74 protein-coding genes and 2 pseudogenes (1 of these 76 only partly in view) are annotated in these 52,548 nt (G+C 69.0%); 66 read left to right on the top strand and 10 right to left on the bottom strand.

Going from position 1 to position 52,548, the window contains the following annotated elements; all coding sequences use genetic code 11:
* Positions 1–64, top strand: the final stretch of a protein-coding gene (hisD, locus tag ACFPIH_RS45940; RefSeq protein ID WP_381184996.1) for a histidinol dehydrogenase. 1,286 nt of this gene lie to the left of the window's left edge; 64 of the gene's 1,350 nt are visible here — the last part of the coding sequence; its start codon lies beyond the left edge, outside the window; its stop codon occupies positions 62–64.
* A gap of 52 nt (positions 65–116) precedes the next feature.
* Here the strand turns inward: hisD and ACFPIH_RS45935 are convergent, their stop codons facing one another.
* Complete coding sequence (locus tag ACFPIH_RS45935) at positions 117–1,454, bottom strand: transcriptional regulator (RefSeq protein WP_381184993.1); 1,338 nt, start codon at positions 1,452–1,454, stop codon at positions 117–119.
* 219 nt (positions 1,455–1,673) lie between these two features.
* On the opposite strand from ACFPIH_RS45935, the gene ACFPIH_RS45930 reads away from it, so the two are divergent.
* The 8 genes from ACFPIH_RS45930 to ACFPIH_RS45895 all read left to right on the top strand — a co-directional run bounded on the left by ACFPIH_RS45930 (position 1,674) and on the right by ACFPIH_RS45895 (position 9,285).
* A complete protein-coding gene (locus ACFPIH_RS45930; protein WP_381184990.1) occupies positions 1,674–2,492 on the top strand; it encodes a class I SAM-dependent DNA methyltransferase in 819 nt (272 codons plus the stop codon).
* Entirely contained in the window at positions 2,492–3,631 is a 1,140-nt protein-coding gene (locus tag ACFPIH_RS45925) for a pyridoxal phosphate-dependent aminotransferase (protein ID WP_381184987.1), read from the top strand. Before ACFPIH_RS45930 ends, ACFPIH_RS45925 begins: the two co-directional genes overlap by 1 nt.
* A complete protein-coding gene (locus ACFPIH_RS45920; RefSeq protein ID WP_381184984.1) occupies positions 3,628–5,334 on the top strand; it encodes a thiamine pyrophosphate-binding protein in 1,707 nt (568 codons plus the stop codon). Before ACFPIH_RS45925 ends, ACFPIH_RS45920 begins: the two co-directional genes overlap by 4 nt.
* Positions 5,331–5,735: a cupin domain-containing protein gene (locus tag ACFPIH_RS45915; RefSeq protein WP_381184981.1), complete on the top strand. Its 405-nt coding sequence runs from the start codon at positions 5,331–5,333 to the stop codon at positions 5,733–5,735. The genes ACFPIH_RS45920 and ACFPIH_RS45915 overlap by 4 nt, the downstream gene beginning before the upstream one ends.
* A complete protein-coding gene (locus ACFPIH_RS45910; RefSeq protein ID WP_381184978.1) occupies positions 5,735–6,751 on the top strand; it encodes a sugar phosphate nucleotidyltransferase in 1,017 nt (338 codons plus the stop codon). The genes ACFPIH_RS45915 and ACFPIH_RS45910 overlap by 1 nt, the downstream gene beginning before the upstream one ends.
* Positions 6,752–6,765: 14 nt before the next feature.
* Positions 6,766–7,947 carry a hypothetical protein gene (locus ACFPIH_RS45905; RefSeq protein WP_381184975.1) on the top strand — a complete coding sequence of 394 codons (1,182 nt, stop codon included), beginning with the start codon at positions 6,766–6,768 and terminating at the stop codon, positions 7,945–7,947.
* 23 nt (positions 7,948–7,970) lie between these two features.
* A complete protein-coding gene (locus ACFPIH_RS45900) occupies positions 7,971–8,888 on the top strand; it encodes a hypothetical protein (RefSeq protein ID WP_381184972.1) in 918 nt (305 codons plus the stop codon).
* Between the two features lie 253 nt (positions 8,889–9,141).
* Positions 9,142–9,285 (top strand): hypothetical protein, encoded by a 144-nt coding sequence (locus ACFPIH_RS45895; RefSeq protein ID WP_381184969.1) that lies wholly within the window; start codon positions 9,142–9,144, stop codon positions 9,283–9,285.
* 277 nt (positions 9,286–9,562) lie between these two features.
* Here ACFPIH_RS45895 and ACFPIH_RS45890 read toward each other — a convergent pair whose 3' ends face one another.
* The 4 genes from ACFPIH_RS45890 to ACFPIH_RS45875 all read right to left on the bottom strand — a co-directional run bounded on the left by ACFPIH_RS45890 (position 9,563) and on the right by ACFPIH_RS45875 (position 15,024).
* Entirely contained in the window at positions 9,563–11,938 is a 2,376-nt protein-coding gene (locus ACFPIH_RS45890; protein ID WP_381184966.1) for a DNA topoisomerase, read from the bottom strand.
* Positions 11,939–12,381: 443 nt separating this feature from the next.
* Complete coding sequence (locus ACFPIH_RS45885) at positions 12,382–13,521, bottom strand: hypothetical protein (protein ID WP_381184963.1); 1,140 nt, start codon at positions 13,519–13,521, stop codon at positions 12,382–12,384.
* Positions 13,518–13,925, bottom strand: coding sequence for a hypothetical protein (locus ACFPIH_RS45880; protein WP_381184961.1), 408 nt, complete (start codon positions 13,923–13,925; stop codon positions 13,518–13,520). The genes ACFPIH_RS45885 and ACFPIH_RS45880 overlap by 4 nt, the downstream gene beginning before the upstream one ends.
* 298 nt (positions 13,926–14,223) lie before the next feature.
* Positions 14,224–15,024, bottom strand: a complete 801-nt coding sequence (locus ACFPIH_RS45875) for a hypothetical protein (RefSeq protein ID WP_381184958.1) — start codon at positions 15,022–15,024, stop codon at positions 14,224–14,226.
* Positions 15,025–15,424: 400 nt separating this feature from the next.
* Here ACFPIH_RS45875 and ACFPIH_RS45870 point away from each other — a divergent pair, with 400 nt between their 5' ends.
* The 14 genes from ACFPIH_RS45870 to ACFPIH_RS45805 all read left to right on the top strand — a co-directional run bounded on the left by ACFPIH_RS45870 (position 15,425) and on the right by ACFPIH_RS45805 (position 22,968).
* Positions 15,425–15,664, top strand: a complete 240-nt coding sequence (locus ACFPIH_RS45870; protein WP_381184955.1) for a hypothetical protein — start codon at positions 15,425–15,427, stop codon at positions 15,662–15,664.
* A 15-nt stretch (positions 15,665–15,679) separates the two neighbouring features.
* On the top strand, positions 15,680–16,129 hold the full coding sequence (locus ACFPIH_RS45865) for a homing endonuclease associated repeat-containing protein (RefSeq protein ID WP_381184952.1): 450 nt from the start codon (positions 15,680–15,682) through the stop codon (positions 16,127–16,129).
* Between the two features lie 103 nt (positions 16,130–16,232).
* Positions 16,233–16,643 carry a hypothetical protein gene (locus ACFPIH_RS45860; protein WP_381184949.1) on the top strand — a complete coding sequence of 137 codons (411 nt, stop codon included), beginning with the start codon at positions 16,233–16,235 and terminating at the stop codon, positions 16,641–16,643.
* A gap of 80 nt (positions 16,644–16,723) precedes the next feature.
* The gene (locus ACFPIH_RS45855; protein WP_381184946.1) at positions 16,724–17,071 is read left to right on the top strand and encodes a hypothetical protein; all 348 of its coding nucleotides are present in this window, start codon (positions 16,724–16,726) and stop codon (positions 17,069–17,071) included.
* Positions 17,059–17,274, top strand: a complete 216-nt coding sequence (locus ACFPIH_RS45850; protein WP_381184943.1) for a hypothetical protein — start codon at positions 17,059–17,061, stop codon at positions 17,272–17,274. The genes ACFPIH_RS45855 and ACFPIH_RS45850 overlap by 13 nt, the downstream gene beginning before the upstream one ends.
* Before the next feature lie 736 nt (positions 17,275–18,010).
* Positions 18,011–18,316 (top strand): hypothetical protein, encoded by a 306-nt coding sequence (locus ACFPIH_RS45845; RefSeq protein WP_381184938.1) that lies wholly within the window; start codon positions 18,011–18,013, stop codon positions 18,314–18,316.
* A gap of 10 nt (positions 18,317–18,326) precedes the next feature.
* Entirely contained in the window at positions 18,327–18,911 is a 585-nt protein-coding gene (locus ACFPIH_RS45840) for a hypothetical protein (protein WP_381184936.1), read from the top strand.
* Positions 18,912–19,268: 357 nt separating this feature from the next.
* The gene (locus ACFPIH_RS45835; RefSeq protein ID WP_381184934.1) at positions 19,269–19,856 is read left to right on the top strand and encodes a hypothetical protein; all 588 of its coding nucleotides are present in this window, start codon (positions 19,269–19,271) and stop codon (positions 19,854–19,856) included.
* Entirely contained in the window at positions 19,853–20,353 is a 501-nt protein-coding gene (locus ACFPIH_RS45830) for a hypothetical protein (RefSeq protein ID WP_381184931.1), read from the top strand. The genes ACFPIH_RS45835 and ACFPIH_RS45830 overlap by 4 nt, the downstream gene beginning before the upstream one ends.
* Before the next feature lie 2 nt (positions 20,354–20,355).
* Positions 20,356–21,042, top strand: a complete 687-nt coding sequence (locus ACFPIH_RS45825) for a hypothetical protein (protein WP_381184929.1) — start codon at positions 20,356–20,358, stop codon at positions 21,040–21,042.
* 140 nt (positions 21,043–21,182) lie between these two features.
* Entirely contained in the window at positions 21,183–21,329 is a 147-nt protein-coding gene (locus ACFPIH_RS45820) for a hypothetical protein (RefSeq protein ID WP_381184926.1), read from the top strand.
* Positions 21,326–21,592 carry a hypothetical protein gene (locus ACFPIH_RS45815; protein WP_381184923.1) on the top strand — a complete coding sequence of 89 codons (267 nt, stop codon included), beginning with the start codon at positions 21,326–21,328 and terminating at the stop codon, positions 21,590–21,592. The genes ACFPIH_RS45820 and ACFPIH_RS45815 overlap by 4 nt, the downstream gene beginning before the upstream one ends.
* Positions 21,593–21,694: 102 nt before the next feature.
* On the top strand, positions 21,695–22,318 hold the full coding sequence (locus ACFPIH_RS45810) for a hypothetical protein (RefSeq protein ID WP_381184920.1): 624 nt from the start codon (positions 21,695–21,697) through the stop codon (positions 22,316–22,318).
* Between the two features lie 41 nt (positions 22,319–22,359).
* Positions 22,360–22,968, top strand: coding sequence for a hypothetical protein (locus ACFPIH_RS45805; RefSeq protein ID WP_381184917.1), 609 nt, complete (start codon positions 22,360–22,362; stop codon positions 22,966–22,968).
* 311 nt (positions 22,969–23,279) lie between these two features.
* Here ACFPIH_RS45805 and ACFPIH_RS45800 read toward each other — a convergent pair whose 3' ends face one another.
* Together ACFPIH_RS45800 and ACFPIH_RS45795 are read right to left on the bottom strand one after the other, a co-directional pair.
* Positions 23,280–24,188, bottom strand: a complete 909-nt coding sequence (locus ACFPIH_RS45800; protein ID WP_381184915.1) for a hypothetical protein — start codon at positions 24,186–24,188, stop codon at positions 23,280–23,282.
* 9 nt (positions 24,189–24,197) lie between these two features.
* Positions 24,198–24,521, bottom strand: coding sequence for a hypothetical protein (locus ACFPIH_RS45795; RefSeq protein WP_381184912.1), 324 nt, complete (start codon positions 24,519–24,521; stop codon positions 24,198–24,200).
* Positions 24,522–25,101: 580 nt separating this feature from the next.
* On the opposite strand from ACFPIH_RS45795, the gene ACFPIH_RS45790 reads away from it, so the two are divergent.
* The 13 genes from ACFPIH_RS45790 (at position 25,102) to ACFPIH_RS45730 (ending at position 33,285) form a co-directional block, all read left to right on the top strand.
* Positions 25,102–25,410, top strand: a complete 309-nt coding sequence (locus ACFPIH_RS45790; RefSeq protein ID WP_381184910.1) for a hypothetical protein — start codon at positions 25,102–25,104, stop codon at positions 25,408–25,410.
* A 138-nt stretch (positions 25,411–25,548) separates the two neighbouring features.
* Positions 25,549–26,109, top strand: a complete 561-nt coding sequence (locus ACFPIH_RS45785) for a hypothetical protein (protein ID WP_381184907.1) — start codon at positions 25,549–25,551, stop codon at positions 26,107–26,109.
* Positions 26,106–26,297, top strand: a complete 192-nt coding sequence (locus ACFPIH_RS45780) for a hypothetical protein (RefSeq protein WP_381184905.1) — start codon at positions 26,106–26,108, stop codon at positions 26,295–26,297. Before ACFPIH_RS45785 ends, ACFPIH_RS45780 begins: the two co-directional genes overlap by 4 nt.
* A gap of 383 nt (positions 26,298–26,680) precedes the next feature.
* A complete protein-coding gene (locus ACFPIH_RS45775) occupies positions 26,681–28,111 on the top strand; it encodes a transposase (RefSeq protein WP_381184903.1) in 1,431 nt (476 codons plus the stop codon).
* A gap of 399 nt (positions 28,112–28,510) precedes the next feature.
* Positions 28,511–29,113, top strand: coding sequence for a hypothetical protein (locus tag ACFPIH_RS45770; protein WP_381184901.1), 603 nt, complete (start codon positions 28,511–28,513; stop codon positions 29,111–29,113).
* 414 nt (positions 29,114–29,527) lie between these two features.
* On the top strand, positions 29,528–29,725 hold the full coding sequence (locus ACFPIH_RS45765) for a hypothetical protein (RefSeq protein WP_381184898.1): 198 nt from the start codon (positions 29,528–29,530) through the stop codon (positions 29,723–29,725).
* Positions 29,726–29,843: 118 nt separating this feature from the next.
* Positions 29,844–30,179, top strand: a complete 336-nt coding sequence (locus ACFPIH_RS45760) for a hypothetical protein (protein ID WP_381184895.1) — start codon at positions 29,844–29,846, stop codon at positions 30,177–30,179.
* Positions 30,180–30,621: 442 nt separating this feature from the next.
* Positions 30,622–31,107: a single-stranded DNA-binding protein gene (locus tag ACFPIH_RS45755; RefSeq protein ID WP_381184892.1), complete on the top strand. Its 486-nt coding sequence runs from the start codon at positions 30,622–30,624 to the stop codon at positions 31,105–31,107.
* Positions 31,108–31,268: 161 nt separating this feature from the next.
* Positions 31,269–31,550: a hypothetical protein gene (locus ACFPIH_RS45750; RefSeq protein ID WP_381184890.1), complete on the top strand. Its 282-nt coding sequence runs from the start codon at positions 31,269–31,271 to the stop codon at positions 31,548–31,550.
* 86 nt (positions 31,551–31,636) lie between these two features.
* A complete protein-coding gene (locus tag ACFPIH_RS45745; protein WP_381184887.1) occupies positions 31,637–31,903 on the top strand; it encodes a hypothetical protein in 267 nt (88 codons plus the stop codon).
* 5 nt (positions 31,904–31,908) lie between these two features.
* Entirely contained in the window at positions 31,909–32,268 is a 360-nt protein-coding gene (locus tag ACFPIH_RS45740) for a hypothetical protein (RefSeq protein ID WP_381184885.1), read from the top strand.
* Positions 32,265–32,504: a hypothetical protein gene (locus ACFPIH_RS45735; protein WP_381184883.1), complete on the top strand. Its 240-nt coding sequence runs from the start codon at positions 32,265–32,267 to the stop codon at positions 32,502–32,504. Before ACFPIH_RS45740 ends, ACFPIH_RS45735 begins: the two co-directional genes overlap by 4 nt.
* A gap of 463 nt (positions 32,505–32,967) precedes the next feature.
* On the top strand, positions 32,968–33,285 hold the full coding sequence (locus ACFPIH_RS45730) for a hypothetical protein (protein ID WP_381184880.1): 318 nt from the start codon (positions 32,968–32,970) through the stop codon (positions 33,283–33,285).
* A 48-nt stretch (positions 33,286–33,333) separates the two neighbouring features.
* Here ACFPIH_RS45730 and ACFPIH_RS45725 read toward each other — a convergent pair whose 3' ends face one another.
* Complete coding sequence (locus tag ACFPIH_RS45725; protein ID WP_381184877.1) at positions 33,334–33,522, bottom strand: hypothetical protein; 189 nt, start codon at positions 33,520–33,522, stop codon at positions 33,334–33,336.
* Positions 33,523–33,858: 336 nt separating this feature from the next.
* On the opposite strand from ACFPIH_RS45725, the gene ACFPIH_RS45720 reads away from it, so the two are divergent.
* The 19 genes and pseudogenes from ACFPIH_RS45720 (at position 33,859) to ACFPIH_RS45630 (ending at position 45,363) form a co-directional block, all read left to right on the top strand.
* A complete protein-coding gene (locus tag ACFPIH_RS45720; protein WP_381184875.1) occupies positions 33,859–34,143 on the top strand; it encodes a hypothetical protein in 285 nt (94 codons plus the stop codon).
* A 565-nt stretch (positions 34,144–34,708) separates the two neighbouring features.
* Complete coding sequence (locus ACFPIH_RS45715; protein ID WP_381184872.1) at positions 34,709–35,131, top strand: hypothetical protein; 423 nt, start codon at positions 34,709–34,711, stop codon at positions 35,129–35,131.
* Positions 35,132–35,136: 5 nt separating this feature from the next.
* Positions 35,137–35,574: a hypothetical protein gene (locus ACFPIH_RS45710; protein WP_381184869.1), complete on the top strand. Its 438-nt coding sequence runs from the start codon at positions 35,137–35,139 to the stop codon at positions 35,572–35,574.
* 49 nt (positions 35,575–35,623) lie between these two features.
* Positions 35,624–35,791 carry a hypothetical protein gene (locus tag ACFPIH_RS45705; protein ID WP_381184866.1) on the top strand — a complete coding sequence of 56 codons (168 nt, stop codon included), beginning with the start codon at positions 35,624–35,626 and terminating at the stop codon, positions 35,789–35,791.
* A gap of 144 nt (positions 35,792–35,935) precedes the next feature.
* The gene (locus tag ACFPIH_RS45700) at positions 35,936–36,478 is read left to right on the top strand and encodes a hypothetical protein (protein ID WP_381184863.1); all 543 of its coding nucleotides are present in this window, start codon (positions 35,936–35,938) and stop codon (positions 36,476–36,478) included.
* The gene (locus ACFPIH_RS45695) at positions 36,475–36,705 is read left to right on the top strand and encodes a hypothetical protein (protein WP_381184860.1); all 231 of its coding nucleotides are present in this window, start codon (positions 36,475–36,477) and stop codon (positions 36,703–36,705) included. Before ACFPIH_RS45700 ends, ACFPIH_RS45695 begins: the two co-directional genes overlap by 4 nt.
* A gap of 12 nt (positions 36,706–36,717) precedes the next feature.
* Positions 36,718–37,098 (top strand): hypothetical protein, encoded by a 381-nt coding sequence (locus tag ACFPIH_RS45690; protein ID WP_381184858.1) that lies wholly within the window; start codon positions 36,718–36,720, stop codon positions 37,096–37,098.
* Positions 37,099–37,345: 247 nt separating this feature from the next.
* Positions 37,346–38,101, top strand: coding sequence for a hypothetical protein (locus tag ACFPIH_RS45685; protein WP_381184856.1), 756 nt, complete (start codon positions 37,346–37,348; stop codon positions 38,099–38,101).
* A gap of 113 nt (positions 38,102–38,214) precedes the next feature.
* Positions 38,215–39,288: a hypothetical protein gene (locus tag ACFPIH_RS45680; RefSeq protein ID WP_381184853.1), complete on the top strand. Its 1,074-nt coding sequence runs from the start codon at positions 38,215–38,217 to the stop codon at positions 39,286–39,288.
* Positions 39,289–39,525: 237 nt separating this feature from the next.
* Positions 39,526–39,771 (top strand): hypothetical protein, encoded by a 246-nt coding sequence (locus ACFPIH_RS45675; protein WP_381184850.1) that lies wholly within the window; start codon positions 39,526–39,528, stop codon positions 39,769–39,771.
* Positions 39,768–40,007 carry a Rho GTPase-activating protein gene (locus ACFPIH_RS45670; protein ID WP_381184848.1) on the top strand — a complete coding sequence of 80 codons (240 nt, stop codon included), beginning with the start codon at positions 39,768–39,770 and terminating at the stop codon, positions 40,005–40,007. The genes ACFPIH_RS45675 and ACFPIH_RS45670 overlap by 4 nt, the downstream gene beginning before the upstream one ends.
* Complete coding sequence (locus tag ACFPIH_RS45665) at positions 40,004–40,750, top strand: hypothetical protein (RefSeq protein ID WP_381184845.1); 747 nt, start codon at positions 40,004–40,006, stop codon at positions 40,748–40,750. Before ACFPIH_RS45670 ends, ACFPIH_RS45665 begins: the two co-directional genes overlap by 4 nt.
* The gene (locus ACFPIH_RS45660; protein WP_381184842.1) at positions 40,743–41,654 is read left to right on the top strand and encodes a hypothetical protein; all 912 of its coding nucleotides are present in this window, start codon (positions 40,743–40,745) and stop codon (positions 41,652–41,654) included. Before ACFPIH_RS45665 ends, ACFPIH_RS45660 begins: the two co-directional genes overlap by 8 nt.
* A gap of 156 nt (positions 41,655–41,810) precedes the next feature.
* A complete protein-coding gene (locus ACFPIH_RS45655) occupies positions 41,811–42,176 on the top strand; it encodes a DUF6197 family protein (RefSeq protein ID WP_381184839.1) in 366 nt (121 codons plus the stop codon).
* On the top strand, positions 42,176–42,346 hold the full coding sequence (locus ACFPIH_RS45650; protein WP_381184836.1) for a hypothetical protein: 171 nt from the start codon (positions 42,176–42,178) through the stop codon (positions 42,344–42,346). The genes ACFPIH_RS45655 and ACFPIH_RS45650 overlap by 1 nt, the downstream gene beginning before the upstream one ends.
* Positions 42,347–42,888: 542 nt before the next feature.
* Positions 42,889–43,173 (top strand): hypothetical protein, encoded by a 285-nt coding sequence (locus ACFPIH_RS45645; protein ID WP_381184833.1) that lies wholly within the window; start codon positions 42,889–42,891, stop codon positions 43,171–43,173.
* Positions 43,174–43,206: 33 nt separating this feature from the next.
* Positions 43,207–43,542: pseudogene (locus tag ACFPIH_RS45640) on the top strand (histone-like nucleoid-structuring protein Lsr2).
* A gap of 78 nt (positions 43,543–43,620) precedes the next feature.
* The gene (locus ACFPIH_RS45635) at positions 43,621–44,514 is read left to right on the top strand and encodes an AcrVA2 family anti-CRISPR protein (protein ID WP_381184831.1); all 894 of its coding nucleotides are present in this window, start codon (positions 43,621–43,623) and stop codon (positions 44,512–44,514) included.
* 321 nt (positions 44,515–44,835) lie between these two features.
* A complete protein-coding gene (locus tag ACFPIH_RS45630) occupies positions 44,836–45,363 on the top strand; it encodes an SMI1/KNR4 family protein (RefSeq protein WP_381184829.1) in 528 nt (175 codons plus the stop codon).
* 18 nt (positions 45,364–45,381) lie between these two features.
* Here the strand turns inward: ACFPIH_RS45630 and ACFPIH_RS45625 are convergent.
* Both ACFPIH_RS45625 and ACFPIH_RS45620 read right to left on the bottom strand, forming a co-directional pair.
* Positions 45,382–45,709: pseudogene (locus ACFPIH_RS45625) on the bottom strand (phosphotriesterase family protein); the annotation flags it as partial.
* The gene (locus tag ACFPIH_RS45620; protein WP_381184827.1) at positions 45,678–45,905 is read right to left on the bottom strand and encodes a hypothetical protein; all 228 of its coding nucleotides are present in this window, start codon (positions 45,903–45,905) and stop codon (positions 45,678–45,680) included. The gene ACFPIH_RS45620 and the pseudogene ACFPIH_RS45625, both read right to left, overlap by 32 nt.
* Before the next feature lie 17 nt (positions 45,906–45,922).
* Here ACFPIH_RS45620 and ACFPIH_RS45615 point away from each other — a divergent pair, with 17 nt between their 5' ends.
* The 11 genes from ACFPIH_RS45615 (at position 45,923) to ACFPIH_RS45565 (ending at position 52,191) form a co-directional block, all read left to right on the top strand.
* A complete protein-coding gene (locus ACFPIH_RS45615) occupies positions 45,923–46,144 on the top strand; it encodes a recombinase (RefSeq protein WP_381184825.1) in 222 nt (73 codons plus the stop codon).
* Between the two features lie 321 nt (positions 46,145–46,465).
* Positions 46,466–46,924, top strand: a complete 459-nt coding sequence (locus tag ACFPIH_RS45610; RefSeq protein WP_381184822.1) for a hypothetical protein — start codon at positions 46,466–46,468, stop codon at positions 46,922–46,924.
* 117 nt (positions 46,925–47,041) lie between these two features.
* Positions 47,042–47,332 (top strand): hypothetical protein, encoded by a 291-nt coding sequence (locus ACFPIH_RS45605; protein WP_381184819.1) that lies wholly within the window; start codon positions 47,042–47,044, stop codon positions 47,330–47,332.
* A gap of 197 nt (positions 47,333–47,529) precedes the next feature.
* Positions 47,530–47,994, top strand: coding sequence for a hypothetical protein (locus ACFPIH_RS45600; RefSeq protein ID WP_381184816.1), 465 nt, complete (start codon positions 47,530–47,532; stop codon positions 47,992–47,994).
* Positions 47,995–48,058: 64 nt separating this feature from the next.
* Positions 48,059–48,649 carry a hypothetical protein gene (locus tag ACFPIH_RS45595; protein WP_381184813.1) on the top strand — a complete coding sequence of 197 codons (591 nt, stop codon included), beginning with the start codon at positions 48,059–48,061 and terminating at the stop codon, positions 48,647–48,649.
* A gap of 274 nt (positions 48,650–48,923) precedes the next feature.
* Complete coding sequence (locus ACFPIH_RS45590; protein WP_381184811.1) at positions 48,924–49,181, top strand: hypothetical protein; 258 nt, start codon at positions 48,924–48,926, stop codon at positions 49,179–49,181.
* Positions 49,182–49,393: 212 nt separating this feature from the next.
* On the top strand, positions 49,394–50,137 hold the full coding sequence (locus ACFPIH_RS45585) for a hypothetical protein (RefSeq protein ID WP_381184808.1): 744 nt from the start codon (positions 49,394–49,396) through the stop codon (positions 50,135–50,137).
* A 384-nt stretch (positions 50,138–50,521) separates the two neighbouring features.
* Positions 50,522–50,767: a hypothetical protein gene (locus ACFPIH_RS45580; RefSeq protein ID WP_381184806.1), complete on the top strand. Its 246-nt coding sequence runs from the start codon at positions 50,522–50,524 to the stop codon at positions 50,765–50,767.
* A gap of 205 nt (positions 50,768–50,972) precedes the next feature.
* The gene (locus ACFPIH_RS45575; RefSeq protein ID WP_385878885.1) at positions 50,973–51,179 is read left to right on the top strand and encodes a hypothetical protein; all 207 of its coding nucleotides are present in this window, start codon (positions 50,973–50,975) and stop codon (positions 51,177–51,179) included.
* 244 nt (positions 51,180–51,423) lie between these two features.
* Complete coding sequence (locus tag ACFPIH_RS45570; protein ID WP_381184800.1) at positions 51,424–51,816, top strand: hypothetical protein; 393 nt, start codon at positions 51,424–51,426, stop codon at positions 51,814–51,816.
* A 42-nt stretch (positions 51,817–51,858) separates the two neighbouring features.
* Entirely contained in the window at positions 51,859–52,191 is a 333-nt protein-coding gene (locus ACFPIH_RS45565; RefSeq protein WP_381184798.1) for a hypothetical protein, read from the top strand.
* Positions 52,192–52,548 lie beyond the last annotated feature (357 nt).

The following is a 52,548-nucleotide window of genomic DNA, read 5'->3' as shown; positions in this document are numbered from 1 at the left end:
CGGGCACGAAGGATTCCCCGCGCACGCCGCGACCGTCACCGTCCGCCAGCCGGCCGGCGACTGACCCTGTCGCACGAGGTCCCGCTCCGCGATGCCGCGGGGCGGGACCTCGGCGTTCACGCGGTGGCGGAGAGGAACTCCTCCACGTCACCGACGCCACGGTGCGCGGTGAGCTTGTCGCGCAGGTCGCTGATGCTGTCGCTGCCGCGGGCGGAGGCAGTGCCGCCCATGTGGTCCACGGCCTGGCGGCCCAGGTCTACCGCAGCATCGATCTCGCCGAGCGCGAGATGGGTCTCGGCACGACGAGTGAGATAGATGGCGGTGCCGCGGCGGTCGAGGTCCGTGTCGTAGGGGTCGTCCGCTTCTTCGGCAGCCTGGAAGTGCTCCAGGGCCCGGCGGTGCTCGCCCAGTTCGAGCGCCGTGCTCGCCGCGACCTGGTGCAGCTCACCGATGTTGACCCAGTACAGGGACGGCACGTCCTCCGCCGTCGGCGCGGCCTGCTGGTACGCGTTGAACGCGGCGTCGACCGCCTGGTGGGCGCCGTAGCGGTTGCCCGCCTTCGCGTGTGCGCGCGCGGTGCGGGCATGCAGCAGGGCGGTCACTCGGGGCGAGCCAGTGCGCCGGCTCGCGGTCGCGGTGACAGCGTCCAGGATGCCCAGGGCCCCGTTCGGGTCGCCGCGGTTGTAGCGCAGCGTCGCCCAGAAGGCGAGGACAGTGGCGCCGACCGCCCGGTCGTCGGTGTGCCCGGCCGCCCGCAGCGAGGCCAGGTAGTACTTCTCGGCAGCGGCGTCGCGGGAGGAGTCGTACGCGGTCCACCCGCAGATCCGTCCGGCCTCCGCCGCCGCCGCGTACAGCCGCCGTCCGGTGGCCTCGGTGTAGGCGGAGTCGCGGAGGGTGGAGGTGATCAGCCGGAGCTCCGAGCGGGCCGCCTCGTGGACGTCGTCCGAGCCGAGCCGGTCGTCCAGACGCCGTAAGCCCGCCAGTCTGGCGTCGAACAGGTCAGCGGTGGAGGAACCGATATGCCGCCCCGCTGTCGGGGACGCTGCCGCAGAAGGAATGTTGCCCGCCCACGTGACGGCGGCCGCCGTGGCGGCGCCGGATGAGGCGATCAGGAAGCTGCGGCGGTCCATGGGTCCTCCGGTGACGCTCTCCAGGGACTCCACCGTAGCCGCAGGTGACCACGCGGCGACAGAGCGGACGTCGTCGGCGCCCCAAAGAGGCTGGTCCGCGGTGTAGGCGGGCAGCCACCAGGGCCAGCCCAGTTCAGTCACGAGGTGGTGCGGGACGTCCAGCACCTCGGCGATCAGTTCCTGGGAGAAGGCGTCCGGCGCGCCGACGCGGCCGGTCTCCCACTTCGACACCCGGTTGCGGTCCGTGCTGTTGCGCAGGCCGCGCCGGCCGGCGGCCTGACGGATCAGCCGGGCGAGGTCCTCTTGGGACCAGTTGTGCGTCATCCGCACGTATGCCAGGGGGTGGTGGCATAAGTCCGACCACATTGCCCGGACTCCTCTCGTAGAGCGGCTCGGGTGTCGGCGCGACGCCCAGTGTTATGGCCGTATTGATCTGATTCCAGGGAGTTATCGGCCGGGCACACACCAGGCACACAGCGGGAGCGGAGCGGGCACACAGTCATCCACTTCATCCGCGCCGTGACAACGCGGACGCTGTCGGGCATGCCTGCCTCGCCCACTCCGCTCACCGCGCTCGTCCCGCCCGTCGACGCTGCCGTCACCGCGGCGGTGCGCGCCCGGCAGACCCTGGTGGCCGCCGCTCCCGGTGACCGGCTCCCGGTACCGGCCGGGTGGCCGGTCGTCGCCGCCACCGAAGCCGTGGTGCTGCGCGCCGCTCCCGGACGGGACCCGCAGGCTCTGTCCGCCGAACTGGGCCGCGGCGGCCGCACGGCGCGCTGCTACCTGGACCGCATCGTGCTGACAGCCCCCAACGGCGCCGGGTGCAGCGCGCTGGTTCCGGCCCTGTACGACGTACTCGGCGAGGCCTACGACCTGCTCGTCGACGCGGAACGGAACATCGCCGCCGCCGAATGGGCCCTTCACACGGTGGCCGAGGTCGCCGGCCGCCCGCCGCAGGCGGTGCTCGACGTCGGCTGCGGCAGCGGTCTGTCGTTGCGGGCGAGCAACCGCCCGCCCTCGCTGACCGGCTGGGACCCCAGCCCGGCGATGCGTCGACTGGCTGCCGCTGCGGGCATGCACGTCATCCCCGCGCTCACCTCCCCGCCGGGAGAAGCCTGGGACGCCGCCCTGGCCTGCTACGTCCTGCACCTGCCCGGGGCGGCCGACACCGCGGCCCACGCCGTGCGTCTGCTGCGCCCCGGCGGCGTCCTGGTGGGCAACCTCCACCGCACCGCGGACCCCGCCGCGCTGCCCGCCGCCTGCGCCCGTCACCGCATCCGCTGCCGGACGGTGTCCCGCCACCCGCTCCACGGCGACCTGATCGTCCTGTCATCCCTCCCGACCGACTCTGGAGCCGCCTGATGCCCGCTCGCACCCCCGCCCCGCCACCGCGCACTGTGCCGCCCGTCGTACGGGCCTTCCCCACCCTCACCCCCTTCGCTGCCGGGCCGCACGCCCACGATCCGCGCGGCGTGGCCCGCCTGGCGCTGTCCGAGAACCCGCACGGCGCCTCCCCGCTCGCGCTCGCGGCGGCACGGGCCGAGGTGGACTTTGCGCACTGGTACCCCCACTCCGACGGCGAGCCGCTGCGCAGCCTGCTCGCCGCCCGCTTCCGCACCGCCGCCGAGCAGGTCATCGTCGGCAACGGAGCGGACGAGATGATCCTGCTCGCCGCGCTCGCCACCGCCGGCACCGGGCGGCCCGCCGTGACTACCGAGCGCACCTTCGCCGGATATACCGCCTCCCTGGAGACCGCCGGACACACGGTCCGCCAGGTCCCCCTGCTCTCCGACGGCGGCACCGACGCGGCCGCCGTACGCCGGGCGCTCGCCGGCGCTGGGTGCGTGATGGTGTGCAACCCGCACAACCCCACCGGCACCGCCCTGAATCCAGCCGACGTCAGCGCCCTGGTGGATGCCGCGAGGAAGGCGGGTGCGGTACTCGTCCTGGACGAGGCGTACGCGGAGTTCGCCGACCCGGTCACGTTCGGCAGCGGCCTGGATCACCTGGACGGCGGCCGCGTGGTGGTGCTGCGGACCTTCTCCAAGGCGTACGGGCTGGCCGGGCTGCGGGCCGGATACGCGGTCGGCGACCGCGACGTGATCCAGGCCATGGCCACGATCCGCACCGCACTGCCGTACAACACCAACCGGGTCGCGCTCGCCGCCGCTGCCGCCGCCCTCAGCGACAGCAGGCACCTGAAGTCGGTCGTCGACGACTGCGCCGCCGCCCGCCGGGCCCTGGCCGCCGAACTCGACGCGATGGCGGTACGGGTCCTGCCCTCCCAGACCAACTTTCTCCTCGCTCACCTCGGACCGTGCGCCGGCACGGTGGTGGACCAGTTGGCCGCCGAACACCGGGTGCACATCCGGCACACGGCCGGCCTCGGCTTCCCCAACTGGGCGCGCATCAGCGTCCCCGCCGCCCGCGACGTGCCGCACCTGGCCGCCGTCCTGCGTTCCGTCCTGCCCGCTCACCGTTCCCAGGAGGCCCGCACATGACCCCCACCACCGCCAGCACGACGACGGCGACCGGCGCCGACGTCCTCGCCTGCGCACTGGCCGATGCCGGCATCGGCTGCGCCTACGGCATTCCCGGCCAGCGCATCCTTCCCTTCTTCCACGCCCTCGACCAGGCGGGCGTCCCCATCGTGCTCACCCGGCACGAACAGGGCGCCGCGTTCATGGCCGACAACCACGCCCGTATCGCCGGGCTCGGCGTCTGCCTGTCGACGTCCGGCCCCGGGGCCATCAACATGCTCGGCGGGCTTGCCGCCGCCTACATGGACAGCGTGCCCCTGCTGGCCATCACCGCCCAGGCAGCCACCGGCGAGTTCGGCCACTACGGCATCCAGGAAGGCACCGGCCTCGGCCGCACCCCCGACATCCCGGCCATGTGCCGCTCCACCGTGAAGGAGTCGTGGCAGGCCACACGCGCCGCCGAACTCGGCCCCCTGCTGGCGCAGGCGCTCGCCGTCGCCCGCTCCGGACGTCCCGGCCCGGTCCACCTCGACATCCCCTCCGACCTGTTCACCGCTCCCGTCCTGGACGCCGACGGGGCGTCGCCGCACACCGGTGCGGGGAGCGGAGCCGACGCAGTCGACGCCGCGCTGGTCGAGGCCGCGGCCGATGCCCTGCGGGGAGCCAAGAGGCCGCTGGTGCTGGCCGGCGGCGGCCTGGCCGACCCGGCCACCGCCCGCCTGCTCCTGGACGTCGCGGAGGCCGCCGACCTGCCGGTGGCCACCTCGTTCGCCGCCAAACGCTTCCTGGACGAGCACCACCAGCTCGCCCTGGGGCCGGTCGGCACCTACGGACGTGCCGCGGCCAACCACGCCCTGCACCACGAGGCCGACCTGGTGCTCGCGCTCGGCGTGGCCTTCTCCTACCTGACCACCGCCGGATGGACCGCCCGTCTGCCCGCCGACCGTCTGATCCGCGTCGACATCGACCCGCGCGAACTCGCCAACACCTACCAGGGCGGCATCGCCGTGAAGGCCACCACCCGCGCCTTCCTGACCGCCCTGCGCCCGCACGCCGAGCGGGTCGCCGGCCACGGCGCCCGCCGCGCCGACGCCCTGCGCCGACGCCACCCCGACCCGTCGGTGCCCCTCGATGCGGCGGACGGCCGACTGCACCCGGTCACCGTGTGCGAGGCGGTCAACCGGCACCTGGACGACCGTACAACGGTGCTCGCGGACGTGGGACAGAACGCCTACTGGGTGGAGCGCTACCTGCGCACCCGGGGCGACAACCGATTCCTGATCAACGCAGGGCTCGGCTCCATGGGCCACGCGGTCGCCGGAGCCGTCGGGGCCTGGCAGGCCCGCACAGCCACGGGCGGCCCCGGGGAGCGCGTGGTCGTCACCACCGGCGACGGCGGGTTCCTCATGGGTGCCCTGGAAATCTCCACCGCCGTAGCCGAGCAGGCGGCGATCACCTGGGTCGTCTTCAACAACGGCACGCTCGGCACCCAGCAGGCCTGGTTCGACCGCGAGGGCCACCGGCCCGTCGCCTGCCAGCTCCCCGACACCGACCTGGTCGCCCTCGCGAAATCCCTGGGCGCCAACGGACGCCGTGTCCGCACCCCCCAGCAGCTCGAAGACGGACTCGACTGGGCGCTGAAGCGTGCGGCGCCCACCGTGCTGGACGTGGTCATCGACCCCACCCCCGCGCCCGCCCCTTACACCCCGGAGGAACCGCGATGACCGCCAGCACTCCCCAGCCCTCGCCGGACGGCACGGGCGGCCCGGACGACATGGTGTGGCTCACCCCCACCATGAGCATGCGCACGCTGGGCGACCTGGGCACCTTGTCCATGGACTACCTGGAGATCCACCCGGGTTCGGTGCGGACACCCGTCGTCCACGACGACGGCGAGGAGATCCTCTACCTCCTCAACGGCGAGCTGGAGTTCATCCTCGGCACCGACACCTTCACCCTCAGCGCCGGACAGGCCGTCGCCGTACCGCGCGGCACCCCGCACGGCAGCACCAACCGCTCCGGCCAGACGGTGCGGATGCTGGCCGCCAACAGCCCCGCCTTCCGGCCCGAACAGGAGCGGGCGTTCGGTCAGTTGGCGCCCGCCGCGCCGGAGGGGACATCCTGATGGAGGCGTGCATCATCGCCTGCGGCCGCGGCTCCCGCCTGGACCCCTTCACCCGCGACCGGCCCAAGGCACTCATCCCCCTCGGCGAACAGACCGTCCTCACCCGGCAGCTGAACGTCCTACGGCAGTGGGGCATCGACCGCGTCACCCTCCTGCACCGCGACGACCACGACCCGGCCGGTGTCGCCCGGGCCCTCAGCGCCCACCGGCCGGCCGTGCGGACCGCCACGGCGCCACCGCACTGGCCCGGCGTGTACGCGTGGCTGCGCGAGGAGTACGCGGCGGCCCGCACGCCGGTGATGACACTCAACTGCGACCTGATCCTCGATGACGGCTGGGGATCCGTCCTGGCCGAACACACCCGCACCGGCGCCACGCTCACCCTCGCGGCAGCTCCCGGACCCGGCCGGGAGGAGGGCCAGTACGGACGGCCACGCCTGCTCACCCGCACCGTTGACGGCCTGACCACCGCCACCCGCACCCCCCACCCCCGTGACCGTCAGGCGTCCGACCCGGGCGAGACACTCGCGCACCAGATCGGCGTCAGCGTCGTCTCGCCCGCAGCATGGCCGCACCTCGACGGTCTGGCGCACCGCGCGGAGGACCCATGGGCGGACGAATTCGTCCCCGCGCTCATCGGCTCCGGCCACGACGTCCGCCTCGCGGTACGAACCACCCCGTGGCGGGACACCGGCACCTGGTTCCGCGTGTGGCTGGCCCACCACGACCTGACCCGGACGGAACCGGACCAGCAGCACATCCACCCGTCGGCCCAACTCGCCCCCACCGCCCGGGTCGACGGCTGGGCCTACCTCGGTCCCGGCGCCCGGGTCGGCGCCGGGGCGGTCGTCAAGAACAGCGCCGTCCTGGCTGGAGCGCAGCTCGACGCCGGCAGCTCCCTCATCGACGGCCTCGCCCTTCCCGACGCCCGCATCCCGGCCGGAGCCCACCACCACGCCACCGTCCATCTGCCGGATGCCGCGCCGCAGCCCATGCCCCAAGCTCCCTGCACCTGACCAGGAGTCCCGTGATGGACCACGACACCCTCCCCACGCTCGCGCTGCTGGCCGACGCCCACCACCTGGCCACCTTGTCCGGCATCGACCCCGACGTGCTCGCCGCCGGTCACCCGCTGGACTACCCCGCGCACATGGTCCTGCGCGAGATCCACCGGCACCAAGGCCCCGACGCCACCGAGGCCTTCCTCGCCGGCCCCGACACCCGGGCCGCTCTGCTCGCCGAAGCGATCCGGCGGTTGAGGAGCACCGACTACCAGGCCCTCGCCGAGCACGGGATCACGCCCGACACCGTCACCACCAGCCCCCGCGAGGCGCTGCAGGCCGCCCAGGCCCTGCTCCCCGGCACCGAACAGGGCCGCCAGGAGGACGACCTCGCGCTGTGGGCCAACAGCCGCAGCTTCGCCGCTCTGCGCATCGACGAACCGGCGGCCTTCACCCGCTACGGACACCGCTTCCGCCCCACCATCGAGATCGCCGCCTCCAGCTACGGCCGTGGCTACTACGCCTTCTCCGTGCCCGGCAACGACGGCTTCCTCATGCAGCCTGCCGCCATCGCTGTCGTCGCCCGCGTCTATGCCCATCTCGCCCGTACCAGCCCCGGTGACCTGCCGTCCGGCCTCACCGCCGCTCAGCGCATCGGCATCGGGCGGCTCACAGCGCTCGACGCCTGGTACCAGGGCCCGATCGAGGATCTGCTGAGCGAGATGTTCACCGCGCACGAGGCCGGCCACACCCTCCGCATGGACGGCCACGCCCCCCTCCGTGACCTGCTCACCAAAACGGGCCACGACCCCGACGAGGCCTTCCAGCACGGCTTCCCCACCCCGCACCAGCTCAAAGCGTGGTCCCGCCTCCAGGCCGGTACCGCCTCCACCGCCGACATCACCTTCGTCCTCGGTGACGCCCTCGCCAACGCCACCTCCGCCCTCGTCCTGCCGCCCGGCGACCCCATCTCCGCCGTCCGCGCCGCCTACCTCTGGCAGATCATCAGCCCGCCCCGGCCCACCGGGGCCCCGCGCGGCATCGCCACCAGCCTGCGTCTCGAAGAACGCATCGCCGTCGACGAGCTCCTCGACGACCTGACCACCCTCTTCCAGGCGGCCCACACCCAGCCGGCCACTGTCGCCCAGCGCATCCAGGCCCTGGAACACACCAGCTGGGCCCTGCTTCAGCAGCACACCTCCGCAGCATGACCCCCAACCTCACGGAGCCCGCGATGACCACCGGAACGCCGATCGCCCGCCTGTACTTCTTCGACGACCTCACCTACCACCTGCGCCGCATCTGCCGCGCCCAGCAACTGCCCGACGCCGACACCAACCGCCTGCTGACCACCGCTGTCGACCGCGTACACCAGGCCCTGGCCGGACTCGACCCGGCACACCAGAGCGCCGTCCAGGTCACCTGGGAGCACGCCTGTACCCAGCTCGCCTTCGACCTTCACCGCTCCGGCGCCTCCTTCGACCTCCTCGTCTCCCAGGGCTGCAACGGCCAGCACGCCGGCGACTCCCTGCTCGCCGAGTTCACCACCGCCTACGACCGACCGCTGGCCGCCGCGACCGCGAACGTCCGCTCCACCCACCTGCTCACCGACCCCGCCGACGCCTTCCACTCCGACTTCCGCATCGCAGCCAGCAGCGGCGCCCCCCTCGACGAGCAGTGCCGCACCGCCCTCGGACCAGCCCTCAGCAAACACCAGGGCAACACCGAACCGTTGCGGGTCGCAGTCTTCGACGACTGCATCCAGACCGGACAGGGCACCCAGGCCGTCACCGAACACCTCATCAAGGCCCTGCCCACCGGACAGGCGGCCGAGATCCACACGATCGGCTTCATCGCCTGCCAGGCCACCCAGCAGCGCTTCGCCGAACGCGGCTGGCACCCCGCCCAAGGGGTCCTGCTGCCCGGGGCCACCTACCCGGACAGCTGGGACACCGACATCTACTTCCTGAAGGACCTGATCCTCAACAACGCCATCCGGTACACGAACAACACCAGCGAGGCGTACATCGACAACCCCGAGTGGATGAAGAAGATCTTCGCCCGAGACCCCGCCGCCGCCGCTCACGCCCTGAACAGCCTGCGCACCACACTCACCGAGCAGGGCATCTACCAGCACCTGCTCGACCTGTAAGCGAGCTCCACCAGCAGTGGACCGGCATCCGCGTCCGTCACGACGAGATGGCCGCCCACCTCGGCCTGTGGCTGGCCATCATCGATACCGGCCGCCCGCGACCTCGGCCTGGCCAACCCCGCCGTCCGCTGGTCCGGTGCCGCCCTGTACGACGGCGGCACCGTCGCCTATCTCACCGCCCGCCCGGTCAGCGACGACGCCGACGAGTTGGGCCCTGCCGCCCACGGCCCGGATGCCGACAAGCTCACCGGCCGTGGTGATCGACCTCCTGCACCGCTGGGATGTCCAGCGGCCCACTCACCCGGTCATCACCGCCTGCCCGGCCACCGCAGACGACTCGCTCGCCGTCGGCGCCAGGGTCACCCGCCCGGACACCCGGTTGACCATCGGCTGGTGAACGAGCTTCACCTCGTACGACCCCGAGAGCCCTGAGACCGACCTCATCGTCGCGTCCTCGGGGCTCTGCTATGCCTGCCCAGGAACCCACCCTGGCTCCGGAGAGTGTTCGATCTCCGGTTACGGTTCGTGAGTGGACCGAGGTCCTGCGGCTGGGCCCGGAGGGCTGACGTAGAGAAGTCGCAACACGCTCAGACTTGACAGGGAATGTCGCTGTCGTGCGAAGGCAATCCCGAGGTCCGGGACCCGCTGCTGCTCGTCAGTGTCTGTCCTGGGCATCAGCCGAACGACGGCACGATCTTCTTCTTGCCGCCTTCTTCCTTCCAGGACACGGCGGCATCAAACGTCTTGCCCTTGGCGGAAACAAAACCCTTGCCCTGGATGGTCTTGCCAGCCGCCAGATCCTTGCGCTCCGCGTCCGTGAACACGTGCTGGCACCAGGATCGCGGCGGCTCGTCGCCGGAGCCGAAGTCGGGGACGATCTTCTTGGCCTTCGCGTCCCAGCTGACCTTGCAGCCGAAGTTCATACCGGTCCTCGCGCTGACGAAGTCGTCGATCTCCAGCGACTGGCCCGCCAAGAGCGCCGTGACCTCAGCCGGCGTGAACGTCCGGCCGGACCACATCGTCGGCTTGTCCGGCACCTCCAGCTGGAACCCGACGAACTTGCGGCCCTTGTAGTCGCCGACGCCGAGCGCTCCGGTGGCCGTGTAGGGCTTGCCCGCCTTGTTCGTGGCCTCGAACGAGATTGTCTCGCCCGCCAGCAGCTTCGCCACCTCGTCGTCACTGAACTCGTGGCCCGACCAGATCTTCTTTAAGGCGACCTTCTTCGGCCCACCCGGAGCGGCCAGCCACACACCCTCGGCGCGCGCAGCGACCACCTGCTCCTTCAGGCCCAGCTCGGCGCGCATGGACGCGGCGTTCTTCGTCATCGTCGTGATGTCCTCGCGCACCCAGTCGGCGACGACGGCCAGGCGCTCCTCGGCCGTCGCCGTCCCGGCGGCGATGTCGCGCATGTCGGCGTAGACCTTCTCGGTGAGCCCGAGGTCGCCGATACGCGTGCCCGGCAGGAGCCGCCAGCTCATCTCGCCGGCCTGCGCCAGCCTGAGTTTCCGGCCCTTCTCCGTCAGCAGCGGGTACTTCGCCTTGCCATTGGTGACCTCGGCATACGTCGAGGTGCGGGTCGCGCCCGTGCCCACGTCGCGCTTCTCCAGCTGCTTCATCAGCCACTTCATCGTCGGATGCTCGGGGCGCTTGTTCGCGCCCTCGAAGATGAACGGCTCCGCGATCTGGCCCAGGCCCTTGCCGGACTCGTTCTCGTCGCCTTCGGCCGTGTCGTCGCCGGCGTCCGGGTCGAACACGGCGCGCCAGCCGGGGTTCTTGGGCACATTGGCGATGCCGACGAAGTGCGGGTACTTCTCCACGTGGCCCTTCTGCTGCTCGTAGAGGTAGTCCTCGGCGAGCATGGCCAGGTAGTTCTTCGCGAGCATCTCGTAGATGAGCCGTCCTGCCTTGCCGTACTTGTGCTCGACCTCGTCCAGCGAGGAGGGCACCTTCGGGCCCGGACGATTCGCGCCGTGCGCGCCCTGGGGCTTCACGTGTGTGGACCGGGGCTGGCGGTGCGTCAGAAGCCCAGCGTCGACGCCGACCACGGCGGCGATCTTGTCGACCAGCGGGGCGAGGTCCTTGAACTGCTCGGGCGTGATCGTCTTGTCCTCCGTGCGCGGGTACGAGACGACCTGGTTCTCGTACATCTTCTGGTAGGTCGAGAGCGTCAGGTTCGCCTTCACACCCTTGCCGACGAGCATCGAGGACAGGGACGCCAGGTCGAGCAGCTTCGGTGGCGCGGTCTTCTTGCCCGCCTTGCTGTCCAGGACGACAGGGGAGGGGCCGTACTGCTGCGGCACCTGGCCCTTCTGGTCGAACCGCGGCTCATCAGGGTTCGTGTACATGACGTCGTTCTCGTCGCGGAAGCGGTTCTGGAAGAACGGCTTCTTGACGTACGCGTCATAAGCCTTCTGCTGGTCGCCGACGAGAGAGACCATCGCGGACTTCAGCCGGCCCTGGCGCAGCACGAGGTCCTGACCGGACTGGCGGCCCATCGCCGTAGCGATACGGGTGAACTGCATCGAGAGGAAGTCCCACTGCGAGCGGTACATCGCCTTGCGGTAATCGCCCTCGTCCTGCATGGACTTCACGGGCCGGCGCTGCTCGAAGGCCTTCTGGATCGAGGCCTTCGACTCGTCGGTGAACTCCATGCGGCTGAACCGCTTGCCAAGGAAGCCGAGTTCGTCGATCGCCTCCCAGAAGAGCAGATCGCCCTCGCCGGACGGATCCAGGTCGGTGGCGATGACGATCTCGTCGCCGCGACCGAGCGCCGCACGCAGAGTCTTGATGACGTCCGCGACGTTCTTCTGCGGCTCGCGCTTCCACGAAAGATCCTGCGGGTTCCACGGCAGATTGCCCAGGTCCCACGTCTGATAGTCGTCCGCGAGCGAGGAGTTCACCATCGCGTGGGGCTGGGCGAACTCGTAGAGATGCCCCCTCAAGGTCGCCACCTCGTAGGCCGTGCCCTTGTAGCTGCCCTTCGTCCCGCCGAGGGCACTGGCCATGTTCCTCGCTGCGCTCGGCTTCTCTGCGACCACGATCGCGACCATGTCGACTCCTTCTCGCCGTTGACTCAGAAACGAGTGCGAGTCTACTCGAAAGGGTTGTTAGATGATGATCGAAAGGGATCTGGAAGGGTATTGAATGGTGTGTGAGTCGTGTAAATAAGCCCGACGCCGGCACGCTGTTCGAGCAATCGCCGCTCGTGAAAAAGAGAAGCCCCCGAGAAGCTGTGCTTCTCGGGGCCGTCGTCTGTCGAGCGCTGTCACCACCCAGTCGGCAATGCCGCGCCGAGCCGGACGCGGTTCACCCGCAGCACCTCGCCGAGCGTCTCAAGGCCCCTCAGGGCGCTTCAGGCCGCGTTGCAGGGGACCGACGAGGGCATGATCCCCGGCTGGCTGGTACACCGGGTCCTGGGCGCGGAGACCCAGACCCTTGCTGCACTTCTTGCGGCGCTGCCGGGCGGGGAAGAGCTTCACCTTGCCCGCCGGGGTCATCGAATCGGCCGTCCTTCCCGCTCGCGTTCAAGCTTCAACTGCCTCCTGGTCGCTTCCCGGGCCATGTCCCGGAGGTGGATCGCCTCCGTGTGCGTGATCGGCGCGTCGTGGAGGTTGTGCGAGCCCCGCAGGAAGTTTTCCGTACGGTCGGCGATGGAGTACGCCAGCGCCTGCTCGACCACCGCGCTGGTCTGGCGCACCTCGCCCAACTCGTCGCGCAGCTTGCGCAGCAACCCGTCCCGCTCGCGTTCAGCGGCCTCGATGCTCGCCAGGCGTGCCACCACGCTGCCCAGCAGCGGATCGCGGGAACGGAATAGCTCGACGGCACGCTCGGTGGCAGGATCGGCATCAAGGTGCAGGTCGAGCTGCGCCAGCAGGAACGCCGTCACCAGCGTGCCCTGGCTCAGCCGCCGGCTGAACTCCCGAGCAGCGCTGTCACTCACGCCCAGCTCACGGACCGCGGCTGCTCGCAGCTGCTCCCGCAGCGCGTTCATGATGCTCTCGGGCAGCGCCTTGATGTGCGGCTGGCTCTGCACGCCGGCGAGCCGGAAGCCCGACTGGGGAAGCGTGGCGGTCTCGGCTGTGCTGCCCGATCCACCCTTCGAGGCCGCACTCTGAACGGCGTCCTGATGGTCCGTGAGCTGGAGCGAGCCGGGCGTTATATGCTCGGGTTCATCCGGTGAGGCGACGACGTCGTGAGAAGTGACTTCCGCTGCGGCGTCCTCGACGTCCGGCTGTGCCCCGGGAGCCGGAACAGCGGCGGCCGCAGGGTCCGCCGGCGCACCGCCCGGGAACACCCCGGCAGTTCCTCCCTGTCCACCGCCGTCACCACCACGCTGGTTGGATCCGCCGGCCCGCTCGGAGTCGCCGGCGTCGGGCTCGTAGTCCGGCTCCAGATCGAGATCAGCATGCAGACTTTCGACCTCGAGTTGAGAGTCGCCGCTGCCGGCCTCGTCAAGCTGCGCCTCCGGCTCGGGCGTTGCCACCTCAGGCTCAGGCTGTGCCGCCTGGGCCTGGACGCGCTTGAGCTCCTCGCTCCCGCCGCGCCGGTAGGCGTCGAGGAAGGACGTGTCCACCTCCATCACCTCGTCGGTGGGTGTGGCCGCTTCCAGCATCTCTGCGAAGTCCCGGCTCATCGGAGCTCGCCGTCCTCGTCATCCAGGAGGTAGTTGTCGCCGCGGGTGAGCCCGATCAGCGAGTCGAAGCCCGTGGTGACGACGCGTTCGAGGTTCGCCGAGTTCTTCGCCAGCGCCGCGACCTGGTCGACGAGCTCGTTGAGGCGGGCGATCTCCAGGGTCGGCAGGTCGTAGTCGAGGTTCTCGCGCCGGATCTTCTCGACCACCGCCTCGGCCACGTACTCGTTCACCGAGGAGAACCCGCGCTTGCCAGCCCAGTACTCCGCGCGCTGCTTGTCGTCCGGATCCAGCCGGACGAACATGCCCTGGCGCCCACTACTGCTGCCCTGCGTCGCGCCCGGCGGCTTCTTCTTCGTGCCGCGCACGGGCTGCGTCGTCTTCTCCAACTCCTGTGCGGCGGTCATGCCCGGCTTCTCCTTGCCCTATTTAACCGATCTATGAGGCCCACCTTATCGACACTAGTCGATAAGCCACCTGAACTCTTTGCGCTTCCGCTCGAATGCCAGTAGAGTCGCAGTCGCGCCCAGTCAGTCCCCCCCCTGGCGGCGCATCACCGCGGCAGGTGGCCCCGCTCGATTCCTTTCCTCTCGGGCGGGGTCACCTGCTGCGGACCACACCCACCCTCGCGTGACGGCGAGAGAAGAAGGGGCCCGGTGCGACACGTGGCGCACCGGGCCATTCGTCTGCCTGATGGACTCCCGCTCAGGAGCCGGGCATGGGATTCGGCGTCGCATTCGTCGTGCAGTCGGCAAGCCCCAGGGTGAACCTCGGCGACTGCCAGATCACCTTGTCCTTGTCGCTGGGCAGATGCTCGACGATCGACCCGGTGCCGAGGGGTGCGCCGCCGGCGAAGAAGTGCAGCGCGTTCTGGCTGAAGCCCGCGTTGTACACCAAGGTCGACAGGCACTGGCCGGCCGCCGCGTAGGTCTTCTTCTGGCCCTCGTCCCGGGCGTAGGAGGAGAACATCGAGACCAGGCCCTTGCTGAGCTCGATGGACGAGTTGACCGGCTGATCCGCGCGGACCGGGTAAGCCGGCTTCAGGTTAGGCTTGCCAGCTACAGGCTTCGCGGCTGCCTTCGGCGGCACGTAGCTCTGAGTCTTGGGGCTGTTGCCGTTCGGAAGTACAGCCTTGTCGATGCACGCGTCGAAGTCCTCGCGCAGCGACCGCGAGGCCAGGAGCGCAGCGTCGTCCTCGCTCACCTTGTTCAGTCCGTCGATGACTACACCCATGTCGTCGCTGTCGGACTTGACGATGTAGGCCAGCGCCTCCTCCGGCATTCCCGCCTTCCGCACTGTGCTGGCCAGGCAGGCCCCGCCGTCCTTTCTGGAGCTCTCGGTGCCCTGGAAGGCGAGCTTGTCCAGTGCCTCGCCAAGGGCCTTGTCGGTGACCTTGGCGGTGCTCGGGGCGGATGACGGCTGTGCCTGGGTTGTGCCGCCGCCGGAGCATCCAGCGAGCGCAACCCCCACGATCACAGCCGACGTCACAGCAGAGAGCCCAGCCATCCTCGTCCTCCAGATCTTCATCGCCTCTGGCCTCGCCTCTCCTGTCGGCATCCAGTCAGATTGGGCCGACTGGTCTTCGAGGTATCTTATCCAATGCCTATTGAATGGCGGTCCGTGATGAGTCAGAATGCCGCAGCGGAGAGGGGGCAGAGGGCGCGCCGAGCGGGGCTCGGGCGCGCAGGGTACCTGCAGGTCTGACTGGCGTTTGGGGATCAACGGAGTTGATCCGGAGGACTCTGTGACGCGTCGTGCGCGTGCCAGCTGAGGGTGGCCCCCGGCCGGGCGGCTGTGCGTGGGCTTCTCATCTCATCCCGTGAAGGACCGCTCGCCATGACTGCCCTTTGTTCCTGCCCCGGCCTGGCCACCACCGACGCCGATCTGGTCATCGCTCACGTGCAGCGTGAGCGATGACCAGAAGACCTGGCACCCAATCGACTTGGACGGCGAGGGCCGGGCCTGTGTCGACAAACAGGCCGCCGCCTGGCTCAAGGAACGGCCAGACCTTGCCGTCGAGATCGACGATTCGACCTGCTACGGCGAGTTCCCCGGGACCTTCAACGAGATGTCCGCGTCCATCGAACCGCGACCGGCAGCTCGTGCAAGTACGGACGTTCTGACGCGCATCCGGCTTTCAGAATGAGAGGTAGGACCGACCGTGACTCCGTCTGCTGTGCACGTCCCTGCGCCCAGAAAGTCCGGGCCGGTCGTCTACACCGACCAGCAGCTCCTGCACGTGCTCATCCACCTGGCGCAAGGAGAGAACGCTCTGGGACGTCGCACCTTCGAGCAGCGCCGCAGGGGCACCGATCCATCAGCTCCGCTCTACGAGCGCCGCTTCGGCAGCTGGAACCGTGCGCTGGAGCTCGCGGGTCTCGCCGTGACCGAACAGCCCCAGCAGCTCCGGACTGCGACGACGAAGTGGACCCAGCCGCAGCTCATTGCCGCGATCCAGCAATGCCTCAGGGAGACGGGATCCACGACGCTAGCGGCCTACGAGGCCTGGCGCACGGATTCGGCGGACCTAAAGGGTGATGTCCCGCCGGCCACCACCATCCGCTTCCGAATGGGCAGTTGGTCGCGGGCCACGGAGCTGGCTTGCGGCTGAAGCCCCGCCACCACCCGCGTCGCCCTACTCGCCGACACCCTCGCCGCCCAGACCGGCTTCATGGGCGCAGCAGACGACCCACACCGCTTGCAAGGAGCCACTGATGTCCGAACCTGTCGACTTCCATCGCGTGATCGTCCGCGCACCCAACTCCGTCACGGCCGCCGGCTGGCAATTGGTGATCCCGCCCGCCGACGCTTTCGACCCTTCGCTCGTCGGCGTGGTCCCGGTCGGTGAAGTCCGCCCCGGCGACATGGTGATCGGCACGATCCAGCCGTACTACGACCACCTACTCCGGCCGCTGGACCGCGCTCAGTGGGTGTCGTACTTCTCGCACGCGGCCAAGCCGCAGACCGGGAGTGCCCGCCCGTTCGACCCGCAGCACTGCAACCTGTGCGCCCACGAAAGCTACGTGCGGGGTATCGCCGCTGGCTCCGGTCACTGGACCATTGACGGCTGTACCACCTACCGGCCCGGCAGCCTCCTCCTCGCCATCCGCGGCAACCGCGCCTGAGCGGTTCCCGCCCTACTTCTTTTCGCGCTGTGCGCTGTTCAGCCCTGCGTAAAACCCACTATGACCGAGCCGAGGACTCCATGACCGTCATCGCCGCGCCGATCGCTGACCTCCTCTTGGCCGACGCTGCGTCGGCCGAGGTGACCCGTACAGTCACCGCGCCTGAACTGCTCGGCGTCGCCGCGCAGCTGCCCGAGCTGGAGTGGTGCCCCTTCTGCTCCTACGACGAGACCAGCGAGCCTGGCCTGCCCCGCGACATCGTCAAACGCACCGTCGAACCCGCCTTGCCGCCCGAGGACTGGGACCCGGGCTGGGGCCAGGGCCCGCTGTACGAGGTCACCTACCTATCCTGCGGCCATACCCTCGCCGAGCTCTGCGAGTCGGCCACGCTCCACTCACCGAAAGGACCGTCCCCATGTACCCCCTGACGCCATTACTGAGGATGGCGTTCCTCTTCACCGCGCTGGCCGTCGTCGTCTGCATCCTCCGGATCGCCCGTGAGATCAGCACCCAGACCCGGACGCCGGCACCGGCCGCGCAGCGCCCGGAGGCCGACGGGTCCACACCCATCGTGCGCATCGCGGTCCACCGGCCGGACGAGCCCTACGACCACGAGAAGCACGGTCTCTGAAGACCAGCACTCCATTCATCTGATCGCCCTCAACCCCCACGCCTGGGGCCGCCCTTGACAGCGAGAACCGCCCTGACCCTGGCCCGTGCCCGCCTCGGAAACCGTTACTTCCACCGCATGGCTGCTGCCGTTTCGGACTTGCTGGAACTCCCGGTGCCCTGGAGGACGAGGTTGTCCAGCGCCTCGCCGAGGGTCTTGGCAGTGGTCTTGGCGGTGCCCGTGGTCGGACTTGGAGCGGGCGACGGTTGTGCCTCCTGGGCTGTTCTGCCGTTGCCGCCGGAACGCCCACCGAGCGCAACGTCCGCGACCGCAGCCAGCGCCGCAGCAGAGAGCCCAGCCTTCCTTGTCCTCCAGGTCTTCATCGCTTCTCGCCTCGCCTCTCCTGTCACCGACCAGTCCGATTGGATCGACTGACCTTCGAGGGTGGCTTATTCGAATGCCTATTGAATGATGGCCTGTGGTGAGTCAGAATGCCACGGGATAGGGGGTGTAGAGGGCGTGCTGAGCGGAGCTCGGGCGCGTAAGGCGCCTGTGGGTCTGTTTGGTGCTGGGGGATCAACGAAGTTGACCCGGACGACTCTGTGGCACGTCATGCGCGTGTCGGCTACGGGTGGCCCCCTGTCGGGCGGCTGTTCCTGGGCTTCTCCATCTCCTCCTACGAAGGGCTGCTCACCATGACTGCTGTTGCCTCGCGCCCCGCTGCTTCCGCCGATGCTGCTGTGCCCGATCTGGTGGCGTGGCGGTTTGGCCGAGACCGCCACGAAGGTGCTGCCGCCCATCATCGAAAAGGAAGGAATCCGCCACCTGGACCGGCGGAGTACTGGGCAAGGTCACCCGCTACGAGACCGAGGAGCGGGACCGCTACACGCCCAGCGGCGGCCGGTACCGGATGCGGCACGTGACGGTCCGCACGCCCGACGACTCGACATGGCGTGGGCGCGGCAGCACCGCGATGGACGCGATCACGATCCGGCGGGTGACCAAGTCGACGTCCAAAGACGGCAAGGGGTCGAAGGTGCTTCGCGACCTGCTCAAGATCTAGGGGGGAACTCATGACCCGTCCGCGACTTCCGTACGAGTGGGATGGCAAGAAGAAGTTCAGCCGCACCGACACGGGCATGACGATCAAGATCGTGGGCCAGGAGCTGGTGTACCACCGGTCGGCAGCCGGGCCCACGCCCGCTGATACGACGCACTTCCTGATCCTCGGTGCGCGCCCGACCATGCCGCGCAGTGTGTCGAGTCTGGTCGACGACCACGGCAACCACTGGCAGACGGGCTGCGCCTACATCAACCCCAAGAACACGTACGGCGACGGGTTCGACCGGACGGTGTGCTGGCCCGCCGGTGAGGCCGACGCCCGCGACGGTGACGTGCTGTACATGCTCCAACTCCAGCGCCGTCCGGCCGGCAGTGACGGCGAGTGGGAGAACTACAAGATGCCGCACAGCGTGAGGGCGGCAGGCTTCACCGGGGACCCGACCCCGTTCAAGGGCAACACCCTGGCCGAACTGCGCTGGTACCCGGAGGAGCAGCCCCGGCACGAGTGGCGAGCCCGCATCGATCAGTACGTCATCCACTGGCGAGGACGGCCGCACTGGGTGTACCCGGACGGTTGGGTTGAGCGCGACAACTGAGTGGGCGGCTGTGGCTTTTCATGCTCCAGCGGTACGTACCGTGACCAACTGGCTGAATGAGTCGACACCGCGACCCGCTACGTAGAACACAAACCGCCTTGCGATGGCACGGCATCCGATCCGCTCGCGGCCTACTGCGTACGCCACATGAGTGCACGCGTGCGTAAGTGCAAGCCCCAATACCGCGTGAGGGTCCGCGAATTCAGAGGGCGCACATTCCATCATGCATTCGTGGTGCACACCGATGGCACCCACACAGCAATCGACGTCTGAGCTAACAGCAGTCCAGGACGCAGCAGAAACGCCGCGCCCCGGGCTGCCGACTGTCAGTCGAAATCCGTCTTTCGAGGAGGAATGATGACCCACCACTACAAGCGGCCCGAGAAGTGCTACGTGACGCCCGGAGAAACCGTCGTCGTCAAGTGCGGTGCATCCGAGTGCATGATGAGCATGGGGCTCACCAACAAGTTCATGCCGGTCACCATTCTGGACAACGGATACGGGCAGATACGCGATCCGCAGGCCGGTCACGACTACTCCATGCCGACTCCGCTGAGCTGGATCAGCTGCTTCTACGAGGACACCGACGGCCGGTACGGGACCGAGGTCTACGAAATCGGCGTCGGACACACCGTCACCCATACGTCCGGCCGCTTCTACGTCTACGTGGACGGCAAAAAGCTCTTCGGCGTGCAGTCCCCGCGGTTCGAGGAGATGCGCGACGAGGCCCGCGAGATGCACACGCGGGACATCCCGAGCGCCGAGGTCCGCTTCGTGGAGAACAGCCGCGCTCTGCCCACCTGGTGGTCCCGCTCCGTCGTCGTGCCGCTCGATGCCGAGATCCGCGACCACGTCACCCGCACCTACCGCGACACCTGGATCGACATTCCGACCCACTTCAACCTCTTCGCTGGCCGCTACCACTCACAGGGAGTCTCAGCGTGAGCAGCGCGAACGCCGGGCCGAACGTCCACCACTTCGACGACACGACCGAGGCATACAACGCCACACAGTGGCGCGATGACATCCGCGACGGCGACGTGCTCGTGATCGAGACCGAGAAGGTCATCGGTATCGCGTGGACGTGGCCGTTCGCGCTGACCGAGAGCTTCGGCGAGCTGCACGTCACGACCGCCAACCCCCGCACCTACCAGGACGGGATCTTCGCGGCCGGTGTCGACCGGGCCGAGCAGCTCGCCCGGGAGATGGGCTGGCGGATCGTCCCGGCGCTGGACGTGTCCATGGCCCGAGCCTTCCTCACCAGCTACCCGAAATGCGGAGAGCCGATCGGCTTCAAGGTGCTGTCCCGCAAGACCGAGGCCGGCCGCGAGCGCACCGGCTGGCTGGTCGCTGGCACCACCGGGTTCATCGAGCTGGACACGTACGGACACGTCCGCTTCGCCAACGAGTGGTCCCCCCTCACCAATGCGAAGGAGCACTGAACATGTCCGGTGGAGTGGTCGGTTACACCTACGCCGACGACAACCTGTGCCCCTCGTGCACGATCGGGCGGATGCGAGCGAACAGCATCAAGGTCGCCCGCAGCAGCGACCACGAGGAGGCGATCCGACGCACGGCGGAGCGGATCGGAGTCAATTTCAGCAGCGAACGGTCTTACGACTCCGGTGAATTCCCGAAGACGATCACCAGCCAGCAGACCCGCACAGAGCTGACCGAGCTGCCGGACGGAGAGCGCGGCGAGATCGAGGACGAGAAGTGCGACCGGTGCGGGAAGTGGATGAAGCTCGGGGAGAAGTCGCCGACCGAGGCCGGTCTGACCCGCCGGGTCCGTGACGACTACGAGCTGCCGCAGGCCCTGGCCCGAGAGATCGCCAGGAAGTTGCGCGAGTGGGGCCTGTCGCACCCGGCGTTCATCACGGAGGACAACGTCCGCCAGGCCGCCGCGATGTTCCCGCATGACTACGCCACCGTGCACCTCTCCGGCGACGCGAGCCTCGGGCTGATGCCGGCGCCCGAATACGACGAGGACCCGTGCTTCTACTGCGAGCAGCCGTACGAGAAGCACACGTTCGTCTGTGAGACGTGCGGCACGAACGTTCCGGCCGACATCAAGCACTCCCACCAGGTCCCGGTCAAGGGACAGCTCAAGTTCCGCACGATCAACAAGTAAGGGAACCAAAAAATGGGCGATCTGGTATTCGAGTCCCCCCGGCTCCGCGGAAAACCAATCCCGCATACGAGGCTGTAGCCGAAGCGCTACGCAATCGGCCCCACGAATGGGCCAGGGTGGGCGCATTCCCGTCGGCACCCATGATGGCCAGCAACATCAAGCGCGGCAGGCCGAAGGCGTTCGAGCCCGCCGGAGCATTCGATGCGGTATCCCGCAAGGTCGAGGACGAGATGGTTCTGTACGCGCAATACGTCGGTGAAGCGAAAGACTCGGTGGAACCGTCGTGATTCTGCTGATGGGCCGCTTTGATTCCGGCGGCAATCTCATCATCGAATCGTCGGACCAATTCCCCGACGACCACCCGCAAGCCGAAATCGAGGCTCTGGTTGCCGAGAGGGTCGGTGACGACCCCAACGAGTGGGCGCATTCATACCTGGTGGACTCGCACACCCGGGCTGTAAATGAGGCGTACCAAGAGGTCGTCAGAGACGTCGATGACGAGAATTCAACCGTTATCGACAATGTCTGGGGCGTCCTGGTCGACGACTGAAACCTGCCCGAACGGCGAGCAGCGAATGCCGGACGGCATTCGGCGGGTTCGATTCCCGCGCCGGGCATCAACCCATTCACCGCTGGTACCTGGGAGGGGAAAATGTTTTCCATCGGCGATTTGGTCCGCTTCGACCTCGAAACCGCGCAGGGTTTCACCGAGCAGCACTACGCGACCATCGAGCAGTTCCGGAAGCGGGACCGCAACAACTACCGGCGCCCGCCCACCAATCCGTACGCCGCCTTCCTGGCCCCCGAGCACGCCAGTACGCAGGTGCTGCCGCTGGCGAAGTTGACCCCGGCGGTCGACGACTTCGAGATCGTCACCGACCCCACCGCGGTCCACGCGGGTGCAGGCGAGTGGAACGACTACCACTACCGGTGCCTGCGCTGCGCGCGCTACAGCTACAAGAGCGCCCAGGTCATGGCGGTCCACAAGAAGTCCGGCCAGCGGGTGCGCCTGTGCGACGACTGCTTCGAGCCCCGCGAGCTGGCCCTGCTCGGCCACGAGGTCTTGTGGTACCAGCGGAACAGCAAGGACAGCGTTCTGGCCCTGCGCGCCAGCCCGGAGCTGATCACTGGTGCGGCCAGCAACTCCTTCTACGAGAAGTCCGAGGGCGAGTCCTACCGGGAGTGGGCCGACGCCTTCCCCTGGCTCGTCCCCGGCCCCGCCGCCGAGCTGTACAAGAAGTGGAAGGAGGAACAGCGTGCGTCAGCCACTGCCTGAACACCGGACCGCCCTTCACGCCGTCCGGAAAGGGGAACCCTATGTCCGAACGCGACATCGTCGACGTCCACAAGCTTCCGCCCTACTACAAGGCCGACCTCAACCATCTGCCGCCGGTGGAGCAGTCGTTGCACGGTCGCCATGAGCTGATCATCGGTGACATCACCCGGTACCGCGCAGGCATCGAGTACTACGCACCGATTGCCCCCACCGAAGACGGCAGGCTCCGGGGCGGCACACTCACCCTGAGCGAGCCGCAGGCCCGCCATATCTACGCTCAGCTCGGCGAGCTGTTCAAGCGTTGGGACCTGGAGAACGAACGTGAGACCGAATGGTCGAGCCGCCCACACTGCAGTGCCTGGATGACCTACGGCACCGGTCACCTCTCTCAGCCACACATGGATGTTTCGGTATGGCAGGACAAGCTGACCGGCGAGCACCCGGGCGACGAGCGGGCATGGTCGCCCGACTATGACACGCCTGCTGCGTTCAGCGAGCGCACCACGATCGCCGCCAAGGGCGGAGACCCCGAGGACGGCAAGCGCGAGGCTGAGCGGCTTCTGAGCGATGCCGGGTGGCGAGTGATCGGCGAATGGCGAGACGCCGACGACATGGCGCTGATCGTTAGCGTCGCCCGCACAGAGGACTGAATCGCCGCTTCTCTGGGCGTGTTGCAGCACCGACGAACAACGGTTGACCGCTGGCATCGGCAACGTCCGCACGTCCGCCGGGGCCCTCAGGGACCTCCATCATCGAGCCGTCCCGCGTACGGACCGAGCGCAGACGCACCGGATTCACCGCGACGTATCGCCGTGCCGTCGCCCACTCGTATTTCCGTGTACGTTCCGCGTGTTGTAGAGCCCGACCCGTCTCTTGTACGTTGTGCGGGCGACGGCGGGGTTGTCTCAGCAGCCGGTGACGGCCGGGCCGTCCTGGAACAGGAGGATCGCCCGGTACGCCGTCATCGCCCGTCTCCGCCGGCCGCGGCGCTCTCGTCGGCGAACGGGCTCGGCGAGTGGGCGACGACGTCCGGGTGCAGCGCGGGGGCGATCTCTTTGAGGTCGGGGTGGGTGGCGGCGACCTCGCGCAGCAGCCGGGTGAAGGTGACGTGATCGAGCCCGCGGCCGGTGCGGGAGACCAGTAGCGGGCCCTCGGTCTCGGTGGAGTGCGGGGCCTTGTGGGTGCGCACCGGCAGGTACTCGTCCAGTGCCCACACCAGCGGGCGGGGGATGGAGGTGAGTGGGCCGACGGCGGAGGCGCTGTTGTTCTTGACTGGCAGTTTCCAGGTGGGACCGGCTTGGTTGTCGCGCTGGACGTACTGCATGACGGCCGCGATGGACTGGCCCGGGCGCAGGCCCGCGAGGGTCATGTAGGTGGCGAGGCGGGCGCGTTCGGGGTGAGGGCCGCGGTAGCGGTCGGCGGCGGTGCGCAGCGCGTCGGTCTGGAACCGGGTGAGAGTCTCGCGCGCGGCCGGCGGGGTGGGCCCGGCGAGCACACGCCGGGGCGGCAGGTTCCAGCGGGCGGCGCCGAGGTCATCCTCGCAGTGGGCGTAGAAGCTGCGGACGGCGGAGACGGCGCGGCCGCGGGAGGTGGCGGCGAGCGGGGCACCGTCGAAGGCGGTGAGGCGTGCGGCCCAGTCCTGGATGTGCAGGGGCTCGAAGCGCCAGACGAAATCGCCGATGTAGGTGAACCAGTCCTGCTTCCAGCCGGCCGGGGCGTCGATCCCGGCGAGGTAGAGGCGGTAACGGTACTTGGTGTCCTCGTCCCAGACGCGCCCGATGACCTGCTGGCCGTCGGGCCGGACGTACGAACCGGCGAGCCAGCCGTGCAGGATCGCGTAGGGGTCCGGGGCCTTGGTCTGGGAGTCCATCCCGTCACTCTACGAATCCGGCGTGCTGTCCCGGTCCGGGAGTCCCGGCTGGTCCTGTTGCAGCAGTTGACCGCCAGGAAGCAGGTCACCCTGCCGCAGGAAGGCGGCCATCCACAGAACTCCCTCCACGAACCCGTCCCTGTGCTCGGGGGACGCGGCGGCCGGGTTGCTCGCCTGGTACCGCTCGGCATAACCGTCGGCCCACCGGGCGACTGCCAGATGGTTGCGATAGATGTCCGCATACGGGCCGGTAAGCGCCTCGGCTGCCCTTTCAGGGCGCCAGTCGATCTCTGTCTTGTCGAAGTCGAGGAGCTGCTCGTCGTTCTCGTCCATGCCTGAAAGCTAGCCGTCAGGCGGCCGGAAACAGCTCATCCTCCGGGTGCGGGTCGGGACTGCGCGCGGCCGTATCCGTAGAAGCACTGAACTTTAAGGAACAGACCGGTGCTCTTTTGCTCCTACGACGAGACGCACGCCAAGAAGCAGCGGGCCGAGCTGACGCGGGCCGCGATCATCGAGCAGGAGGGGCACCGGTGAGTGACATGTAAGAGCACCTGGCGAAGATGCTGACGATCGTCGGCATCGAGAAGATCATCGAGCGGAACCTCGGGGGTGTGGGTCCGCATCCGGATGTGGGAGGACGCTGTACGCAGCTTCCGCCGGGACGCTGCCGCCGACGAGCAGCGGTTCACAACGCCTGAGGAAGTCCGAGAGAACGTCGGCGTGGCCGCAGTCGACGGCATGAAGAAGCTGACGGACGTACAGTTCGACAGGCAGTTCGCCCACAACGTTCGGGTCGAGGCCGAGAAGTCGTACGCCCCCCTCACACGCTTCAACCGAGTACGTGCTCAGGGAAGACGAGGCCTTCGTCCAGGACAACGGGCGCGTCTTCATCTTCAAGAGGAACCCCTGACCAATGAAGATCGCCGTTGTCAGCTCGACCGCGCTGCTCACCACGCCGTGGGGCAGCCTCCACCACATGCCGCTTCCCGCACCGAGCGACTTGGCTCAGGATCTCGTGCGGTCCTACCGCCTGATCGGACGACTACAGCAGGCGCACCAGGCAGAAGGCAGCGCGGAAGAGTGGCAGTCCGTGATGAGGACCATCACGGACGCAGCCGCGGCACGGGCCAGGACCAGCTCCAGCTATATCGAGAAGACCCGGCAGGTCGCTGCCGACAAGACGTACCTGATCGACAACGGGCTCTGCCACGAAGGACAGTAGGCCCAAGGACGCCACAACAACTCAGCGGCTCACCATTCCGGTGGGCCGCTTTTGTTATGTCGGGAAGTGCCGGGTCGACAGACGCCGTCTCTACATTCCGACCACCACCGCCGACACCGCGATCAAGGAGAGCTGACCGTGCAGGAGCCGAAGTTCAACCCGCCCTACGGTGGCGCCATCAGCCACGTCACCGATCCCGCCGAGCATCACGGCTACCTGCACATGGTCGCCTGGGCCGTAGAGATCGGGTCCCACGCCGAGTACATCAAGGATCGGTGCGCGAAGGCGAAAGCCGCAGGCGCCCCGCGGGACACCCTGTACGAGCGTTCGGGCCCCTGCGGGGTCGGTACCGGAGAGTGGGTGCGGTTCAGCGACAGCGACACCACCGGCCACGACGCGGCCCGCGGGTTCGTACGCATCGAGCAGTACGTGCGGGAGCTGGTGCGCTACCAGCACGCCGTTGCTCAGTACCGTAAGTGGCGCAGGACGGCGCCGCCGCTCAAATCGTTCACGGTCACGATCATGGCTCCGATCACCACCACCGTCCGTGCGCTGGACGAGGAGGACGCGCGTCGCACGGCGATGGCCGGCTGGGCGCCGAGCCCGGACGGCATCACAAGGGTCCGCCTGACCGGACCGCCCGGAGCGTGGGTCGCGAAGTTCAAGGGCACTCCGAGCGTCAAGGAGGTCCGGCGATGAAGCCGATCGAGCTGCGCACACTGATCCATACCGCGCTGAACAAGAAAGCCGGCCCACAGTACGGCGACATCCTCACCGCCGAACCGATCCCGCCCGTGCCCGGCGAGCCGGTGCGCCTGCGGGTGCAGGCGCCAGACCCGATGGGCGCGATCCGCACCCACCTGATCGAGATCAGCGAGGAGACCTGACGCCGCCTGCTTTCGTCGCCCCCTGCCGGGGCAACACGGCGACGTGCTCGTCGGCGATGCCGAGCCGGTCGTCCGCCTGTTCCGGTGTCAGCCGGGACACGCCGGTCAGTCCCCCTTGCGTGACGTGTAGTTCTCGACGAACGCGCCCTCGCCGACCAGTTCGTCTGTCCGCTCGCGGGTGCTCATGACGTATACGCCCGCCTCGTCGCCTGCCCGCTCGACGGTGCCCCGCAGCTGCTCGTACGTAGCGGCGTCGAGGGTGCCCTCGGCACCGCAGCGCGTCGAGCACGCCGAGGGCGTTGTCTTCCAAGGTGCGGCCGGCGTCGTCAGATGCTTTGAGAACCTTCGCGATCCCTTCGAGGTCGACGTCGCCGTCGGCGTACATGGCGGTCAGCTCGCCGAGCACGCGCCCCGCGTCGTTGGGCACGAGGTACGGCCGATGGCCGAAGGGGCGCCGTACGCGTGTCTCGCGGTCGTCCTGGTGGCTGGTCTACTCGGTCACGGTGTCTCTCTGGTGTTCATCGGTGCGGGCCGTTCTGCGAGCGAAAGCCTGCCAGGAACCCACGGTTGTTCGTGACGTATGTCGTCGACGCGCCCTCACCTCGGCCGGGGACAACCCCGAAAACATGCGGTCCGAGAGGGTGTTCACGCACCTCGCCGGGGTCGGGCTGATCCCGGCTTCCTCCGGCCGCACCCACCGTCACCGCCTCAACCGCGACGGGGCCCGGGCCGCGAACAACGCGCTGCACACCATCGTGCTGGTCGGGATGCGCTTCGACGAACGCACCCGCGCCTATGTCGAACGTCGCACGCCACGCACATCACTCAAAACGACCTCGCTCCAGCTGCCTGACAGCTATACGGGCGTCCCGAGAACGGAAAATCCGATGAGCGCCAAGCTGTACGACGGGCTGCGGCTGACCGCGCACGCGCCCGACCTCTTCGAACTCACCCGCGTGATCTCCAAGCGCATGCGCGAGGTCTTCCGCGAGCTGGCTGTACCCATCATCGCCAGGAACGTCGCCCGCGTCACCGACGACTCCGAGGTGCGCGAACGCGACATGGGCGGTCCCCTGCACAACTACACCGTCTACCGGGCCCGGAAGCTCTGGCTCGACGAGCAGGCCGGGCTCGATGACCACATGACGTTCCACGATCCGCTGCGCTTCAGCATCGTCTTCGGTCAGGTTGACGACGAGTGGGGCACACACCGGCTGGCGTACCCCTTCGCCGGGAACCGCGCGTACACCGACGCGCTCCTGGCCCTCGAAGCCGATGGCCACCCGATCTTTGTCGACTACCACTACCAGAACCAGGCTGACCGGCCGGCGGAGGTCTCGGACGACGAGTGGACGCATCGGCGCGACGACTGGAACCGTCTGCTCGACGCCGACGACCGCGAGACGGATGGCACCTTAGGGCATCTCCCCGGCTGGCATCTCCCGGACAGCATCGAAGGCGTCTTCGACGCGGTGCTACTCGGATACAAGGACACCACCATCGATCTGAACGCGCACCGCACCATCGAGCACCGCATGCGCCGGGCACTCAACCGGGCGGTGACCCTTGACCTGGACCTCGACGAGGTCAGCGGCATCAACGGAGTGCTGATCCGTAACCAGTGCATCGAGCGCGCGATCTCTCAGTATCTCGGCACTGCCGAGGGCAAGGCCATGCCACGGCCCGCGCCACTGCCGGATGCTCGGGAACTCGACGTCATGATCAGCGAGTTGCCGCCCGTCTATGAGCCTCCAGCTGGAGCCGTTGCCCGGATCGGTGAGCTGTATCGCGAGCAGGCGCTCGCTGGTGACTGATCTGGATCGACACAGTCGATCCGGAAGTAGATCTGCAGGGAGCATCTGCATCCCCCTCGCCCACGGGCGCGATCGCTTCGTGGACCCTGCGGCAGGTCAAGGTCAAGGTCGAGACCGAGCGCCTCGCCGACGACTTCGCGGCCAACGCCGGAATCCACGGCGCGAACTCCCCCGACCTTGGCGCTGCCTGGGGCATGACCACCAGGGCGCACGCAAGCGCTGACCCCACCCGGTCAGCGCCGAGGCTGTGAACCCGTGCTGGTGGTGAATCGCCACCGCCGCGAACCGCAAGGTCCAGGAGGCACCCTAGGACCTCCCGTACGACACGAGTGAAGAGGCCGCTGCCGCCGCCGGCGTCTTCCTCGCCGCCAACACCACCACGACGGACGGAGACACCACGTGATGCTCGCGATCGGCGCGCTGCTCGGCTGCGCCGCCACTCTGCTCACCCTCGCCATCCGGCGCAGCCTGACCCGCACGCCGCACTGCGGGTGGTGCGCGACCGCCTCGAACTGGCCCACCTCCCAGCACGACGCCCTGCTCAGCCGCGGCTACGTCCAGGACCGCCACCGCGAACGGCTGCGCGACATCAGGCACGGCCGCCCCGTCGAGGAGCCGGACCCGTGGGGCGAGGCGTACCTGCTCGACGAAGTGATCGTCCGGAGCCGACGCATGAGCACCGAGACCACCGCAGCCGCCGCCGACTTCGCCCAGGCGCTCGCCGAACTGGCCGACGGATACCCGACCGACCCGGAGGGCACCGTGCCCGTGATCGTCACGGTCGCCGACCCGACGACCGGCGAGCAACACCCGGTCCCAATAGAGCCCGGCCAGCTCGACTGGGTGACCGCCCTGGTACGGGGCGAGCTGGACACCTTCCGCGCCGCCCACTCCGACGGCACCGGCTACTGCGGGCACTGCCGGGGCACCGGCCTCGCGGGTGGAACCGGCGGCGCCGCCCTGCTTGCCGAGCTGCCCGCCGACGACGGTAGCCGCCCGTAACGTCCGTCACTCCGCCGCCGTGCCCGGACTGCTCGACCGTGACGGAGCGGATCGAGGCCGAGGGCGAGGAGGTCTGGCACTGCACGGCCCTCGACTGCACCCGCCGCACCTACGGCACCGGCGACGGGAACGACGACTTCGGCCTCCCCTCCTACAGCGAGACCGACGAGCACGGCGGCGTGATCATCTACCACGGCACCGGCAACATCGACTTCGAGGCGACCGCCGAACTGGCCTCCCAGGACGGCCCCGACGACCAGGAGCAGGACGACGACGCGGGCCACGCTGCTCCGCCGCCCCGGTGTGCCGGAACCCATGAGGTCGGCTGTCTTCCTGCTGCTACGAGCTCAACGCCGGCGCCGCCGCAGTCGCTCACCTCATCGGACAGATCACCTTCTGAACCAAGAGCACCTCATGTTCCGCATCATCCGAACCCGTACCAACCGGCAGCTCAACACCTCGATCCAGGAGCTGCACGACCGTGGTGAGTCTGAGCGCCGCTGGCGCCTGACGGCTGAGCAGCGCATCGAGCGGGCCCTGGCGCTGCTGGAGGGCCAGGACACCGAGCTGGCCGCCCGGCTGCGCGCCGTACTCCAGGGGGACCAGCCGTGACCGCGAACCGCCACCAGCCTGCCGCCTCCGCCCTATCGCTCGTGCTTCAGGCCCACGGAGCACGCGAAAGCGGGGGCATCAGCTGATCGCCCCCGTGGGCGTCCACAATCCACATCACATGAAGAGCGAGATCACCATGGCTGAGTCCACGACCACCGCGAAGCGCGACGTGACCGTCGACTTGGGCTGCATCGAGCTGACCGGGTCGCTCGTGCACGACGACGAGCACCGCGTGCTGGAGATCGAAAACGCCGAGGGCCCCGCTGAGCCCATCTCGATCAGCCTGCAGGGCTACGGTCTCACGCCCGAGCCCGGGAACGTCTTCATCAAGGACTGGTCCGAGCACTCGGGTCTGATGGCTCGCCTGGCTCCGGCGGGTCTGGTGAAGCCCGTGCACGCGCTCACCGTCGGGCCCTTCGGCTCCACGGCCTACGAGGTTCAGGTGACGCTGTGAGCGTCGGGATCCTCATCTGCGGTCGGCCTGGTCCTGGCGCTGTTCTGGTTCACCCTGGTGGTCGTCCGCCGAGGCGGGACCGCCGATCTCGAGCACTCCTATCGGCTGGCCTGCAAGAGGGGCGACACCGCCAGAGCGGACCGGGTGGAAGCCGAGCTGCGGGACATCCGGGCATCACGTCGGGGGTCTGGTCGGGGGAGTGGCCGGTAATTCAGCGAGGAGGGCGAGTCTGATCGGCGAAGCCGATTCGGGACTCGGAGTGACAAGGCATTCGATCAGCACGGCTGATTCGGAAGAAGCACTGAAAGAGGACATCATCTGATCAGCGAAGCTGATCCGGATGGTGGCATGACAGACAACTGAACATCTCAACAACCCACCCAACTGCGCGCGGACGACGACGTCGATCCGGGCGCTGCGCCGTATTCAAGGAGAATCCGCCATGTCGAACCCGAACAGCACCGCATCCGTCATCGGCCGCCTGGCGAACGACCCGAAGGTCTTCGAGAACAAGGACGGCTCCAAGAAGGTCATGCTCACCGCCTTCGTCGACCGCGGCTACACCGACCGTCAAGGCAACCGCATCTCCGACGCGCTGCCCTTCGAGGCATTCGTCCGAGCCGAGACGCAGGGCACCGGGCCGTTCGCCCACGTGCACAAGGGTGACCTGGTGGGCCTCAGCTATGAGCCCCGCCTGAACCGCTACACCAAGAACGGTGCCGAGGTCTTCGAGGTCAAGCTCGAGATCCAGAACATCTCCTTCCTGGAGTCCCGCGCCACCACCCAGGCCCGCCTGGCCGAGCGCGTCACCAAGGCCGAGGCCCAGAACCAGAACCTGCAGGCCCAGGCTCCCGCCCCGGTCACCGCTGCTGCGCCCGTCGCCGTCGCGCACGCCAGCGCCGTGGACGAGCAGCTGCCGTTCAGCTGAGCCATCACGAGCCACAACTGAATACCGAGAACCGAATACAGCGATCCCCGGTGATGGAGCCTGCCCCGCTCCGTCGCCGGGGATCTTCTTTTTCCTTCCGCTTCATGTCATCAAAGAAGGGCTCAGCGCGGCTGATCCGGATCTGGCGATGAACAACATCCTTGTCACGGCTGGAGGTCAGCCATGAGCGCTGTAGCAATCCTGCAGGAGACCCTGCCGTTCGACTTCGAGGCTGGCACCTCTCGGACAACGACTGGGACGGCGACGAGTACCTGCTGCTGTTCTTCGTCCTCCAGCGCATGGCGTGGCTGCTGTCGAAGCAGATCACCGTCACCGAGGCCGACGAGCCCGCCGTCCGCGCGTTCCTCGTCGACTGCGCCGCAACGATGCACGCCACCTGGAAGCCGATCCTCACCCCCGCCGCTGCCCGTCCGGGTGTTTGAGGCTGCGGCCCCCACACAGGCCGCTGGCGGCTCGCAGGCCTAGTACCAGCCGCCGGCCACCGAACCCCATCACGGAAGGACCCCCGATGACCGGCACCACCGAAACCGCCCGCGACCCGTTCGGGCCGCCCCTGCCGACCGCCGAGGAAGCCACTGCCGCTGGGCGGATGGGCTGGAACCTGCGCTGCAACTCGTGCGGCCGTTACGGGGCGACCTGGATCCCGAAGATGCGGCCCGGCTGGGGTGCGCTTGCCCTGTGTCACCCCCATGAGCGGGAGCTGTACGCGATGCAGCGGCGTCACGCCGACGAGCTGGGCGCCTTGACGACCGTCAACTTCGAGCAGGACCGGTGACCGCCATGGCCAACGCGACTGCCCGTGACCGTCTGTTCGCCTTGATCGCCAGCATTCCCGGCTCTGGGACTGTCGACTGGTGCGATCCGGCGCGTGCCCTGCTCGACGAGATCGCCGCCGCTTCCGGTCGGGCCGCGCTGCTCCACGAAACCGCCGACGCGCTGGAGCGGATGCGCGGCTACCCGGTGTTCGTGACGCCCGAGGAACTGGTGGCCGAGCTGCGTCGTGTGGCCGCCGAGAGCGGGTGCGGGCATCCGGCGGACGAGCACAGCGTGTACGGCTGTGCCGACGGATGCGGCTGCGAGTGGATGCCCAAGCGGCCCGTTGTCGTGGAGCAGCCCGACACCCGGGAGGCGCGGCCGTGACCCGCCCGCTGCTGTGCACCAAGTGCGGCAGCCCCACCGGGGTCGCCGAGGACGTGACGGCCCACTGCGACTGGGGGCTCGCCGTGGTCGACGAGCAGGGCACGGTCCGCCCGGCCAAGCAGCACATGGACTTCTTCAAGGGCGAGCCCGTCCGCGTCCGGGCGGTGTGCAGCAACGACGCTTGCGGCCACCAGTGGACGCTGCGCCGCCGCTTCGAGCCCGAGGCCGCCCCGTGAGGACGTTGCCCGCCTACCTCCTGGTCGCGGTCGCCGCCTGCATGGCCGCAGCCGGGGTGTTCGCGGTCGCGCTGCCGGTGTGCGGGTGGATCGACTGGCGGGAACGACGGCGTGGGGCCCGTGCGCGGGCCTCGGGTTTGGTCTCGGCCAGCTCGCGGCGGGTATCGCGTTGATGGGGACGTCGGAGCTGGCGATTCTCGTTGGTCTGCTGCTCTCCGCCCGGGTGTTCGGGCCGCGGTCCGTGACGCAGGTACGGCAGGAGGTCCACAACCATGCGTCCTGGTTTGGCCGGAACACCACCAACCTGTGAGCCCTCTGCCACACTGGGAGCAGTTGCCGGGCCGCACCTGGCAGATCGAGAGCCCCGCCGGCTTCCCCGTCTGGCGGGGCTTTCGCCATTCCCGGGCCTGGCTGTCGGTGCCGGCCGCTACGATCCCGGGCACCAACTGTCCTTGGGGGGACCATGCGCCGCATCTCTGCCGCCCTTCTGCTCGCCGCCTGCCTCACGTTGGCCGGCTGCTCCGGTTCGAGCAGCGACGACAAGCCAGCCCCGACGCCGACCACCTCGGCCACGCCAGCCGCCTCGACGGAGAAGCCGCTCGCGGATCAGATCGCTGCGTGTACGGACGCGATCGCCGCGGGGAGCGATGAGGGGGAGGGGGCGCCGGAGTGCGCGGATCTGTCGTCGGACGACTACTTCAAGGCGTTGCAGGACGCGAATCAGCGGGGTCGGGATGCGTTGCAGTCCGCGATCGATTCGGCGTCGGCCGCTGCACGGTAGGCCGGACACGGTGGAGGCCCCGCTCCGGGTGGTCGGGCGGGGACTCTGTCATGCGGTGGGCCTGCGTTCCCGGATCCGGTCCTGGACCATGAACGCCACCGCCACGCCCGTCGCAGCAGCAGGAACGACGGCGAGCACGGCAGCCCAGCCGAGCCACGAGTCCGGGCCGACGACCAGTGCGGTGATCGCGCAGGCGACCGCGGGGACGACGAGGCCGGTCCAGAACATGCCCTTCATGCGGCGTTCGTCGGCCTCCCGCTGCTGCTGCCGGGCGCGCTGGGTCGCTCTATAGCGAAGAAGCCCGTCAGGCGGACGTCGAGCTGTGCAAGGCCTACTTCTTCCGCTGGGCCGGCGCGTTCGGCTCCGGTCGCCCTGCCGAGCAGCCGATCAGCTTCGAGGAATTCCGGCCAGCCGCGAGGCGGCTGGCCCAGTGACGCTCATGCCGCGTCGGCCCGATCTCCTGGGCACCTACCAGCAGGCCGCGAGACGCTCGCCGCCGCTGATCCGACGCTCACCGCCGTCGCCGGCCTCTACGTCGACGCCGTCAGGGGAGAGCGCGAGCACTGGTGAGCGGTGACGCCCGACGGCGAGATCGTCGACCCGACCGTCGAGCAGTTCCCGACCGGGCACGTCCCAGAGCTGCGCCACTACGTCCCCTACGACGACGTCTACCCCTGTCCCGGATGCGGCATCGCCATCGCCTGCGAGGACGCAGCCAACGCCGTCGGCTTCTGCTGCGGTGCGTGCGAGGGCGGCCCCGTCGGCATCCCCATCGGCGTCTGCCAATGCCGGGATGTGCGAGAGGCGAGCAGCGCTCCGCCGAATGAGATCAGCACAGTTGATCCGGGCGAGCACTGACAGGCCACCACAGACTTCTGCACGGAGCGGTTCGAATCCGCAGTGCGCTGGTTGATGACCGGCGTGCGCCAGTCGGCACACCGTGCAGACCGACCGCGGAAAAGGTTCGATTCCTTCAGCGCTGTAGCTGATCCCTGCGGCGCGTCCCTGGAGATCTCCGCGGCTCCGGCTTCCCCAGCACCCCGGTGCGCGCTCTGCCTTTGGGCAGCAGCTGCGCCGGGGTGCTGTGTTTTTTCTTCTTCGTGGCTCGCCTTGCTCGTCCCGTGAAGGCAGTGAGCACAAGGGATCAGCGGAGCTGATCCGGATCTGGCGTTGAAGAACATCCTCGTCGCGTCAGGAGCCGAGCCATCAACTGCCCGAACTGCGCCATCGACATGGAGTCGAACGCCCATGGCGTCCGCGCCGGCGAGAAGGCCGAAAAGGTCACGCACACGTGTTCCGAGTGCGGCTACAGCGAGACGCGCTGACCAGCGGCTTGTTCGCCCTACCTCTCTTCTTCTCCTCCTCTTCTGCTGTGATCTCGAAGGGAACCACGCCGATGAACACGCTCCAGACCATGCCCGGCTTGCCCATCATTCTCATCGTCTTCGCCGCCGCCCTCGCGACGATGGGACTCGCCTTCCTCCTGCCGGACCTGATCGGACGGAAGCCGAAGGCCAACAACCACGGCAGCAAGACCGAGCAGCGCGTCCGGCCCGCTGTCGGCAGCTACGTCCTCCTCGCCGAGCCCAGCGGCTACCTCGAGTACGAGTTCGGCGCGGTCCCCGGCAGCATCGGCATCGTCGTCCGGCATTCCCGGAGCGGCGTTGACGACACCGGGGTGTTAGTCCACTGGCTGACGAAGCCGGACGACCTCGTGCACCAGGACCTCGCCGCCTTGGAGGCCGCACGCATCCACGGCGTGCGCTGCGAGCTCGAGGAGCTCGCCTTCTTCGAACCCATGCCGGCGGTCCGAGCCCAGCGCAAGCCACTGACCAAGGAGCACTGACCGCCATGAGTTTCCTCAGCCGCATCGGCTTCATCGAGACCGAAGAACAGGAGCGGGCCCGGCTGGCCCAGGCCCCCGAAGGCTCGATCAACCACTACCTGTCCACCCTGCCCGTGACCATCGAAGAGTGGCCCAAGGACTTGCTCGTCGAGCTGCCGTGGGAGCCACCGCACACTGACCGGCCCTACCGCGTCGTCGTGGTGCCGATCGAGTTCCGGAAGGACGCTCTGCCTGAGGGCGTCGAGGAGGAGCCGCTGCCGCGCAAGCTCCACTCCGGCTCCTGGATGTGTGCTGTGGTGTTCTCCGACCACCCGAGCTACCCGGTCGGAGGCTTCCGCATCGTTGTCCCGGCCGCCGAGCTGGCCCGCAGCCGGAAGATCGACCTCGCTGGGGCCCTGGTCCCGGTGTCGTCCGAAACGTCCATCACCATGCCCAAGGAGTAAGGCGAGGTTGTGATGCGGGCCGCCGCCGGCACTCTCGTCATGCTCGGCCGTGAAGTCCTGGACGCAAGAGGGTGTGCTCTCGTGCGAGCAGCGAGGCGACGAGAACGGTGAAGTCCTGCACAGGATCGTCGTCGACGTCCAGGCGATCGACCACGAGAACGAGAACGAGGTCACACCCCCATCCCCCCGCGCGCTTGCCACCCCGGGCGGCGGCTGACCTTCCCCCCACGGCCGCCGCCCACCCCACTGGCCAGTCCGGGCCGCCGGCGCCCGCACCCCGTATCACCAGTCCGGCCGTCGAGGCCTGCGACGGGCAGACCGAACTCCCGCTGTACGACCAGCCCACCCTTGGGAGCATCTGATGACCATCACCGCCCCCCGCGCCGCGCAGCTCGCCGAGTCCCGCTACCGCAACGGTTTCGGGCCCACCGTTGCCGAGTCCTGGGAGGAGATCTCCGACAGCCTCCGCGAGTTCCTGATCAGCGAGGCCGCCAGTTGGCTGGGTGCCGCCGTCGCTGCCGGGATCGCACTACCCACCACCGAAGACCTCGCCGCCGCCGACAACCCGGCCCAACTCCGGTGGGGCCTGCACGACCTCCTGTGGGGCGACGACGACCATGTGATCGTCCTCATGTCGGGGCCCGACGGGGAGCCGTACTGGCTGGAGTTGGAGCCGGAACGCGCCGCCGTGCTGCGGCAGGACGTCGCCGGGCCGCCCGCCGAGGACACCGGCGAACCCGCGCCCGTGGTGCCGTGCCGCACCCTCACCCAACGCGAGTACACCGCTGCGTGGCATGCCGTCGAAGGCGCTGCCGGCGAGGGGGGCGCCGACCCGGCAACGGTCCTGAACGCGGTTCTGGACCGGCTCGGCATCAAGCCGCCCGTGCCCGGAGGCGGTCGGTGACCGCCTACTCGCTCGGCACCGCGATCTCCTGCGACGGACATGACGAGCAGACCGACTGCCCGGACAGCGCCGCCGTCCCCGCCAGTTTCAGGTCGCTGACCGCCCGGGAGGTGCGCGCGGACGGGCGCGCCCTCGGCTGGGCGTACCGGCTGCGCGCCGGCCACATGGTCGACGTCTGCCCCAGCTGTGCCGCCGTCCCGAGTGAAGTGCCTCAACCTACTCGCTAAGGAGACCACCAAGTGACCACCGCAGAGCGCCTCCTGGCGCGCCTCCGGGAAGCCGGACTCGACCTGCCGGAAGGCTCCCGCCTCGACCGCGTCTACCCCAGTCGAGCCATGCGCACTGAGGGCGCCTGGTCCTGGGCCGCATTCGGACCTGGTGGTCGTGAACTCCGGATCGGCTCGCAGTACAGCATGACCCAACTGCTTCAGGCCGATGCGCTCGACGTCGCCCCGATCCAGTCTGGCGCAGTCGGCAAGGACATCGACGTCATCCCGGCCAAGGCCTGCCAGCGCTGCCGGTCAGCCACGACAACGGGGTGCCGGATCTGCCACGCCCCGCTCTGCGGGTCCTGCTTCACCGACCACCACCACGAGGGCTACGGCACACCGACCGACTGAACCACCGCATACCGCACACCGCACCAAGGGGGACCCGTGCGTCCAGTGCCCCCACTTCTAGCCGCCGGCCATCCACAGGAGCGGGAAACCCGATGCGCTCCTACGCCACCGCCCAGCAGATCGGCGACCGTACAACGCGCGGCCTGACCGGCCAGGGCGCCTGACACCCCAACCCCTTTACGGCGCCCTGCACCTGGGCGGGGCGTCCACGGCCACGGAACCCGAACCAACCCGAGGAGAACCCCGCATGTCCACGCTCACCGCACGCCCCAGCCTCACCAAGACGCACCCCGCGTACGACGGCCACACCGGCGCCATGCTCCGTGACGCGCTCGAAGCACTCGGGATCGTGCACCACGTGGACCAGCCGTGGCGCGGGCTGCCTACGGAGTACCTGGTGTGCAGCGTGCCGGGGCGTGCGCGGGTGTGGATCCACTGTGTGGCCGACCCGTCCGCCCGCACCCCGGAGGGCCGCCGGTTCGCCGATCACTACGACCTGCCCACGGTCGCACTGTGGGCCGTGGCCGCCATGGTCACCGACGACGAGTCAACCCGTCGGGTGTTCAACGGGTTTGGCGACGAGCACAAGCCCAGGGCGAGCGCGGGCATGCAGGCCGGGCAGTGTGCTGCCGCCGTGGCCGACCACTTCGGGCTGACGGTGCCGGAGCCTGAGTACACCTGTCTGCACTGCGCGCGCGTTATCCAGTGGATCGAGGCCGACGGGCAGGGCGCTTGGCACGACTCGTCCAACTGGAACGGGTGCGTGGACGGCGAGAGCCTGCACGCCCCGGAGCCGCTGTGCGGCTGGTGCGAGGGCTACGGGCTGATCGAGGTCTTCGACGACTCCACCGACGCCCTGAAGGGGCACTCCACGTGCGACAACGCGCCGTGTGTCGCCCGGCGCATAATGCGCAGCGATCAGGCCGAGCGCGAGCGCCAGGCCGCGCAGGCGCAGGCCGCCGCGCACGAGTGCACCGGCACCCTGTGCTGCCCCCCGTTCTAGCCCTCATGGCGCCCCGACCCTGCGGCGAGTGGGGGGGGGTCGGCCGGTTGAAGACCGGCCGGGGGCACTCAGCACACACCCGACCACGGCAGCAACCCGAGAGGAAACCCAGCATGACCACGCAGGCCCGCAGCATCGTTTGGGAGACCGTCGAGCCCGAATACACCCGGTACACGCCGACCAACGGCAAGAAGCCCGACGGCGCCGACTTCGGCGTTGACGGCTGGCTGTTCGCGCTGCCCGGCGAGACGCTCGGCGGGGTCCGGTTCCCGCAGGCCATGTACGCCGTCTTTCAGGTGATCGAGCGCGGCGCGCTGTTCTGGAGGGTGCGGGAGGTGGGGGGCGAGCGCAGGCAGGTCGGATCCGACAGCACGAAGCGTAAGGGCGCGCTCGCGCTCGCGGTGAACGCGGTTGCCCAGCAGCGGGAGAAGGCCGCCGAGGGCGGCGAATGTTTCCAGGTGTCGGCCACCATGACCGAGCGGCTGGAGCGGATGCGTGCGGGCCAACTCGCCGCCCTGCCGGCCGTCGCGGAAATCCGGATGGCGTACCCGCTCGCCGGTGGGGGCGCCACGCTGCGGCTGATGACCGCCGAGGGCAGCACGACCGAACGCCACATGATCCCGCTCACGGAGCGGGGCGCTGCCGGTCGGGAGAACGACCCCGCCGGTATCTACCTGGATGCCATCACCGACGGCGCGAACACGGAAGGACTGTTGATCGCGGCCGGGTGGCACCTGATGCGGCTCGGCTTCAACTACGCGCGCGGCGCGGCCTGGGCGCCGTACATCGGCAGCGCGAGCAGCGAGGTGCAGTGGAAGGAGTGGGCGCCGATGCTGCCCGAGGGGCACCGGTGGCCGCACACGGTGCGCGTCGCCATCACGGCGACGGCCGAACACCTCGCCTACATCGACCGCGCGTACGGTCCCGCGCCGGAACTGCCGGACCTTCCGGCCGGTGTGAGCGCGCACCCGTCCGGCCCGCGTTCCTGGCAGGTCAGCTACGCCAACCGCCGGTTCTGGCAGCTCTCCTACTGGCCCCGGATGGGCGGCGACATGTGGACGCTGTACGCCGATCCGGCCCGCACCAAGTCCCTCGCCAGGGCTGCGAGCCCCGGCGAACTCCTCGCCACCATCCCCGCCCGTGACGCCGAAGCGCAGGCCCGCGCGACGGCCCGCAAGTGCTACTGAGACGGCCAGTACCAGGCCCCCATCACACCCGACCCGGGCCGTGAGCACGACTCCCGCCCGCCGGAGCCACGTACCTCACGCCGGCACTCGTACGCCATCGCCGCCTAAGGCAGCCAGAGCCCCAACGGCCGGCTCGCACACCGGCAGCCGGGGCCCCGCGGCCAAGCCGCGCGATCCACCCACACCATCCATGAACAGAAGGACAGACCGTTGTCCCCAACATCCCAGAAGCCCGCCGTGACGGCGTTCGCCGAGACCGCCGCATTGTTGGCCGTCATGAACAGCGACGACGCCAGGGCCCGCAGCATCGTCGCGGACATGTTCCCGAACGAGCGTGCCGAGTTCGCTGAGCAGTTGGACCGCCTGAGGGCGATGCTCGCCGACCGGTTCGGCAACGACATCGGGCCCAGCTCGACGCCGCGTGCGCAGGTGCTCGACGGCGAGGAGCGTTTCCTCGGCCGCCAGTCCGGTGGCGCGTCGTGACTCTTCCGATCGCCGCCGTGGACGTCCCCACCCCGCTGCTGGTGCAGCAGCTGGCCGCCGCCCGTTTCGAGGAGGCCGCCGACCGCACGCACTCCCTGTCGGATCAGCTCGCGTTCCACCTCGACGCCTGGCTGGTCACACACCCGGACGACGTGAAGGCCGCCACAGCCGAATACCCCAACTGGCCGGCCGAGTTCGCCGCCATCAAGACCCGGCACCGCGGAGGTACGGCGTGAGCAACTACCCGGAGATCGCCCGCCACTTCGAGAACGACTTCGCCGAGGCGACCCTGACCGTGCAGCGTGAGGACGGCCTGTACCGGCACGTCGAGTTCTCGGCCCCGAAGACGATGAACCGTCTTCTGCTGGTGACGTGGCCGTACAACCTGGTGGTGGCTGGCTCGCACGGCTCGTTCCACTTCGAGCGGTACGGCGCCGACACCGAGGACATGTGCGACTGGCTGCGCGGCACGCGGGTCAACCCGTCGTCGTGGACGTCGAAGCTGGTCAACGGCGCCGACTCGGTCCGCGAGTACGACCGCGACCGCCTGGAACGGCAGGTGAAGGAGCGGGTCGAGGAGGCCGCCGGCGACGGCTGGGCCCCGGACGGCCTGCAGGCGGCCGTCCGCGAAGAGATCCTCGATAACCACCTCCTCGACACCAAGGACACGGCGTTCCAGCTCATCAGTGAGTTCCAGCACGGGATGACCTACCGCTCCGAGTGCTCGTGCGGCCTGTCCGAGGATTTCAAGGGACACGACTCCTACAGCTCCGCCGCCACCTGGGAGTTCTACAAGCACAAGGCGGACGGCAAGAAGCACAAGGTCAAGGTCCGACAGACGGGCGGCTTCGACTTCGACGACTTCACCGAGTGGAACGTCGACAAGCTGAACTACCACTTCGTCTACCAGTGCCACGCCGCCGTGTGGGCCATCGCCCAGTACGACGCCGCCCGGAAGGCGGTAGCCGCGAATGCCTGAGATCAAGCCCGACCTCTCCGACGAGTCCCGCTGTGTGTCCGTGCACTGGAACCTTCCCGTGCAGTGCGTCCTCCCGCGCTCCCACCGGGAGAACTGGCATGAGGCCTGGCACCCGCAGACCGGGAACCGGCTCCGCTACCGGCGCTCCATGGGCGCCTGCGTCACCGAGGAACTGAACGACGGCTGGCGCGACCTGCAGATCCCCCCGCCAGGCGGCTACTGCAACGACCAGTACGTCGGCTGGCATGCCGGTGAGTATAGGAGCCCGCCGAACGTCCTCTGCACCGGGCAGTACGGCCACGGCTGGAACCACGGGGCGGTCGTCGACGGCTGCACCTACTCGTGGAACACCCCCATCCCGAAGGGGATCACGGTCGATCAGCTGACGCGTGACGTGCGGCAGCTGCGCGGCATGCTCGTCGAAGCTCACACCCGCATCGGCAATCTGGAGAAGGACGCCGCCGAACTCGCCGCCCGTGCCCGTCGTGTGGCCGCTTCCCACAGCGCCTACATGGACGACTTGGTGCCGGGCGCGGAGGCTCTGGCCGCCCAGTACGAGCTGATCAACCGCCTGGCTGTCACGCCGGTCGAGTCCGAGCTGCCGCTGAACCCGGTCGAGCAGGCGCTGCGCCTGGTGCTGGCCCGCCTCGACGAGTGGCAGGACGACATCACCCCCGGTGAGATCCGGTCCGTCATCGCCGAGGCGCTGCCCCGCACGGACCTGTCCGACAAGCGGCGCCGCATCTACATCGACGGCCACGACCATGCCTGGATCGACGCCGGCCGCGACCCGCAGAACGGCGAGCAGGACATCGCCGGGATCAGCGACCCGTGGAAGGTCAAGGCCGCCGCCGACGTCCGCGCCGAGGCTGGCTCGCTGCGGGAGATCGGCAGGTGCTGGTGATGGCCCGCCCGATCTCCGACCTGGACGTGCCGGGGACCGTGCTGCAGCAGCGGATCCGGGCCCTCGTCGCCCGGCAGCGGATCGACCGAGCCGTCGACCAGCTGCGCAACCTCCTCGCCCCACCGACAACACCACCCCGAACGCCAAGGAGGCGTGATGGAGCTCGCCGACATCTACCTCAAGGCCGCGCAGGTCATCAAGTCCAACGGCCACGCCAAGGGCGACTTCTACAGCATCCCCGAGGGCGTCGTCGGTATCACGCTGGACCGAAGCGAGTGGCTGGTCTGCGCCCTCGGTGCCCTGGCCGTCGCCACCTTCGGTGACCCGTATCCGCCCCCCGAAGACGTGGAAGGGCACAACGAGTTCGCCGCGGCCGCTGCCCACCTGAGCGCTCGGATCAACTACGACGCGGCACCGGGCGCGGGGCCGATGGAACGAGTCGCGGAGTGGAATGACGCCGACGGGCGCACCCCAGCCGACGTGATCGCCGTGTTCGAGCGTGCCGCCCGCGAGGTGGCGTGATGGCCTCCCCTACTCAGCACGCCGACGTGGTGGAGGACGCGCTCGACCGCGTGTGGACGGAGGCCCACCCCGAGTTCGGCCCCGACGAACCGGCGTGGACACCGGGCCAGGTACGCGAATACCACCTGCGGCTTGACGCTGCCCGCTTCGACCCCGAGGTGGCCGCATGATCCTCGACTTGCCGCCGATGCCGGCGGAACCCCTGCCCAGCCCGCCGGGGCCGGGGCCGCCGGTGAGCTGTGCCCCAACGGCCAGCCCCGCTCGGAGTGCTCCGAGAGCGACCCATGCGAGCCCTGCTGGCAGGATCAGCAGGAGGAGGGCGACGCGATCGAGGCGGTGGCCGACCGGACCTGGTCGGCCCGGCAGGCGCCGGCACCCACGGCCTGCGCCGGCCGGCGGGGGCGGGGCCGTTGGCGGGAAGAGGAGTTCGAATCCCCCACCGGGCACCAACCAGACCAGGGGCCTCCGGCCACCACACCTCTTCTCCAAGAGGTCCCGCCCATCTTCCTGACTCGATCAGGTTCTCCCCGCCATCACCACTCTGTCTTCTCCGGTGGAGAGGGCCCAACCGGCTCAGGAAGCCGGAACCGCGGTAGGCAGGTACCTATGCCAACCGATTAAGGAGTGGGCCTCACACGGCATCACGTGCAGGATCGCTCCGGGCTTCAAGTGCCTCAACGGGTACGTACGGCTCCCCGAAGAACTACGGACGATGGATCGCATCCCGCGAGACATCTACGTACCCCGCCACGGCCTGAATCACGGCCCTGATGACGATGGGTGGATCGGCTTCGACACGCTGCACGCGTGGGACCACTGGCCCATCGACGAGATCGCGTCACACATCTCTGAGGACGAGGTCATGGTCCTGCGCTTCGAGCATGAGCACTTTCGGAGCGAGGCCGACCGAATTGAATGGCCCTTGGACAGGCTGATGGAGGAGACGGAAGCACTCGCGCTGCGGGTCGCTTCGTACTCCATCACGTCGCGGCTGTAGGGCCCCTAGCACAACAGAGGATCGGCAAGGAACGTGGCACAGGAGGTTCAGGTTCTGCTGGTCGATGACCTGGATGGCAAGGAGGCCGACGAGACCGTCGCCTTCGCGCTTGACGGGAAGACCCACGAAATCGACCTCACCACCCCCAACGCGGACAGGCTCCGGGGAATTCTGGAGCCGTACACCGAGGCGGGACGGAAGCTCTCAGGTCGGCGCGGCAAGCCGGCTACCAAGCACGTCGAGATCGGTGCCGACTCGACGACCATCCGGGCGTAGGCCAGATCGAACGGCTGGCCAGACATCGCCAGCCGCGGTCGTGTGCCGGCCGAAGTCCGCGAAGCCTTCGATAAGACGAACAAGGGCAAGTAGGCCCAGACACAGCGAGAGAGCCCTGCCGGTGGTCCGGTGGGGCTCTCTCTCGTTGTCCTGAGAGAGGAGAGAGCAGAGATGGAACAGCGCACCGACAAGAAGACGCTGGAACTGGCCAGAGAGATGGTCAACGCCATGGCGTCGCACATCCAGGGAGGTGTGAGCAGGTACCCGGCTCTGAAGGAGTTGGTGGCGTACCTGACGGCCGGCATCAAGGAGGTACCGAAGGGTCTGATCCCGGTCCGTCCCCACGATCGCCGCGAGATGTCGGCGATGGGTCGTGACGCCGCGATCCACGAGCTGTGGAGGGGCGGCAAGACGGTTCTCGCGATGGATGAGTACCTGCTGGCCACCCTGTCGGAGTCGCCGGCTGAGCTGCCGACGGCTGTGGTGAGGGGTCTGAAGTACAGGAACCCGCTCATCGTCCTCAACACCCCGGACGTCTCGGACGAGGACACGCAGTACTACCGGGAACAGATCGGGATCCCCCTCGTCGCCTACACCTTCGGACGGTGGGACGACGGGGAACTCCTGTGCTCCACGAACAATGACCGGTTCGAGGACCTGGGCGTGATGTTCGTGGGATACATCTCGACCCCCGAAGGGCTGGCGCTCCAGACACTGCGGTGCACGGTGCCGCTCGGAGCGGAGTCCACGACGGTCACCGACGCCGTCGCCCGCACAGTGAGCGGCTTCCACTTCAACGAGGACCTGGGCGAGCGGGACATCCCCCGGCTGGCGACGTGGCTGCGCAGGTACCTCACGCAGGTGCTGCACACCGTGTCGTACGCCGGCAGCAACCCCGAGGACGCAGAGGTTTACCGCCCGCCGGTCAAGGCGGCCGGCAAAGGCAAGAAGGCCCGGCGACCGCGGCAGGAGGACGTGACCGAGTTCGTGAAGCTCGGCGCCAACCTCAGCCGTGAGCTGCGGGGTCTGAGGGAGTCCGAGCGCTGGTGGAGCGGTACCGAGTAGGTGACCGGTTCGGTGCCTGGACACTGCTGGAAAAGTTGCCGCCAGTGAACAATAACCGCAGGTGGAAGTGTGTGTGTAACTGCGGCGTTGTGAAGACGGTGATGGCCGCCAACCTCACCACCGGGAGCAGCACACGGCGCGGGTCATGTGGTGCGAGAGAGCGGGAGAAGCGTAAGAGCCAGGGCTAATACTGCAACTTTTCCGGATTAAGAGGCACCCACCCCGTGCACGAGGCCCTGGCCGCGGCGGCGAAACCGCGCGCCTCCGTGGACATCTCCGTCGGCCAGGGCCGTTGTCAGTGGCGGCGGCTAGCCTGCGGGCATGATCGAGACGACCGGTGACGACCGCCGCTTCCCGCCCGCCCTGGCCGCCCTCGCCCAGGTGGAGTTTGACTACGACAACGGCGAGGGCATGGACTTCGAGCCCTACGACGCCTTCGACTCATCCGAGGAGACCACCGACTGGATCCGCAACTGGACCGGCAACCACGAACTGGACGGCGACGTCTACCGGGTCTTCGGACAGGACGGCACCGGCGGCCTCGTCGCCCTGTGGCGTGTGCGCCCGGGCCGGCCCCTCGCCGAACAGCCCGTGGTGTTCCTGGGCTCGGAGGGCGAGCGTGGCGTCGTGGCCAGAAACCTGTCCGACTTCCTGTGGCTGCTGGCCGACGGCCTCGGCCCGATGGAGGTCGTCGAGTACGAGCAGCGCGAAGCGCGACCGAACCCGGCATTGGCCGAACTCGCCGAGCGCCACGCCACCACGGCGCGCCGACCCGCCCGGGACATCATCACCGAGGCACAGGCCGAGTTCCCGTCCTTCTCGGAAGACCTGGACAAGCTCTGCCGCTGACGCGGTCCGCTCTCGCGCTCAGCGCCGTTCGACGGCGAACGCCCGGCCGGGCTTCTCGGTGAGGACGCGGTTCATCAGCTCCTCACCCAGCTCCAGCGCGAGCCGCGGCCGCGCTCCGCGCGGCAGATACGGCATCCCCGGACCGCCGTCGACCGACCGTGATCCGGCGGCCAGACTCGGCGGCCCGCCGCTGCACCACGAGGTCGGGGGAGCGGTTGAGGTGGCCGAGGATCACACGCTCCGGCGGGACACCCAACTCGCCGCACAGCAGGTCCAGTACGTCGAGTGCGCCCGTGTCGACGACTGACAGTTCTTCATGATTCTCCTGGGATGATCGGCATACCCAGGGGTACCGGGGTGCGGTTACGGGTCCGGGTGAGTCGGTCGAGTGAGGCGAGTTTGTTGCGCGCGGCTTCGAGGCTGATCTGGAGTCCTTGGACCTCGCCGAGCCAGCCGTTGACGCGGGCCTCCTCGATGCGGTCGCCGAGGTTTCGGATGATCTCTTCCAGTCGTTGCTGCTGCTGCAGGTCGACGCGGAGCATCGGACACCGGATGCCCGATGTTGCAGGTCAACCCGAAGATGCTGCCGCGACTCGCGGAGATCGAGAAGGACCTGATCCTCCGCCGGAAGCGGGCCGAGGACGAGCAGTGGCTCGGCGAGATCGAGGGCATCGACATGACCTTGACCTTCGTCCGCACCAAGCAGGCCGACGCGGCCCGGACCGCCCGCAGAACCACAGTCCTGCTCGGCCTCCCCGGCCCCCGCCCCTCGAACGGGTGAACGTCGCTGGATTTCCGTCCTGCCGACCGGCGCGGCCGGAGGAATGTCCGAGCGTCGTGTTCTACTGATCAGAGTGTGGTCACTCCTGGACCAACAGGCATATATGGGGGGTGAGTTAGTGTCGTCCATGCTGGAGACCCTTGTCGCCGGCGCCACGTCTGGCACATTCGTCGCCGCAGCGGCAGCCAGGTATTTTGCGTTCCGGATCGGGCGCCGAGAGGCTGTCCGCAGTCGGCAGCGAGGGATCATCGTCGAGCTGGTTCGTGGTCTGCGAGCCGGGGAGGCCCCGCGGGACCTGGGTCGACTCGGAGGGCCGGGCCGGTGAACCGAGACCGCGGGGATCAAGAACTTCGGGACTTCTATGAGCTCCTGATACGGCGGGCCGATCTGAACGGCCCCGGCAAGGCCGCACTCCTGGAGGCCTGGAACGCTGAGCAGCAGCGCAAGCACGAGCGACTGCAGCGGGCAGATGAGTGGAAGCGTCAGCGCTTCGAGACTGTGATGGGCTTCCTCGCCCTGATCGCCCTGCTCCTCACCACCGTCTGGCTGACACAGAAGGGGCACGAGTGGGTCGCAGTCGCTCTCATCCCCCTGACGCTGGTGGTGGTTGCCAAGTTCCTCGGTCGGCCAGTAACCGCGTCGGAGGCGAACCTCGTCGGATCTGGGGTCACGGGCGCGTTTCGTGGGCTTCGGCAGAGCCTGACTGGTGCGGCACCCCAGCCTGGGCCTGCCGTTGGCTCGGCACCGATCACTGGTCCGGCCAGTCCGCCAGTTCCATGAGGGCAGTGCGAAGGCCGGGACGGAGGAATCTCCGTCCCGGCCTTCGCCGCGTCTCAATGATTGCTCTCTCCTATTTCCAGCACCAAGCGAGCCCTCGAAGAGCCTCGGCTTGACTTGGTGCAGAGAAGCACCCTGCCGCCGAACCGGTTCCTGCCCTGCGGCTGCTGCCCGCACCAGGTCTGCGAGGACTGTGAGCGCTGCGCCCACACGTGCGAGTGCAGCACCGGCGGAACATCCGCCCAGCCCGCCCAGCCCGCCCAGCCCGCCCAGCCCGCCCAGCCCGCCGGTGAGCTGTGCCCCAACGGCCAGCCTCGCCCGGAGTGCTCCGAGAGCGACCCATGCGAGCCCTGCTGGCAGGACCAGCAGGAGGAGGGCGACGCGATCGAGGCCAGCATGGGCCTGCGCTGAACCCCGCCCCACGGCCTGCACCGACCGGCGGGGCGGGGCCGTTGGCCTGATCTCGCAGGACGGGCTCGGTGTCGCCGGGGTGCACCGAGCCGCAAGGACGGCGCCGTAACGCCCCCGCCCCCCGGTGCAGGCCGACCCGAACGGCCGACCGCCCGCCGGTTCCTTGCACTCCGCGGAGCCCCCGTCGGCTGAGCATGATGCTCGCCGGGCGGAAGTCTCTCTTTTTCTGCCTGATCAGCGGAGCTGATCCGGTCTGGTCTTCAGGGCATGAGCGCCCGTGCACGGCGCGCGGCAAGGCGACCCGCGTCGCGGCGGTCGCCGAGCTGCACGACGGCAACGCCCCTGAGGCTCCGGCTCCGGCGGAGTACCGCAACGGCGCGGGTGGCACTCTCGGGCAGACGGAGGCCGCGCCGGTCGAGGCGGAGGCCACCCAGGAGCAGGAGACGGCCGAGACCGCGCGCACGGAGGCCACGGCGGAGGCTGCGGCCGGTCGGGCCGCCCCCACCCCAGAGGCACGGCCCCCGCGTGCCCGGCGTGCCCCTCAGCGACGGGTGAGCCCCGAGCGCCGTATGGCGATCAGCGCCGGTCTGGTCCCCGCCCCTCCGCACGGACCAGGACGCACCGCTCTTCTGATCCACCCGCGCCGCCCGGTAGGCCGGTAGGCCGGTCGAGCCGGGCCGCACGCACTCAGCCCCACCCGCACCCCATCGATGTGAGAGGTACACCATGACTTCCTGGCCCCACGACCTGAGCAAGACCGCCCCCGCCGCCGCCGAGCGCACCGGCACGATCCTCAAGGCCGCGCTGACCGCGCACGGCGTCACCTTCCGCGTGGCCAAGCCCTGGCGCTCCCTGCCCGGCGCCTCCCTGGTGACCACCGCCCCGGGCCAGCCGGACGTGTGGATCGACGCGTACTCCCACACCACCGGCCCGGCGGTGTCCGGCTACGACGTGCCACTGGCCGGACTGTTCGGCATCAGTGCTGTGATCACCGACGACTTCAACACCCGTCACGTGCACTGCGACTTCACCGAGGCGCCCGCCGACATCACCGACCCGGCCGCCGCCGCCGACGCCATGGCATCGGCCGTCGCCGCCCACCTGGCGGCCTATCCGTCGCTGACCGGCGCGCAGTGGGTCACCATCGCCTCCCACCCGGCCAGCCGCACCGAGTACCGGGAAGTCGTCACCGCACACGGCACATGGGCGCACGCCTCCTCCCCCACCGGCTACACCACCGGCCCCAGCCTGGACACCGCAAGCGTCTGGGGCGCCTACCAGCGGCGCGTGGCCGACCTCACCGCCGAGACCCGCTGAACCCGCGACCGGCCACCCCTTCCGCTGGCGGCCGGTCCCCCCCCGAGGAAGCCGCACAGCGCTGAGCCGACTTCACCCGCGCACAGGACACGCTCGACGCGCAAGTGGCCTCCGGCAGCCTCCCGGCAGGCAGCCACGCCACCCTGGGCTCCAGCCAGGGGACGCAGCCGTGCACCCCCCCGTCAGAGCCCGGTGGAGCATCCAAGCGACGCACGCCGGCCGGACCCGCATCCCCCGGCCCCTTCAGGGACGGGACTACCGAAAGGACAACCCCGTGGACCTCTCCACTCCCGTCACACCGCCGCCGCTCCCGGCGGCCGATCCGGACGACTTTCCCGCCTACATGCGCGGCCAGGTGCGCGACTGCACCCAGCGGGAGGAGCACCCGGGGCACGGGATCACGCTGCGAATCTGGTCGGAGGGCGACCGGGATGTTCGGTGGGACCTGTACCAGTACGGCCCCCGTGTCGGCACCTACCGGACCGCAGGCGGTGCACGGCGCCGGATCGCCCGCCTGATCGCCGCCGCCTGATCTCTCCCCCCCCAACATCCGCCCGCCCCAGCACGGGCGGGCGCCTCCCAACTCCCGAGAGACCCGTCGACAGGCAGCAGGCCACGGCGAAGAATGCTGCCCTCGCCCCCCGGCCGCGAGGCCCCAGCCCGGGGCGACATGGCCACCGCCGCCAGCTGACACTCCTCCACGCACACCCACTGGGCCCCACTACGCAGCGAAGGACCCCCGCCGTGGACAGCGAACCGATCTTCCCCACCGGCACCCCGCAGCACGACGCGCGGATCTCATGGAATGAGGCTGTGGTTCATGCCGCCCGGCAGGCGGCCGCCTACCTCACAGCCGCCTTCCCCAACCTCGAACCGGCCACCGGCCCCGACCGGCAACTGCGCTATGACCGTCTGGAGTTCGACCTCCCCGGATACGGTGCCGGTCATCTCCTGGTCGACGACGCATTCCAGGTCACGATCGACGCCACCGGCCTCGTCCGCGAGGCATGGAGCGAGCTTCACGACGCGCTCTTCCCTCACGGCGGACACTTCACCAACCCCGAGGGCGAGCCCCTCGACCTCATGCGCGCCGAACCCGGCGAGTACTACGGGGAGTCCGAGGAACGCGACGCCGAAGACACGCTGACCGTCGCCGCGGACCGGACGGCCGAGCTTGCCCTCGACCGGATCGACATCGACCGGGCCGCACACGCCCTCACCGCGATGACGCTCGGTATCGAGCGCACCCGCGAGTCGGTGTGCACCCGCTGCCACGTGTTCTACTGGCGCCACCACAGCGGTGACCCCGATGCATGCGGTTCGTTCACGCACGCCTGCGGCCTGTGCCAGGAAGCGCGTACCGAAGCGACCTGCGCGCTGCTGAGCGGTCTCGACTGCGACGGCCCCGCCTCCCACCGGGACGACGACGGCGACGAGTGGGACCAACTCCTACCCACAAACGCGCACTCTTGGAGCGACCTCGCCTGACAGCCCCACCACCGCCCAGGACCGCGCGCCCTGTGGCTGCTCCACCCTGACCCCGCACCGCGCCCCGGCCTCGCCCTGCACCCTCTGGCGGGGCCGTCCGCACGCCCACCCCCGCACCACCTGACCCCCGAGCCCCGGCCGTCGCGATCGCGCCGCGGCCAGGGGCAGCCCGCTCACCGCCTCTCCGCTTCCCGGCGTAACCGCCGGGCCCCCGACCCGGGCCGGGGCGCGTACGCCCCACCCTCACCGCACCCCAGCCTTCCCCGAGCACCCGAAACCCCGGCGTTGCGGCATTAACACCTGCGTCGTCCACCGTTCCCTGTTACCCGAGCCACCCCCTGGAAGGCCCCCGGCACCGCAGCCGTCCGACTGAAAGGCCACCCCGTGGGCTACACCCTCTACCGCGACCGTGCGAAGCCCTCCGAGACCGACCAGGAGATGTGGAACAGCCCGCTCAACACCTACCTGCGCGAGCAGCTGATGGGCCGGGTCGGGACCATCTGCACCCTGCCGAACATGATCCGCCACGTGGAAGCGATCGGCGCTCTGTGGTGGCAGTACACGCACCCCACCCAGGCGACCCTTGGCGCCATCCGCTTCATCAACGGCGGCATCGTCGCCCCTCGCTGACCCCCCTGATCGACACCCCCGAACTGTTCACCACCGTGGCGGTCGAAGGCCTGCGCTCCTGGCACACGCTCCTGGCCGCCGACGCCTCCCGACGCGCCAAATACGGAGACGACCACGCCGATCTGCTGCTGCCCGGCTTCTCCGCGAGCACCTCTTCGAGCAGGAGGGCACCCACTGTGCCTTCATCGACGGCACCCGGCGCACTGTGCCCGCCGGGACCGTCGTCGCCATGCTCGTCATCGACCGCATCCCGATCTGCAGCCCCCCGCAGCACTTCGGCCTCCCCAGCTACTCCGACACCAGGACTCGCATCGCCACCACCGACTACTTCCGTCAGGCCGACGCCATCCAACAGGGCTGGAAGAAGGCCGCCTACGACGCCATACAGCAGGAGCACCCCACCACCGGCTGAACACCCGACCCCGGCACCCTCGTACGCCGCCGCTCCGGCGCCGAGCCCCACGCCGCCCCCCGCTCATCCTCCTCGACCGGCCACAGCTACGCCCAGTCCAGCCCGACCCCCGCCCTGCCACGGCAGGACCAGGGGTTGGCTCATGTCCCGGCCCCGCCGGTTGCTCTAACCCCCGCGCCCCGGACCGTGTGGCCCGCCGCACCCCGCCAAGGCCCGGCTCCGCCTCACACGAAAGAGATTCGTCATGACCGTCGACGCGTTCACCGCCCCGTCCCGCCCCTCCCGCCCCTCAACCCGGGCCGCACTCCAGCGCGCCCGACGCCGCCACCGTAAATACACAATCGCCTACGCCGGCAGCGACCTGACCGGCTACACCATCTACCGGGTCGTCGCCCGCGCCCTCTCCGAGCCCGGCACCGACCACCTCCTGACCCAGCTGACCGACGCCGAACTCGACTGGACCACCGTCCGCGCCCTCAGCCCCGACCACGCCCTGCGCCTGGCCACCGCCGAGCTGGCCGAGCAGGTCCGCGAGGCATGGGAGACCACCGTCGTCGCCGACGGCCTCCGCGACCTGGGCATCGACCTGGACACCGCGCTGCACGCCAGCGCCGTGACCATAGCCGTCATCGACTAGCGCCCCCTCCCCGAGCAACCAGCGGCCCCGCACCCCGCGGGGATGCTGGCTTTCCCGTGCCGCACGACGCTGCGCGCCTATCTGAACGGTGAGCGGACTCCCGGTCAGCGACGCCAGGCGCCGGACGCGTTCGTACCGTTCCTGCCGTACTGCCGGCAACGGCTCGCAGACGACCCTCACTTGTGGGCCTCGACGCTGTTCGACGAGGTGACCGCGCTCGGCTATCAGGGTGCGTACTCGACGTTCACGCGGGCGCTTCGCCGCAATGCCAGGGACGACGAGACGCTGCCCGAGCACACCCTGTTAACTGAACTAGTTGGACTCTTTCTGCAGGTCAGTGACCTTCACGAGGTTCAGACGTTGAGTCCTGCGTGACGGAGCTGAGTGGATCGGATCGCGACCTGGCGGCGTTGGTCGTGCCTCGTGTCGGAGGGCTTGAGACGACCGGCGATGTCTGGGATCCGTACCGTTTGATGGATGCCTCGGGCTCGGTCGTGGAGTCGGCGAGCCTGTACTTCAAGGACCTGCTGGCTACTGGGAAGTCCGCTGCAACCGTCCGGTCGTACGGACACGACCTGCTGAGGTGGTGGCGCTTCCTTCTCTGCACTAAGAACTCCTAACTAAATGGCGCTTATCCCCTTGGAATGTGCGAGCCTGACGGGTTGTTGGCTTGCGCATGAGGAGGGGTGAGCAGTTGCCGTGGATCGTGTCCGATGAGCTGTGGGCGCGGAT

Origin of the sequence: Streptomyces vulcanius, assembly GCF_042653945.1 — a bacterium.
Classification (GTDB): domain Bacteria; phylum Actinomycetota; class Actinomycetes; order Streptomycetales; family Streptomycetaceae; genus Streptomyces; species Streptomyces mangrovi.
The sequence above is the reverse complement of the archived record's forward strand: the minus strand, read 5'-3'. Positions and strand labels throughout refer to the sequence as shown.

Coding starts and splice junctions, on each gene's coding strand:
- ACFPIH_RS45935 (WP_381184993.1), bottom strand. CDS start 1,454: ATGACGCACAACTGGTCCCAAGAGGACCTCGCCCGGCTGATCCGTCAG.
- ACFPIH_RS45930 (WP_381184990.1), top strand. CDS start 1,674: ATGCCTGCCTCGCCCACTCCGCTCACCGCGCTCGTCCCGCCCGTCGAC.
- ACFPIH_RS45925 (WP_381184987.1), top strand. CDS start 2,492: ATGCCCGCTCGCACCCCCGCCCCGCCACCGCGCACTGTGCCGCCCGTC.
- ACFPIH_RS45920 (WP_381184984.1), top strand. CDS start 3,628: ATGACCCCCACCACCGCCAGCACGACGACGGCGACCGGCGCCGACGTC.
- ACFPIH_RS45915 (WP_381184981.1), top strand. CDS start 5,331: ATGACCGCCAGCACTCCCCAGCCCTCGCCGGACGGCACGGGCGGCCCG.
- ACFPIH_RS45910 (WP_381184978.1), top strand. CDS start 5,735: ATGGAGGCGTGCATCATCGCCTGCGGCCGCGGCTCCCGCCTGGACCCC.
- ACFPIH_RS45905 (WP_381184975.1), top strand. CDS start 6,766: ATGGACCACGACACCCTCCCCACGCTCGCGCTGCTGGCCGACGCCCAC.
- ACFPIH_RS45900 (WP_381184972.1), top strand. CDS start 7,971: ATGACCACCGGAACGCCGATCGCCCGCCTGTACTTCTTCGACGACCTC.
- ACFPIH_RS45890 (WP_381184966.1), bottom strand. CDS start 11,938: ATGGTCGCGATCGTGGTCGCAGAGAAGCCGAGCGCAGCGAGGAACATG.
- ACFPIH_RS45885 (WP_381184963.1), bottom strand. CDS start 13,521: ATGAGCCGGGACTTCGCAGAGATGCTGGAAGCGGCCACACCCACCGAC.
- ACFPIH_RS45880 (WP_381184961.1), bottom strand. CDS start 13,925: ATGACCGCCGCACAGGAGTTGGAGAAGACGACGCAGCCCGTGCGCGGC.
- ACFPIH_RS45875 (WP_381184958.1), bottom strand. CDS start 15,024: ATGGCTGGGCTCTCTGCTGTGACGTCGGCTGTGATCGTGGGGGTTGCG.
- ACFPIH_RS45860 (WP_381184949.1), top strand. CDS start 16,233: ATGTCCGAACCTGTCGACTTCCATCGCGTGATCGTCCGCGCACCCAAC.
- ACFPIH_RS45855 (WP_381184946.1), top strand. CDS start 16,724: ATGACCGTCATCGCCGCGCCGATCGCTGACCTCCTCTTGGCCGACGCT.
- ACFPIH_RS45850 (WP_381184943.1), top strand. CDS start 17,059: ATGTACCCCCTGACGCCATTACTGAGGATGGCGTTCCTCTTCACCGCG.
- ACFPIH_RS45840 (WP_381184936.1), top strand. CDS start 18,327: ATGACCCGTCCGCGACTTCCGTACGAGTGGGATGGCAAGAAGAAGTTC.
- ACFPIH_RS45835 (WP_381184934.1), top strand. CDS start 19,269: ATGACCCACCACTACAAGCGGCCCGAGAAGTGCTACGTGACGCCCGGA.
- ACFPIH_RS45825 (WP_381184929.1), top strand. CDS start 20,356: ATGTCCGGTGGAGTGGTCGGTTACACCTACGCCGACGACAACCTGTGC.
- ACFPIH_RS45820 (WP_381184926.1), top strand. CDS start 21,183: ATGATGGCCAGCAACATCAAGCGCGGCAGGCCGAAGGCGTTCGAGCCC.
- ACFPIH_RS45810 (WP_381184920.1), top strand. CDS start 21,695: ATGTTTTCCATCGGCGATTTGGTCCGCTTCGACCTCGAAACCGCGCAG.
- ACFPIH_RS45805 (WP_381184917.1), top strand. CDS start 22,360: ATGTCCGAACGCGACATCGTCGACGTCCACAAGCTTCCGCCCTACTAC.
- ACFPIH_RS45800 (WP_381184915.1), bottom strand. CDS start 24,188: ATGGACTCCCAGACCAAGGCCCCGGACCCCTACGCGATCCTGCACGGC.
- ACFPIH_RS45795 (WP_381184912.1), bottom strand. CDS start 24,521: ATGGACGAGAACGACGAGCAGCTCCTCGACTTCGACAAGACAGAGATC.
- ACFPIH_RS45790 (WP_381184910.1), top strand. CDS start 25,102: ATGAAGATCGCCGTTGTCAGCTCGACCGCGCTGCTCACCACGCCGTGG.
- ACFPIH_RS45780 (WP_381184905.1), top strand. CDS start 26,106: ATGAAGCCGATCGAGCTGCGCACACTGATCCATACCGCGCTGAACAAG.
- ACFPIH_RS45775 (WP_381184903.1), top strand. CDS start 26,681: ATGGCGGTCAGCTCGCCGAGCACGCGCCCCGCGTCGTTGGGCACGAGG.
- ACFPIH_RS45765 (WP_381184898.1), top strand. CDS start 29,528: ATGTTCCGCATCATCCGAACCCGTACCAACCGGCAGCTCAACACCTCG.
- ACFPIH_RS45760 (WP_381184895.1), top strand. CDS start 29,844: ATGAAGAGCGAGATCACCATGGCTGAGTCCACGACCACCGCGAAGCGC.
- ACFPIH_RS45755 (WP_381184892.1), top strand. CDS start 30,622: ATGTCGAACCCGAACAGCACCGCATCCGTCATCGGCCGCCTGGCGAAC.
- ACFPIH_RS45745 (WP_381184887.1), top strand. CDS start 31,637: ATGACCGGCACCACCGAAACCGCCCGCGACCCGTTCGGGCCGCCCCTG.
- ACFPIH_RS45740 (WP_381184885.1), top strand. CDS start 31,909: ATGGCCAACGCGACTGCCCGTGACCGTCTGTTCGCCTTGATCGCCAGC.
- ACFPIH_RS45730 (WP_381184880.1), top strand. CDS start 32,968: ATGCGCCGCATCTCTGCCGCCCTTCTGCTCGCCGCCTGCCTCACGTTG.
- ACFPIH_RS45725 (WP_381184877.1), bottom strand. CDS start 33,522: ATGAAGGGCATGTTCTGGACCGGCCTCGTCGTCCCCGCGGTCGCCTGC.
- ACFPIH_RS45710 (WP_381184869.1), top strand. CDS start 35,137: ATGAGTTTCCTCAGCCGCATCGGCTTCATCGAGACCGAAGAACAGGAG.
- ACFPIH_RS45700 (WP_381184863.1), top strand. CDS start 35,936: ATGACCATCACCGCCCCCCGCGCCGCGCAGCTCGCCGAGTCCCGCTAC.
- ACFPIH_RS45685 (WP_381184856.1), top strand. CDS start 37,346: ATGTCCACGCTCACCGCACGCCCCAGCCTCACCAAGACGCACCCCGCG.
- ACFPIH_RS45680 (WP_381184853.1), top strand. CDS start 38,215: ATGACCACGCAGGCCCGCAGCATCGTTTGGGAGACCGTCGAGCCCGAA.
- ACFPIH_RS45660 (WP_381184842.1), top strand. CDS start 40,743: ATGCCTGAGATCAAGCCCGACCTCTCCGACGAGTCCCGCTGTGTGTCC.
- ACFPIH_RS45655 (WP_381184839.1), top strand. CDS start 41,811: ATGGAGCTCGCCGACATCTACCTCAAGGCCGCGCAGGTCATCAAGTCC.
- ACFPIH_RS45650 (WP_381184836.1), top strand. CDS start 42,176: ATGGCCTCCCCTACTCAGCACGCCGACGTGGTGGAGGACGCGCTCGAC.
- ACFPIH_RS45645 (WP_381184833.1), top strand. CDS start 42,889: ATGGATCGCATCCCGCGAGACATCTACGTACCCCGCCACGGCCTGAAT.
- ACFPIH_RS45635 (WP_381184831.1), top strand. CDS start 43,621: ATGGAACAGCGCACCGACAAGAAGACGCTGGAACTGGCCAGAGAGATG.
- ACFPIH_RS45630 (WP_381184829.1), top strand. CDS start 44,836: ATGATCGAGACGACCGGTGACGACCGCCGCTTCCCGCCCGCCCTGGCC.
- ACFPIH_RS45620 (WP_381184827.1), bottom strand. CDS start 45,905: ATGCTCCGCGTCGACCTGCAGCAGCAGCAACGACTGGAAGAGATCATC.
- ACFPIH_RS45615 (WP_381184825.1), top strand. CDS start 45,923: ATGTTGCAGGTCAACCCGAAGATGCTGCCGCGACTCGCGGAGATCGAG.
- ACFPIH_RS45600 (WP_381184816.1), top strand. CDS start 47,530: ATGCTCGCCGGGCGGAAGTCTCTCTTTTTCTGCCTGATCAGCGGAGCT.
- ACFPIH_RS45595 (WP_381184813.1), top strand. CDS start 48,059: ATGACTTCCTGGCCCCACGACCTGAGCAAGACCGCCCCCGCCGCCGCC.
- ACFPIH_RS45570 (WP_381184800.1), top strand. CDS start 51,424: ATGACCGTCGACGCGTTCACCGCCCCGTCCCGCCCCTCCCGCCCCTCA.
- ACFPIH_RS45565 (WP_381184798.1), top strand. CDS start 51,859: ATGCTGGCTTTCCCGTGCCGCACGACGCTGCGCGCCTATCTGAACGGT.